Source organism: Mucilaginibacter sp. P4_A11, assembly GCF_056402535.1.
Genome location: NZ_JBFUHE010000001.1, coordinates 519,045 through 576,715, shown reverse-complemented (window position 1 = coordinate 576,715; position 57,671 = coordinate 519,045). Strand labels below are relative to the sequence as shown.

Here is a 57,671-nt window from a genome sequence, read left to right as displayed (position 1 = left end):
CCCAGTACGGTACAAACGTAAATATTAAGGTTACCGATTTTGAAGGCATTAAAGCGCTTGTTTTAAATGAGGACATCAACCTGGTATTGGTTGGCCCCGAAGAGCCACTGGTAAAAGGCGTTCATGACTTTTTCCTGTCCGATGAGCAATTGAAAAACATCCCGGTTGTTGGTCCACAGCAGGAAGGCGCACAGCTGGAAGGCAGTAAAGATTTCTCCAAGCAGTTTATGGAGAAACATAATATCCCTACTGCTGCCTATAAAACTTTTACCAAAGATACCTTACAGGATGGCCTGACATATTTAGCTACTGCCGGTTTACCCGTGGTATTGAAAGCCGACGGACTTGCAGCCGGTAAAGGCGTACTGATCTGCCTTACTTTAGAAGAAGCTCAAACCGAGCTTACCGCAATGCTGGCCGATGCCAAATTTGGCGAAGCAAGCTCACGCGTGGTTGTTGAACAATTTTTAACAGGTATTGAGCTTTCGGTGTTTGTAATGACCGATGGTAACAGCTATAAAATATTGCCCGAAGCAAAAGACTATAAACGCATAGGTGAAGGTGATACAGGTTTAAATACCGGTGGTATGGGTTCTATTTCACCTGTTCCGTTTGCAGATGCCGCTTATATGAAAAAGGTAGAGGAGCGCGTGATCATCCCTACTGTTGAGGGTTTGAAAAAAGATGGGATCCCTTATAAAGGTTTTATTTTTATCGGTCTGATGAACAGCGACGGCGAACCATGGGTTATTGAATACAACTGCCGCATGGGCGATCCGGAAACAGAAAGCGTAATGCGTCGCATTGATTCAGATTTTGTTGATCTGCTGTTGGGCGTTGCCGAAGGAAACCTGAACGAAAAAGAGATCATCATCAGCCCTAAAACAGCTGCCACCGTAGTAATGGTTGCAGGCGGTTATCCCGGCGAATACCTCAAAAATAAAGTGATCACCGGTACCGAAAACGTGCGTGACTCGATCGTGTTTCACGCCGGTACTTCAATGGATGGCGACGATGTAATAACTACAGGCGGTCGTGTACTGGCTATTACCACTGTACAGGATGATATGTTCAGCGCCTTGCAACAGGCTACAGCCGATGCAAGCCGGATCTATTATGACGGTATGTACTTTAGGAAAGATATAGGCTTTGACTTACTTTAGTCATTGGGGCATTGGTCATTAAGTTATTTTCTGAACCAGGATTTTTTGGATTTATGGATTCTCCGGATGAATGGTCAAGCTTAATGTTCCCTGAAAGCTCTATGCTATAAACTCTCAGGGAACATTAAAATCCTTAAATCCGGTTAATCAGTTTAATCCTGGTTCAGACAATTACTCCTGCACCACATCGATCCAATTACCATCACCTTTAATGATATTGATCAATTCATCAAGCGCATTGGCCGAACTGATGTTTTTCTTAACGGCTTCTTTACCGCGATAGAGGGTAATTTTATCGGTACCAGAGCCTACGTAACCATAATCGGCATCGGCCATTTCACCGGGACCATTTACGATACAGCCCATGATACCGATCTTCAGTCCTTTAAGGTGACTTGTACGACTGCGGATCATCTGCGTAGTAACCATCAGATCAAACAAGGTACGTCCGCAGCTTGGGCAGGAAATATATTCAGTTTTAGAGATGCGTGAGCGGGTAGCCTGCAAAATCCCAAACGCGGTAGAGGTAATTACATTTGTAGGTAGTTCAGGCGCATCAATCCAGATGCCGTCACCAAAACCATCAACCAATAAAGCACCGAGGTCGGTAGAGGCGTAGAGTTGTAATTTAGATGTGAGATCTGAGATTTGAGATTTGAGATCAGCTTCACTTTTGGACTTTCCGACTTCCGGACTTCCGGACTCAAAAGTGTAGCTTCTCTTCACTATCACCGGTACATCCAAGCCCAGCTCTTCCATTTTAAAGAAGAAAGAACGCTGCTCAGCCATGCCATGTAAAGCATCTGTTTCAAGTACCAGTACCAGCGAGTTATCCAGTTGGATTAATCCGAATGCATCCGAATCAATATCTGCAGGTTTTAAACGCACCAGGTTCAATTTTGACGAACGGTCAACATCGCAAATGTATTCCTGCAAAGTAAATACCGGGTGGCAATTGGTTTTATCAGCCAGTTTTTGCCAGGTGTTATAATTGTACAGCTGTTTTAAGTTGCCCGGCAGGGTAAACGAAGGCAATTCATCCGCCAGGTAAACAAAATCAACCGATTGCTCGGCCATGTTATATTTATCAAGCAATGGCGAGTACAGGTAACCCGCCTCGTTCAATACAGCAGGATCTTTAAGGTTCTTTATAGACAGATCGACAACAACCCGCGGCACTAAATGCCCGCCGATAAAAGCGTTGGCCTCGTAGGTTTCGCGTTTTTTATATTCGTAGGGACTGTGCGAAGCCGAAGGCTGAAGGCTGAAAGCTGAAAGCTCCTGTTCTCCGGCCTTCTGCTTTTCGCTTTTTGCTTTCCGCTCCGTGTAACGGCGAACCAACTCAATAGCAACCGGTGCTTCGGCTTCAGGTTCTTCGGTGAGGGATACGCGTACAGTATCACCGAGGCCATCTTCCAATAATGTACCTATGCCTACGGCTGACTTGATGCGGCCGTCTTCGCCGTCGCCGGCTTCGGTTACGCCAAGGTGCAATGGGTAGTTCATCCCTTCGGCAACCATGGTTTCCACCAGCAAACGGTAGGCCTGTACCATCACCTGCGGATTGCTGGATTTCATGGAGATCACGAGGTTATAAAAATTTAACTGCTCGCACATCCGCATAAATTCCATAGCCGACTCTACCATGCCCTGTGGGGTATCGCCGTAACGGCTCATGATCCTGTCGCTCAGCGAACCATGGTTGGTGCCTATGCGCATGGCAGTACCATATTCCTTACAAACTTTTACAAGCGGTGTAAATTTCTGAAAGATGCGTTCCAGTTCGCCCTGGTATTCCAGGTCGGTATAATCAATCTGGTCGAATTTTTTTTTATCGGCGTAGTTGCCGGGGTTTACGCGCACTTTTTCAACTATGCGGGCAGCCACCTCGGCAGCGTTTGGGGTAAAATGAATATCAGCAACCAGCGGCACGGTATAACCACGGGCGCGAAGCTGCTTTTTAATTTCGGCCAGGTTTTGGGCCTCCTTGATACTGGGAGCCGTGATCCGCACGTACTCGCAGCCGGCTTCAACCATGCGGATAGATTGCTCAACCGTACCAATGGTATCCATGGTATCGGTAGTGGTCATGCTTTGTATGCGGATTGGATTATTCCCGCCCATAGGCACGTCGCCAATATTAACCTCGCGGGTAATAAAGCGTGAATATTCGGTTAACGAATTACAATAACGGCCGGGCAGCACTTTAACAGCATCAGTATTCATCAATGATGGAAATTAGAATGCAAAAATACGAAAGTTGTTTGATGGGAGGAAGTTGTAATGTTTAAAGGCTGTAATGATTAGGTTAACGACCTTTCGATGTTGTCATCATCTTTTACTTTATCAACTTTTTGTTTTTTTACTGTCTTTTTAATATCGAATGAAATGTTAAATGCTTTGAACAGCTTTTTTAAAGCATCTAATTGCTCTTTATTTTCCGGATGCACAATTAATGATTTCATATTCAACTAACGTTTCATAGCTCTATATCCAGCAATCTTGCTCCGTGTACAATTCTAAGCACATTAATATTTTTATCGTCAACTATTTGGTAGATGATCCTATACTTGTTCAATAATAATTCTCTTATCGATCTATCTGCAATTTCTGATACAAATTTTCCCGATGTAGGATACTTATAAAGCTGATCGATTTTATCAAATATTTTATTGATAAAATTCCTGGCAATTAACTCAGAATCTTGCGATATATATGTTTCTATATCTAATAAATCTTCATAAGCAGATTCGGTGATAACAATGTTTACTTGCTCCACTTATCTGCGAATTTCCTTTTTACATCCTTATAATCCATTACCTTGCCTTCTTTAACGTCTTGCAAACCCTTCTCAACTTTTTCAACAAATAAAAGGCGCTCAATCAGTTTTTCAGTATCAAACTCATCTTCAAATGAATCAAGGGTTTCAAGTACTGTGGTCTTTTTCATCTGACTTAAATTATATAGCTAATATACAGAATTCTGTAAACAAACCCATCACACCAACCTTTCCTTAATCACCAGCGTCCCGGCAATCATATCATGTAAACACTGTTGCTGTTTATTAAAAAACGCTATCAGGTAGCCGATAAAAAACGTCAATACCGAAAATATTTTGGCCAGGTTACGGCCTATGGCTTTGGCAACAGTGATCCTGTTTCCGTCCAGATCAACTACTTTTATTTTAAGCATTTGTTTGCCGTAAGTAGCTTGCTTAGCCGAACTTTCCATCACCACATGATAAATAAATTTACCAATAGGCGTAAAAGCAACTATGCCAATAGAAGCATATATGCGCTCCTGCTTATCCGTAATGAACAGGAACACGGCCATAGCGGCAAGTAAAACAAATACGCCGAACAAGATAAACCAATCCAACGCCGAAGCCAGCCAGCGCTGGTCAAAGCTACCGTAATACTGCATCAGTAGTTTAGGCCGGGCAAAGCCGAATAATTCTCTTAATTCGGCAATTTCATGGGCTTCTTTGTAATCTACCATATCGTCGGTCTTTACAAAATCACCGGGTTTAATGCCGCGGGCTTTGAGCTCGGGAATGGTAAAAGGGCCTTCGGGTTTACCATTGATAACTAATATGTATGATTGGGACATGGATGATCGATTACACAACCATGTCATTGCGAGGAGGAACGACGAAGCAATCGCATGCTATACAGGGCGATTATGCCTCCGCGCGGTTGCCACGCTTCGCTCGCAATGACATTGTTTTATTGTTTATCCCTCTAAGATAAATATTCCTTCCACCAATCAGAATTATAGACACCTTTTACTTCCGTTGGTTCACCGGGCTTGGGGACAAATAAATCGATGTGCTTTTGTTTTGCCATGGTGGTTAACCATTCTATAGGCTCGTACCAGGCATGCGGGGCAAGGTTAAAGGTACCGTAATGAATTGGCATCATCAGTTTGCCTTTCAGATCGAGATGTGCGTTTGAAGCATTATCCGGCCCCATATGGATATCCGGCCAAAATTTTCCATATGCGCCAATTTCCAGCATAGTCAGATCGAACGGGCCAAAAGCTTCGCCTATCGCCTTAAATTCGGGTGAGTAACCGGAATCGGCACCAAAATAAATATTATGCTGAGGCGCTTTGATCACGAATGACGACCACAGCGTTTCATTCCGCCCGAAAATTCCCCTGCCCGAAAAATGGCGTGAGGGTGTTGCCGTAAGTACAATTTCATTACCGATCATGGCGCTGTCGCCCCAATCCATTTCGGTGATAAAATTGGCTGCCATACCCCAACCGGTTAAATATTGAGCTACCCCAATCGAACAGAAAAAGGGGATGTTTTTATCAGCAAAAAACTTAATAGTAGCCTTATCCAAATGATCATAATGATCGTGCGACTGGATCACAGCATCCAGCGGAGGTAAATCCTCTAAAGCGATCGGTGGCTTAAAAAACCGCTTCGGCCCGAATGATTGAGAAAACGAAACCCTGTCGCTCCAAACCGGGTCGGTAAGGATACGTTTACCATCGATCTCGATCAGGATACTGGAGTGACCTATCCAGGTAATGCGCAACCCCGATGCGGGAGGAGTGTTGAAAACCGACGGATCCGTTTTAAACGGACCTAAAGTTTTTTTAGGTGTGTTCTCGGCCTTGTTGTTCATGTACTCCCTCAAAATAGGGATCATTTTGCCAAAGCCAGCCTCATCGGTAGGTATGGTATTTTGATATTTTCTTCCTTTTTTACGCGATGCGGGTAAACTCATAGTAGCAATTATAGTACTTATATCAGGTATGATATAACTAACGCAAAAAAGTTACGAATGGTTGAAGCGGCTCAATCTTTATTTACTTAAGAATGATATTGCCGTATCACAAAACTCAATCAGCGAAGCCGGCAAAGCGTCACCTGCAAAAGGGTGCTCACCGCCAAAGGTATGGTCAGCCCCTTTTTGTACGACGTATTCGGCGGTAGGATTAGCCTCATGCAATTGCTCCGAGTGACTTACCGGTACGGTAGGGTCGGCATCGCCATGAACGATGAGCCATGGTTGCGTTACCAGGCTTGCCTGCCTGATAATATCCAGCCTGAGCGGGTGCTTGTCCAAATCATCCAACAAGGTAGATTTGACAGGCATTTGCTGACCGGTACGTTTATTCTCAAAGTAAAAAACGCCATGCAAGCGCCACTGCTGTTCTATTTGCTTAGGCCACAGGTTCCGGAAACCGGATATGGAAGCCATGCTCACCAGCTTTTTGATACGCGCATCTTCAGCAGTTTTGATAATGCTTACACCACCGCCCATGCTATGTCCAATCAAATACACTCCGTTTGCAACCGGAATGCTTGCGCCGCTGCAGGCAAAATCAATGATGGTATCCAAATCCTCCAGTTCGATAGAGACAGTATTATCGGCAAAGGCAGTCAGATTGGCAAAGTCCAACGGATTGGCGGGTGTTGTGCCATTATGCGAAAAATTAAATTTCAGGAAGCGGAAACCTTTTTCGGCAAAGTACCGGGCCAAAAGATCATGTGTACCCCAATCTTTAAACCCTTTAAAACCATGGGCAAAAATAACCAGCGGTGCGTTTTTAAAAACATCATCATAGGTTACATCAATAAGCATTGGCCGCCCTTTGGCGCCGGGAAGGGTGAAACTATCTTTCCTGATCATATTAAATTACTACCTCGGCATCTGTAATGTCCGAGCGTTTTACAACGAGGGTTCCTGCAAAAAGGTCGCCTATCCGTTGATGTTTCTCTGTCTTTTTAATGCAAATTATTGCCGGTAATCCATAAATGAAAATATCAACGTAATCACATATTCTGCGTTTAGCCGTATCCCTTATAGTTAATTTACTGCCATCCGCTTTGATTACTTTCAACTTACATATATCGTGTCCGGGCGTAGCACCGTTAAGGCTTTCAACTACAACAAAATACAGAAGCCACACAATAGGTATCGGCAAAGCTATTATACCATCAATCCTGTAAATACCAGGTGTCGGGTTTTGACCAAATAACGTTACATAGATTACGAAAAAAGATAAATAAATTCCATAATCTATCAATGTAGCGATGGTACGTAATTTAATATAAGGCTTAGGTTTGATATCAACGATTTCCATTACGATGAATTACACCATCGCAATATATAAAATATGCCGCATTACACCCTTTTCCCATTAAAAGTAATATTATACAGATCTGTGCGCCTGTCTTTAATATTTTGCACGCTGCCGTACTCATGCAGCTCATCCAGTAACGAAAGGTCAACATCGGCTATAACGATCATCTCGGTATTTGGTGTAGCTTCAGATTGAATGCCGTTGGTTGGGAAACCAAAATCAGAAGGTGTAAACACGGCTGATTGTGCATAGCTGATGCCCATATTATTAACATTGGGCAAATTGCCTACGCAACCGGCAATAGCTACATAACATTCATTTTCCACCGCGCGGGCCTGGGCACAAAACTTAACCCGGTTGTACCCGTTTTGGGTATCGGTAAGGAAAGGCACAAACAGGATCTGCATATCCTGGCCGGCCAGGATGCGTGATAGTTCAGGAAACTCCACATCATAACAGATCAGGATGCCTACTTTGCCGCAATCAGTATCAAATACTTTTACCTCATCGCCGCCGCGCATGCCCCATGAGCTGATCTCGGCCGGGGTTGGATGGATTTTGTAAACCTCCTCCATGCTGCCATTACGCCTGAACAGGTAAGAAACGTTATACAATGACTCCTCAAAAATATAAGGCATACTGCCCGCAATGATATTCACATTATAAGATACTGCCAGCTTTGAAAATTCTTCATTAATAGGCTGGGTATATTTGGCCAGCTCGCGCATGGCCTTGGCCGAATCCATGTGGTTATAATCAGCCATAAGCGGTGTATTGAACAGCTCGGGGAACAGGATAAAATCGGCCTGGTAGTCGCTCACAGCATCAACAAAATATTCGGCGTGCTTCATTAGCTCGCTGATGTTGCTGTATGATCGCATCTGCCATTGTACCAGGCCAATACGCACCACCGTTTTGTGGTTAATGGCATCACTTACCTCTTCGTAGTACACGTTATTCCACTCAATAAGGGTGGCAAAACCCTTGGAGCGACTATCCTCCGGCAGGTAGTTCCTCAACACCTTGCGTACGTGAAAATCGTTGGATAACTGGAATGAAAGCGTAGGATCGTAAATCTCTTTATATTTTACCTTATCAATATACTGACGGGGCGTAAGTTCATTTTGAAATTTTTGATAGTTAGGGATACGACCGCCGGCAATGATGCTTTTCAGGTTCAGCTTTTCGCAAAGGGCCTTACGGGCATCGTAAAGCCTGCGGGCCAGCCGTAACCCACGGTATTTTGGGTGGATGAACACATCTATACCGTAAAGTACGTCGCCCTTGTCATTATGGGTTTTAAAGGTGCTATCGCCGGTAATTTGCTTGTAGGTGTGGTTATCACCAAATTTCTGGTAGTCAACAATGATAGCCAGCGCACAGCCAACAACCATATCGTTAACGGTGATACAGATCTGTCCTTCGGGGAATATTTTAATGAGCTTGCGGATAGAATTGGCATCCCAATAGTCCTCATCCATATCCATATAGGCCGATTTCATTGATTTTTTAAGCTCCTGGTAGTCTTGTACATCCAGGTTACGCATTTCAATACTTTGCAGATCCATATATAATTTGTTGTGTCAGTTTTTTAGGCTGAGCAGCGTTTACTCACCCCGACATCGCTGCGCTCATCACCCCTCTCTGCTTCGCAAAGGGGGGATTTACTTTTTTATTTTCTCTCCCCTCTTACGCCAACGGCGTAGAGAGGGGAGCCCAGCGAAGCGTCGGCCGGGTGAGTCAGCTCATCGCCCTGCCCCATCTCCCCAACAGCCAAAGCCCATTTTGGTTTAGGCTATTTTTTTTCGATCGGTAGTATGCCACCAGGCCCAGTATATTAGCACAAACTGTAAGGCTAAACGCAACCATGCTAAAAAGGGCGTAACTGTCATGGAATTTAGTTTCATTGGCGCTTTAAATGCCATACTTACATGGATCTGTAAAAAAGCTACCAGCATTAAAACAATTCCCCAGGCTGCCCAATACCTCGTTTTACGCCAAATGAGGAGCAACCCTAAGGAGATTTCGGCAACCCCGGCCAGTAAGTTAACTGCCTCAGGGTAAAGCAAATTATTGGGCATTACGGCATAATAAAAGTCCGGATCCCTGAAGTGGTTCAAGCCCGCAAGCACATAAAATACAACAAGTATTACAAGGCTTATTTTTTTATACTTATCCATGCTTTAATTTACAAATATTTTGTCATATGCATCATAAAACAGTTTAAATGCTGCAAAACAAGCCGATTTTACAATTTATAACCATTCCAAATAAGTCTGTTTGACAAAGTGTTGACATTGCATGTGCCGAATAGTGATACTTTTGTTCGGTCAAATTTTAAAACTGCTTTGAAGTATCTAAAGGTAATAGCTTTTACGCACAAACAGATTGAACTGAAGGAATTGGGTAGATTGGTGGTTTGCCAGGAAAATCTGACAGATAAACTTGCGCAGGTTAAAGAGCAGTTTAACATTCCCGAAATCTTCTACCTGGCTACCTGTAACCGGGTGGAATTTGTGATGACAACTCCGCAATCGGTTGATAAGGATTTTGCCAAAAAATTCATAGAAGCCTTTAATACAGAACTTTGCCATGATTCACTGAGCACTTTTATGGATAGCGCGTCTATTTATGAAGACCAGGAAGCCATGGTACACCTGCTGCGTACTTCATGTTCGCTGGAGAGTTTGATTGTGGGTGAAAAGGAGATCCTGGCCCAGCTACGCAAAGCATATGAACATTGCAAAGATGCCGGCCTAACCGGCGATGCCATGCGCATGATCATGAACTGCGTAGTAAAAACAGCCAAGGAAGTTTATACGCATACCAACATCTCTAAAAATCCAATCTCGGTAGTATCGCTGGCTTACCGCAAGCTTAAAGACCTTAATCTTTGCTCAAATGCCCGGATCCTGATCATCGGCGCAGGCGAAACCAACCGTAACATCACTAAATATCTTCAAAAACATAAATTTTCAAACTTCGCGGTTTTTAACCGTACCGTGGCCAATGCCGAAAAATTAGCTGCCGATTTGGGCGGTGAAGCATTTGACCTTGAAGCTTTGAAAACCTATAACAAAGGATTTGATGCTATTATCACCTGCACATCAGCAGTTGAACCTATCATCACTACTGAAATATATCAATCGCTGTTAAATGGCGAAACCGGTAGGAAAACCATTGTCGACCTTGCCATCCCCAACGATACCGCTCCCGAAGTACTGGAGCAATTCCCTGTTAACTTTATCGAAGTACACTCCCTTAACGAGGTTGCCAAAAAGAACCTTCAGGAACGCTACCACGAGCTGGTACATGCTGAGGTTATTATTGAGCAAAACATTGCTGAGTTTGTTATGCAGCTGAAACAGCGCCGTATTGAGGTAGCCATGCGTCAGGTTCCTGAAAAGATCAAAGAGATCCGCAACACTGCCATCAACTCTGTTTTTGCCGATGAGGTACAAGGGCTGGATGAACAATCGCGCGAGATCCTGGAAAAGGTGATCAACTACATGGAGAAGAAATATATCAGTGTACCCATGATCATGGCTAAGGATATATTGATCAACGAAAATTGATCAGTTAATTCCCCTTTCTCTATTAAAAATCCACTGTGTATATCATTTTCGTGACAGATCGGGTAATTTCTTCGATAAACAAACGTTGATGGGTTTACATGCCCCGTTATGCTGATCAGTTTTCCAGAACAAAACTTTAACAATTTTATCGTCCCCGCCTTTCAAATAAATGAGGGCGAAATTGTTGTCATCGAACTTCCGGGCGGTGCATTGTTTCAGCCTCTTTTATCCAAACTAAAAAGTATGCTTACCGGTACCGTTGCCGATAGTCCTATTGAAATAAATTCGAAATTCAGATTTGTTGAACATTTTAAGGAGAGTTTCCTTAAGCACCATTTTGCCCCTGTAACAGTCGGCATGTATCATCAAAAACATGCCAATAAGCACAACCCTGTATATGAAAAGATTTACAATACACTGTCGATAACAAAACGGACAAAAGTAAAATCACTTACCGGGGAACTGAAAAAAAAGCTTGAGCTTTATACCACGCTTTCCTGGACAAACCGATTAATTTTTGATTTAACAGGCGCAGATCCAAAAGGAGGGGCAGATATCATCGGCGCTATTAAACAAGCCATAATGCCTAACGGAGCCGCCATATTAATTGACCTTTGCGATGAATTTAAAGACCAATGTACTACGTTTATTAAGGTCAATTACATTGGGGGCGATATCAGATCAGACAGCGTTAAACTGATAGCAAAATCTAAAAAAACCCAAATTGCCGGGTGAGGAAATACATCCCTACCGCAAGGCCATTTACTGGTCGAAGTTTAGCGAAGCGTAACTTCGTCCCAAAATGAATTAAGCTTTCAGCTTAACTGTTTAGCACTGGCAATATCTTTTAATTATTGCAACGTCGGTCCAAAAGATACCCTATATTGAAGAGCTAAAACATCCATCTCCCTTTTTAAAAACAATGGAGCTTCGCAGCACGCAAGCAGAATGCTTGCCTCATTTTAGGTCGAAGTTACGCTTCGCTAAACTTCAACCAGTTCAAGAAGTAACATCAACCAGCTGATTTTTTACCTCACCGCACAGTTAACGCCCGCTCCAGATCATCTTTAAAACTCCTCCCTATCGGGATCTCATAACCGTTCAAAATAATGCGGTTACTTTCCAAACGGGTGATTTTGGCGATAGCTACAATAAAAGATTTATGTACCCGGACAAAACGTTTCTGCGGAAAAATGTCCAGCATCGCTTTTATGGACCCTTTTAATAGGATCTTTTCTTTATAGGTATAAATGATAGCGTAATCTTTTAATCCCTGGATGTGCGTAACCTCATTAAAGTAAAGCTTGATCCGCTGAACACCGCTTTTTACAAAAATAAAATCGTTGTTTTTGTCCGCTGAAGGTTCTTCCACATGGCCATACTGTGCTTTCAGGGCCAGGAATTCCCTGATCTTGTCAATAGCCAGCCCGAAACGCATAAATGATATAGGTTTCAGTAAAAAATCAATTACACCCAGTTCATAACCTTCAAAGGCATAGTTGCGGTAGGCTGTAGTAAAAACGGTCAATGGCGGGTCTGGCAATGTTTTCAGAAACTGGATCCCTGTCATTTCGGGCATTTCTATGTCTAATAACAACACGTCAGCATGGTGATCTTTCAAATGATTTAAAGCATCACCCGCATTGCTGAACAGGAAAACCGAATACACATGATCAATTCTTTTCAGGTAGCCATCTAATATTTCAAGTGCAAGCGGCTCATCATCTACTACTACAAATTTCAGCATCGCTTTCATATTATCCGTCCTTATAATTCAATCATTAATTTAGCCCAATAGGCATTCGTTTTATCATCCAGTTGCAGCGTATGCCTGCCCGGATAGAGCAGATCAAGCCGCTTTCTCAAATTGTTGAGGCCTATTCCCCCCTTACCTTTATCAATTACCGAAGGCGGTTTAGCATTTTCTATAATAACCTCAAGTCGGGATAGCACCAGGTCGATATCCACTTTTAGCCAGCCGCCTTTGGTTTGTCTGCCCAGTCCGTGTTTAAAAGCATTTTCTACCAGGGGCAGCAACAGTAAGGGGGCAATTTCATATCCGTTCAAATCCGCGTTAATATTCAGATTAATGGTTGCTTCGCCGCTAAATCTCAGTCGCTCCAGTTCCATATAGTTATTGAGATAGCTGATCTCTTTTTCCAAAGGCACCTTTTCGCCGGTACTGTCATATAGCATATATTCCATCATTTCTGATAGCTTGAGTACCACATCCGGGGCGAGCTCTGATTTTTTGAGGGTGAGGGCGTACAGGTTATTCAGGATATTAAACAGGAAATGCGGGTTTACCTGCGCGCGCAGAAAATTAACTTCAGCGTTCAGCTTTTCTACGGTAATTTTCTGAATGATCAATTGCTGCCCGTACCAGTCCAAACTTAATTTAAGGGCCAGCATTAATCCCAGGTACCATAGCGTACTAAAAAAGTTATAGGATAATGATTCTACCAGGTTACTGTTACGCATCGGACCAACCACATAACCATACAGGTAAAAATCAAACAGGCTTTGAACCGTTAAATAACCTATCACCGACAGGATAATTGCCGTAAAATAAGCACGGTACCGTTTCCTTAACAAGTACCGGGGCAAAAAGTATTGCAGGTTAAGATAAGCTATGATGATAAGCAATACAATACGACCGGCAACGCAAGCCACAAAATAAGGCATACCGGCTTTATAAATAAGATACCTTTTCTCGTAAATGAAAAAGCCGGTGATCAGCACCCAATAAGCGCCATGCATCAGGGCATACCTTAATGTGGTGCTGCGTTTTGAAAACGGCAGCTGAAATGGTTTATCCAGCGCATCCATTTTAATGTTTCATTATCAATTCAGTATAAAAGAAACCAAAAGCGTTTGGCCCTCAAAATTATATCGACAAACGGCACAAATAGTAGAGGAATATAAAGATAAAAAAGCTCATATCTATTATTCCGGTTGTTGGTCTACTAATTTTCTACCTGATTTCCAGTTCGTTTAATATTGTGCTACAGAGAATCAAGGATTTCATTTTAAAACTTATGATCATGAAACACATCAAATTTTATCAGGCGTTTATAGGTCTATTTACCCTGATCGCGTTAAGCTTCACTGCATTCGGTTTTACCTCCAAATTCGGTCTGGACGGTTACGAGATCTACTTAAACAATAAGCTCATCTTAAAGCAGTATGTGAACCAGCCCGTAAGCTTAAGGGTATTACAGTTGGATAAGGCCCATGAAGGCGACGAGCTGCGCATTAAGTACAATCATTGCCAAACCAAAGGCCCCGGTACCGGCCGCAGCATTACACTTAAAGATGAGAAAGGAAACACATTAAAAAAATGGGACTTTGCCGACACTTCCGATTTTGCCATGACAGTGCCTGTAAAAGAGCTACTGCAATTGGAAAAGAAAAATAATAACCATGAGCTCAGCCTGCATTATACCTCGAAAGAGCGGCCTAATGGCGAGATGCTGGCCATGCTTCGGTAAGGGTATATGGGGTAATGATCATATATTCGCCCTTTTAGTATGCCGGCCGTACACTGCGGCGTCAAAGCAGGCGCCGCAGTGTACGGCCGGCTTTTGTAATTTATTGATAGTTCCGGTCAACAATCTTTGCCGTAAAAGCGATGGCAAAACATTCGGCTTTATTCACAATCGCAGCATACAGTTTTACATTTCAAACAATTTCTTCCCTTAAAATAATATCTTCGCAGGTGATTTTGCCCCGCTAATTAATGCATTTGACCTGACCTGAACATATGCGCAAGTTTTTATTTTTATCATGCATAACTATTATTTTCTCTGCTTTAGCAAAATTAGTATATGGGCAAAATGTACAAACGGTTAACAGTGGTCAAAATACCACATCTATAATTTTCCCTGCCGGGTGTAAATTTAACTGGACCATCGATAATCCTTCTATCGGGCTTGCAGCAAGCGGCACAGGAGACATCCCATCATTTAAAGCAATAAATACCGGATCCAGCCCGGTAACGGCAACTATAACGGCAACTCCTGAAATACAATCCTTTGCCTACATTGCTGACAGTCATGGACAACTGTCAGTTATTGATCTTAACAACAATATAATTGCGGCTACCGTACAGGTAGGCAGTGAACCTCAGGGTACAGCTGTAAACCCTTACAATAACCGTGTATATGTAGCCAATCAGTCATCGCATACTGTCTCGGTGATAAACAGTATAACAAACACGCTTGTGACGAGTATAAGTACTTTTCCGGGTGAATATCCATCGGGTATGGCATTAAGCCCGGATGGCACCAGGTTGTACGTTACCGAACATAACAATAATTATTTAACGGTCATCAATACGGCCGGTAATAATATAATAGCTTCAATACCGGTTAACGAAAATCCCTGGGGCACGGTTGTGAGCCCTGATGGCAAGTTGGTATATGTAGCAACAGGCACTGGTAACACAGTCGACATCATCAGTACAGCAACTAATCAAGTTATTGGCTCGATACCCGGCTTGCAAGGGGCAAATGATATTTGCATAAGCCCCGACGGCAATTATGTATATGTGTCCAATTACAACTCGGGTACAGTTGCTGTTATCAACACAAAAACCAATACAATCAGCGCCACTATTGAAACGGGGTCTAATTTGATAGGTATAGCTATAAGCCCGGATGGGAAAAAATTGTATGCCACTAACCTTAACAATAATGCAGTTACAGCAATAAACACCTCGGATAATACTATAGCCGCAACAATTCAGGTTGGGCACCTTCCGATAGGGCTTTGTTTTTCGGCCGACGGTACTAAGGTCTATGTAATTAACAACCAGTCTGGTACCATATCAGTTATAAACACATCAAATAATACTGTATCTACTTTAACTGGTTTTCCAATATTGGGTTCCCATACTTTTGGTAAATTCATTTTAACAAATTCCAGTTGCTCCGCTACGCCCATTAAATATACTATTACCGTTAATCCACCGTTGCCTCCAGCCTTTGCAACTGCAGGTAACCTATCATCGCTTACTACGGTATATGGAACGCCATCGGCATCAGGCAGCTTCACAGTATCAGGTATCAACCTGGTATCGGGTATAGTGGTTACCCCGCCGCCCGGTTTTGAGCTTAGCAACGATGGAATTAATTTTGGCAGCAGCATTACAGTAGGGGGTACCGGTACACTCGCTAATGCCCAAGTTTTTGTAAGGCTGGCTAAAACAACTCATACAGGAAACTATGCGGGCAATATTACATTAAAAGCCGGCGTTACCTCGGCAAGTGTAATTGTGCCAACCGGTACAGTCACCCCGGCGCCATTAATTATTACTACCGATAATAAAAGTAAACCTTTTGGTACAGACAACCCTCCCTTTACCGTTACTTACAATGGCTTTGTAAATAATGACCAGGCATCCGGTTTAACAAACCTACCGTTGATAACAACAACTGCGTTACTTGCATCACCCATTGGTAATTACCCAATTGTAGCGAGCGACGCGGTATCGCCAAATTATACTTTTACTTATATACCGGGGACACTTACCATAACACCGGGGGGTATTGTGATCCCCAATACCTTTACCCCTAATGGTGACGGCGCAAATGACACATGGGTTATAAAATATATCGAATACTATCCTGATTGCACAGTAAACATATTTAACCGGTTGGGCAGCATAGTGTTTTCGTCGGTTGGGTATAGTACGCCATGGAATGGGCGGTTAAAAAGTAATGATCTGCCCTCGGGCACCTATTACTACATTATCGATATCAAAGATCATTTACAGGTTAAAGCGGGTTGGGTAACGATAATCAGGTAAATTATCAGCGTTTAAACCCTGCGCCTAATCTTTACAATATCGGGTGCAGGTGCTTTGCAAGCTGTTATTCCATACTCATAAAATGCAGATGAGCGTAACTTAAGCTGACAACTTAGCTCTAACCTTTATATATACTATCTTTACATGCCCCTCAAACACATTATCACTCCGCTTTTATTCTTCTGTTTTTTTACACCCTTTGTATCAGGCGCACAACAGCTTACTTCCGACAGTATCGACACTTTTGTTGAAAAAACAATGCAACAAAAAAGTATCCCCGCTTTACAGCTGGCAGTTATCCGTCAAAATAAAATTGTTAAATTAAAAGCCTACGGTACCGCCAATCTTGAAAATAATATCCCGGCAACCGGTAAAAGTATTTTCTCAATCAATTCCATAACCAAGGCTTTTACCGGCGTGGCGGTTATGCAACTGGCCGAAGAAGGTAAACTAAAAATAACCGATCCCTTATCCATGTACCTGGATAGCCTGCCCGCAACCTGGCAAAAAATCACCTTACAACAGGTGTTAACACATACCTCCGGACTGCCCGATATACTGGATGAAAATGAGCAGGTAATGGGCAACGGAATCGAAAAGCTCGCCTTACAAAAAGCAGGCGCCTTACCTATGGAATTTAACACCGGTGATAAGTTCAGTTATAACCAAACCGGTTATGTATTGATAGGTGAGATCATTACCAAACTAAGCGGGATGCATTTTACTAAGTTTATTGAGGAGAGACAATTTAAAGTAGCCGGCATGCTATTAACCCGCTTTGGCGACTCATATGACGTAATCCCTAATTCGGCCGGTGCCTATACCATGACTAAATTAGTGGATGGGCAATTTGTCAGAAACAAAAAACCGGGGGTTGGCTATATCCAGTTCCCATTATTTTTCCGTACAGCGGCGGGCATCCTTTCTACAGCCGGCGATATGGCCAATTGGGTCATCGCCTTAAAAACCGGCAAGCTTCTTAAAAACGAAAGCAGTATCAAAACCATGTGGACCCCGGCCATCCTTAACAATGGCAACATAGGTGGTTTTAACAGCCTTACCAACGGCTATGCATTGGGATGGCCAACAGTAACCCGCCCGGATCATCCGGCAGTTGGCCCGGTGGGCGGCGGCAGGTCGGCCGTGTTTATGTATTTAAAAGATGACCTGTCGATAGTGGTACTCACCAACCTTATGGGCGGCAATCCCGATAGGTTTATTGATGAAATAGCTGGTTATTACATCCCAGATATGCACGAGGCAAACGGTTTTGGCTTATCGACCAACCTCAAAAAACTGCGGACCGCCTTAATAAAGCAAGGTTTTAATAACGCAAATTCAGTTGCCTCGGGATTAAAAAAGGATGCTTCCTTTACTTTATCCGAAAACGAGTTAAACGGCTGGGGCTACCAGTTAATCAGCCAAAAGAAACTAAGCGAAGCACTTGCCATTTTTGCTTTAAACACAACGCTTTATCCCAAAAGCGCCAACGCATACGATAGCTATGGAGAAGCGCTGGAGCTTGGTGGCGAAAAGGCCAAAGCCATTGCCAGCTACAAAAAGTCGCTCGAATTAAATTCTAAAAACAAAAGCGCTGCCGAGCGGATCAGGATACTTTCGGCGAATTAAAAATTGCTCCCTGATAGCGGCCCTGGCCGAAGTTACGTTTTGCTAAAACTTCGACCAGGAAAAGGCTTCAGGACGAAGCTACGCTTCGTCCGTGCCAGAGAACAGCCCAAAGCTAAACATCCCTGCTTTAACCCGTGGCGGCAGCATTTTGTCACCATCAAATTCAAACACCCGGCCCGGTTTAAAAACCTATCAAAAAAAGCATGGAAATCGAATCAAAAATCATTGCTTCTTTTTAGAGATTTGAAACACCAAACCAACACTCAAAAAAGTTTTAAACATTGATTATCAGTAATTTAATACTGTTTCATACAAAAACTTAAATTACTGATTACCAGCAAATAACATTTTAAACCCGTTTCACTGTTTCACTCTCAAAAAATGGAACACATCTGTTTTTAAAAAAAGAAGCGCCGGGCTTTTTTCAGTTTTTTTTCGGGAATCAAAAAATTGGGACACCCACTTTGTTACAATGATAACGATACATAAAGACATTGCTGCCGCAAGCCTCCCGGCTTATAGCCCGCTTACTAAGTATCAGATATGAAAGACATATTTGCACAGCGCTAAAACCCACACATTACAGTCATTTTGTTGCAATTAACAATAATTCATTAAACTGATGTACCTTATCATCGGCATAAAAAATTAAATTTGCAGCTGCAAACATTCATTCTTTTGGACAGAAAACTGATTATAGGAACCCGTGGCAGTGAATTGGCTTTATGGCAGGCCAATTTCGTTAAAGACAGCCTCGCTGCCATTAACATTATCGCCGAGTTAAAGATCATTAAAACCCAGGGCGACCGTATCCTGAACCTCAGCTTTGATAAGCTGGAGGGTAAGGGTTTCTTTACCAAAGAATTAGAAGAAGAATTAATTGCCGGCACCATTGATATTGCCGTGCACTCGCATAAGGACCTGCCAACTGAAAACCCTCCGGGACTTATCATCGCGGCAGTTTCAGAACGGGAAGACCCCGCCGAATTGTTGCTGATCCTGAAGGATTGCGTTGATGTGCACCAAAAGCTATCTGTTAAATACGGTGCTATTGTAGGCACCTCATCAAACCGCCGCAAGGCCCAGCTGCTTGCCCACCGTCCTGATCTTGAAATTGAAGATCTGCGCGGTAACGTACCAACCCGCATAGGTAAGCTGCGCGATGAAAAATATGATGCCATTATGCTGGCCAAAGCCGGTGTTACCCGTTTGGCTATTGACCTGAGCGAGTTTCATGTAGAAGAAATAACCCCGGTTGAACTGGTTCCTGCTCCTGCACAAGGCGCATTGGCTATCCAGATCCGCGAAACCGACCATGAACTTTTTGAAGCCCTGCAGGCACTGCACCATACTGATGTGGCCGAACAACTGGCTGTTGAACGTACTGTATTAAAATTATTTGGCGGTGGTTGCCACCTGCCATTAGGCTGTTACTGCCGTAAGGAAGACGGGCTTTTCCAGGTATTTACTTCTAAAGCTGAGGAAGGCGATCAATTTCCGGACAGGCTGTTTTTAGAAGCGCCAACTACCGAAGGCCTGGCCGAAAAGGTAGTTGCCAAATTTGCAAAAGGTCGTAAACACCCTGCAAGCGTATTTATTTCACGTGAGCTTGGAGAGCAAAGCTATTTCCGCAAAGCACTCGAAAAGCATGGCATCCAGATAGAAGACCGTTCACTGATCCGTACCGTTCCTGTGATCACCCGTTTTGACTCATATATATTAAAAAATATCGACTGGGTATTCTTCTCCAGCAAAAACGCCGTTGAATATTTTTTCCAGCTGAACCCGCAATTCCCTAAAAAAGTAAAATTTGGGGTAATGGGCAGCGGCAGTGAAGAAATGCTGCGCCGCAAAGGTCACTTCACCGATTATGTTGGCGAAGGCACCGATACTGCCGAAGTAGCTGAAGAATTTGCCAAACTGGCCAACGGTAAAATTGTACTGTTCCCAGGTGCCGAAAGCCCAATGAGGAGTATACAACAAGGCTTATCTGCCGATACAAAGATCATCGACCTGCCGGTTTATGAAACCGTACTTGAAGAAGATGTAGAGGCCAGCGGTGCCAATGTAATGGTATTCACCAGCCCATCAAACGTTGAGGCCTACTTTGCCGATAACCTGCTCGACCCATACCAAAAGGTAGTGGCCATAGGCAAATCAACCGGCAAAAAATTTGATGAAATGGGTGTAAAATACACGCTCCCCTACTCACCCGACGAAGTTGGGCTGGCAGAGGCAGTGTTTGGATTATAAAACGTTCATTGGTTCACTTGTTCATTGGTTCATTAGTATCGCTTTGATAAGCTTTGCAACTGAGAAAAGACCAATAAACTAATGAACCACTGAACTAATGAACTAAAAAATGTTACAACGACCAAGAAGGAACCGCAAAAGTGAAGTGATCCGCCAGATGGTGCAGGAAACGCATGTTAGTGCTGCTAACCTGATTTTTCCGCTGTTTATTATTGATGGCGTAAACCAGAAAAGCGAAGTGGCATCAATGCCGGGCATCTTCCGTTATTCTATCGATAACCTGCTGCGCGAAATTGAGAGCTGCCTTAAACTGGGCTTAAACTCTTTTGATCTGTTCCCAAATATTGCCGAAGAGCTGAAGGACAAATTTGCTACTGAAAGCTACCGCGATGAAAGTTTGTATCTGCGCGCTATCCGCGAAGTAAAGAAAAACTTTCCCGAGGCCTGCGTTATTACAGACGTAGCCATGGACCCTTACAGCAGTGACGGTCACGATGGCATTGTGGACAACGGCGTGATCCTGAACGATGAAACGCTCGATGTTTTAGGCAAAATGGCTTTAGCGCATGCGCAATCGGGTGCTGATATCATTGCCCCGTCGGATATGATGGACGGTCGAGTGGGATATATCCGCAATGTACTTGATGATAATGGTTTTACAAATGTGTCTATCATGTCGTACTCGGCTAAATATGCAAGCGCGTTTTATGGCCCGTTCAGGGATGCTTTAAACTCGGCGCCAAAGTTTGGTGATAAAAAAACTTACCAGATGAACCCCGCCAACCAGCGCGAAGCCCTGATTGAGGCCGAACTGGATGAACTGGAAGGAGCCGACTTTTTGATGGTGAAACCGGCCCTGCCCTACCTTGACGTTATTAAACTGATAAAAGATAATACCGAACTACCAGTTGCTGCCTACAACGTAAGCGGCGAATATGCCATGATCAAAGCCGCTATACAACGTGGCTGGTTAAACGAGCAACGTGCCATTGCCGAGGTGCTTACCAGCATCCGCCGTGCCGGTGCAACTGCTATTTTAACCTATCATGCCAAGGAGGTTTTGGAAAATAAGTGGCTTTGATAAAGCTAAAAGCCTCGCACTACCACCATGTCATTGCGAGGTACGAAGCAATCGCGAACTGTGCAGGGCAGACCTGCAAATTGGGAGTAGGAAGCTAAAAGCTTAAGGCAAAAAACCGAAAGCCCAATAAAACAAAAAAACACATTAAAGCTTTAAGCCTTTGGCTTTTTGCTTTACGCTAAAAAAACAGCTTTAAGCTCACAACAATGTTCGATTCAATAAAAAAGATGTTTTCAGCAGAGGATGAACCGGTAAATACTACGGGCAAGCCCGATATCAGTCGTGAAAAATCGGCCGAGTTGTATGCTAAGGCGCAAACGTTTTTCCCGGGTGGGGTTAACTCGCCGGTAAGGGCTTTCAAATCAGTTTATGGTACACCGCTATTCATTCAAAAAGGCGATGGCAGCCATATCTGGGATGCTGATGGTAACGAGTTTATCGACTACTGCTGCTCATGGGGCCCGCTTATCCTCGGCCACAACAATGCCAAGGTAAGGGAAAAAGTTATCGAGGTTATGCAAAATGGCATGAGCTTCGGCGCACCCACCGCATTGGAAAATGAGTTGGCCGAACTGATCCTGAAAAACAATAAGTTTATTGAAAAGATCCGTTTTGTAAGCTCCGGTACCGAAGCCGTAATGTCGGCTATCAGGTTGGCAAGAGGTTATACCAAACGCGATAAGATCCTGAAGTTTGAAGGCTGCTATCACGGTCATGCAGATGCCCTGCTGGTAAAAGCAGGTTCGGGCCTGGTTACCTTTGGCGAAACTTCATCGGCCGGCGTACCTAAATCGGTTGCCGACGAAACCATTGTAGTATCTCTGAACGATAAGGAAGCTTTAGCTAAAGCCTTTGAAGAGTTTAAAGATCAGATTGCCGCAGTGATCATCGAACCGGTGCCTGCCAATAACGGTCTGCTTTTACAGGAAAAAGAATACCTGCAATACCTCCGCGACATCTGTACTCAAAACGGCACCATGCTGATCTTTGATGAAGTGATCTCAGGTTTCCGTGTAGGCTTTGAAGGTGCTGCCGGTTACTACCAGATCAAACCTGACATCATTACTTACGGTAAAATTATAGGCGGCGGTATGCCGGTTGGTGCGTATGGTTCATCGGCAACCATAATGAGTAATATCTCGCCCGAGGGTTCGGTTTACCAGGCAGGTACCTTATCAGGTAACCCGGTTGCTATGGGTGCCGGTATTGCCCAGCTTAGCGAACTTTTACGCATGGGCTTTTATCGCGACCTGAACAATAAAACAGAAGAGTTCGTAGAAGCAATCCAGCGTTTCGCCACCGCCCGCAATTATAAATTTAAGGTGTTTGGCATAGGCTCCATATTTTGGTTTGCTTTTACAGATAAAGAGTATATTCGTAAAGCCGAAGATATTGATGCATCAAGCATGGAAAAATTCAAAAAATTCCACCGCGAGCTGCTGAACAGGGGCATTTATTTAGGTCCGTCGGGTTATGAGGTTGGCTTTATATCATCAGCCCATACCAAAACCGACCTGGAGAAAACAAAACGTGCTATATTTGATAGTTTAGATCTGGTGTTTAATTCTAAGTAGCCAGTTTGCAGTTGCCAGCGGGCAGTTTGCAGTTTAATATAAACACATTGCAAACTGACAAACTACTGCCAACTGAAAACTGATAACTGCCAACTGATATGAAAAAGTCATTTGTTATTTTTTATGCACTCATCACCTATGCCGTTGCCGAACTGGTATGGTGGGGCTATATGCTGGTTACGCTGCAACCGCGCCGTACCGGTATGATCCTGGGCGAAGGGGCTATGTTTGTTGCCGTATTTTTAATTGGCGCTATTAACCTGCACCGCTCGTTCAATAAAGAACGCCGCCTGCAGGAACAAAAAAAGAACTTCCTGCTTTCGGTAACGCATGAGCTGAAATCGCCGCTGGCATCTATCAAGATCCTGCTGCAAACCATTCAAAAAAGGCAGCTTACCAAAGAGCAGATCCTTGATTTTATTGATAAATCACTGAATGATGTGGAGCGTTTGGATGATATGGTGGAGAACATGCTGCTTGCATCCAAAATCGAGAACCGTTCATACAGTTTCCCTAAAGCCAGTTTTAACCTTTCGGTTTTGGTTGACAGCATAGTTAATCGCCTGCAGATCACTAAGTGCGACTGCAACCAGCAGATCATCGATGCCGAGATTGAGCCAAAGGTGGAGATAGTTGGCGATAAGTTTGCCCTTACATCGGTAGTGACCAACTTGATTGAGAACGCTGTAAAATATTCGAGCCCCTGCTCATCGGTTGGGGTAAAGCTATTCTCAAAAGACGATAAAGTTTATTTACAGGTAGCCGATCATGGCATCGGCATTGCCGACGAGGAAAAGACCCGCATTTTTGAGCGCTTTTACCGCGTAGGCAGCGAAGAAACCCGTAACACCAAAGGCACCGGATTGGGCCTTTACATTGTTAAGGAGGTGTTGGATAAACACCAGGCCAGCATCAGGGTTAAAGATAACCGCCCGGCTGGCAGTATTTTTGAAGTTACATTTGGATTAACCTAAATTAAGACATGAATATGCCAAACAAAAAAAGAATTTTATTGGCCGAAGACGAAGAGCATTTGTTAGAAGCAATTAAGCTTAACCTTGAGCTGGAAGGCTACAAGGTTTCTCCGGCTAAAAACGGCAAAAAAGCTTTACAGCTGTTTAAGGAAGAACGCTTTAACCTGGTGATATTGGACGTAATGATGCCCGAAATTGACGGCTTTGTTGTTGCCGAAACCATCAGGCTTGAAAATACCGAAGTACCTATCATGTTCCTTACGGCCAAAAACACTAATGAGGATAAAATCTCAGGCTTAAAAAAGGGTGCTGATGATTACCTTACCAAACCGTTTAATCTTGAAGAACTTATTTTAAGGGTAAACAACCTGGTAAAACGCAGTCTGAAAGGTGAAGACCTAAAGGAGTTTAACAGCTACAAAATAGGCGATAAAACTATCCACTTTAACTCGTTTGAACTGGTTAATGAAGATGGTTCCATTACCGCGCTTACCAAAAAGGAAACCATGCTGCTTAAATTGCTAATAGAGCGCCGTAACGATGCCGTATCGCGCGAGCAGATCCTGGAAACCGTTTGGAACTATGACGTTTACCCGTCAACCCGTACTATCGATAACTTCATCCTAACCTTCCGTAAGTATTTTGAACCAGATCCTAAAAACCCGGTTTATTTTCACTCTATCCGTGGTGTAGGCTATAAATTTACCGATAACCAGCATTAATGTTCAGTAACAGGACACGTATATTCATTGCGTTTATTTTTCTGCTGTCGTTAGGTGTACTGGTGTATTTCCGTATTTATGAGCTCGCAGCAGTAGCAATAATGATGATCATCCTGCTCATCTGGGATTATTTCAGGCAGGGCACGTTAGTTGTAGCATCCAAACATTTCCATGTAAAGGATTATGATAAAACCGCTGCCTCGTTAAACGAGATCATGAAACCCGAGTGGCTCAGCAAAAACCGCCGGGGATATTATGAATTTATATACGGCGGCTTATGCCTGCAAATGCAGGATTTTGAAGGGGCAGAAATGCACTATGAAATAGCGGCACAATATCCCTTACGGTCGGTTAATGATCATGTAGCCGCATTGGTTAGCGTGGCCAATATCAGTATCAGGCGCGGTAATTTTGAAAAAGCCAAAGCCTACCTGCAATTAACCGAGCAGCACAAGGAAAAAATAACTGCCAAAATGAGGGAAGTGATCAACCGCCTTCAGCAGGAGTTAAGGAAAGATACAAGACAATAAGGAGTAAGAATCAAGACAGCAAGAGTCAGGATTCAAGAAAATAAGAAAAGAGAGGCAAGACGGCAAGAGTCAAGAAACAAGATAAGGAAAGGAAAACTTTTCTTCTTGCATCTTGACTCTTGATTTCTTGCTTCTAACATAAAATATGAGAGATTCGTTATTAATAAAAGCGGCATTTTCGGAGCAAACAGAACGCCCACCGGTTTGGATGATGAGGCAGGCGGGCCGCTTTATGAAAGAGTATTGGGACATTAAAAACAAATACTCGTTCCTTGAAATGTGTAAAACACCGGAGATAGCTGCCGATGTTACCATGTTGCCTGTCGACTTGTTAGGTATCGACGGCGCTATCCTATTTTCAGATATCCTGGTAACCGGCGAAGCTATGGGCGGCGACCTGAGCTTTAATGCAGGTGTTGGTCCGCTGTTTGCCAATCCGGTACGCACGCAGGCAGATATTGATGCATTACAAACTGATGTATTGGATAAACTGCAATACGTTGGTGATGCCATCAAAGTAATTCAGCAACGTCTTGCCGGCCGCATCCCGCTGATAGGTTTTGCAGGTGCGCCGTTCACGGTAATGAGCTACCTGGTGGAAGGCGGATCATCAAAAGATTTCAAGCGTACCAAACTGATGCTGCACAATGAGCCCGAAATGGCCCATCAGCTGTTATCAAAAATAGCTACTGTTACAGCAGATTATCTGAACATGCAGATTGCAGCCGGTGTAAACGCTGTACAGATCTTCGATAGCTGGGCGCAGGCTTTGGCGTGGGATGATTATAAAGAATTTAGTCACCGTTATATTGCCGAGATCATCAGCAAACTGAACCGTAAAGATATCCCGGTGATCTCTTTCTGTAAAGGCAGCTCGGTTTTCGCGCCGCTGATGGCAGAAGCTAAGCCGGATGTGATTTCGATAGACTGGAATGTTGATTTGCTTGACATCAAGAAACGTTTACCGGCAGGTATAGCGGTACAGGGTAACCTTGATCCGCATATCCTTTATGCCGATAAAAAAGTAATTAAAGAACGCATCTACCGTTTGTTCGACCGTATGAAAGGCGAAAACGGCTTCATCTTTAACCTGGGTCATGGCATTATGCCTGATATCCCGTTTGATAATGTGAAGTACGCGGTAGAAGTCATAAAAGAATACAGGAACTAAAAAACAGTATGTCATTGCGAGGAACGAAGCAATCGCGGACTATGCAGATCGATCTGTAAAGTTTGCGACTGCTTCGTTCTTCGCAATGACATGAACTTACGGCATGTACCAATACGTTCTCGCCATACACATCATTTTTGTAGTCTGCTGGATGGCGGGGCTGTTTTATATTGTGCGCTTATTTATCTATCACACCGAAGCGCAGGATAAACCCGAACCGGAACGTACCATACTCTCCAAACAATTCGAGATTATGGAGAGCAGGTTATGGAATGTAATAGCCAAACCATCCATGCTGCTTACCATACTGGCAGGCTGCACCATGTTGTACTTAAGCCCTGTATGGTTAAAAATGCCCTGGCTGCATATCAAATTAGCTTTTGTATTTGGCCTGGTGGGCTATCATCACATTTGCGAATCCAAAATCAAGCAAATGCGCAAAGGCGTTTTCAAATGGACTTCCAGCCAATTACGCCTCTGGAATGAGCTGGCTACTATTTTTCTTTTCGCCATTGTTTTTCTTGCTGTAAAAAAGGATGCTTTGAGCTGGGTATTCGGTGTGGTTGGGATAGTTTCTTTGGGGGTGATCCTAATGATTGCCGTGAAGATCTACAAGCGGTATAGGGAGAAGAAGTAGGCAATCGTTATCTATTGAAAAGCCTCATCATCCAATTTTATTTCCCCCTCCAATTCCAACAGTTTCTTTTGATTTTCTAAAATCGCAGATATATCTAATTCACGATCTTCTCTTTGATCTCTTTGCCATTGCACTGGATCACCAAATGAAGATTCAGATGTAGCCCTGAAGTTCAAAATCCGCTCTTTGAGCGCTTCGCGGTTTATACTCGCAGTTTCCGTATCTTTTTCCTCTATAATAACATTAAGCTCTTTTGCTAACGCAATGATTTTTGCGATACTTTCTTTATTATCAGATTTCAGGATCAATTCCATGATTTTTTAGCTATTGGCGTTACTCAAAAATACAATAAATCAGAACTGTTAACAACTCAGATAAAGAAGGCACTCTCAAAACTAACCATCGACACGAGGCACCTACGGAGCCACTTTCCAATTAACTACTTGCTATAAACACGATACTCCTAACGGAGTTTTGAAATTGCAATTTAATACCCCGGCGGGGTAACGTGTTTATAGAAAAGATTAAATCAATTTTAAGGGCTCCGGAGGTGCCTCGTACTTTAAAAGCTATTCCCTATTTTACATGCTGTTCACCGGATAAACTATTTATTAAATTATTTACATCCCCATGCAACCATTTACATCACTATACCATCTTACTTATAAATGATGTTTTTGGAACCTAAATATACCATTCACCAATTGATAGACCGCTGCCGGGCAGGCGAGCGGAAGGCACAGGAACTGCTTTATAAAGAGTTCGCCTCAAAAATGCTGGGGGTGTGTATGCGCTACGCCACCGACCGCATGGAGGCCGAAGATATGTTGCAGAATGGATTTATAAGGGTTTTCAAAAAAATGGATGATTACCGGGGCGACGGATCATTCGAGGGCTGGGTTAGGCGCATTATGGTGCACAGTTCAATCGAATATTACCGCAAGCATCATAAAATGATGCAGATGGTGGAGATTGACGAAGCCGGACATGAACCATCGGTTAACCCGATAGCTGCGGCCAACCTGGATGCCAAAGTGCTGATGGGCATGATACAACAATTAGCACCGGGTTACCGGATAGTGTTTAACCTTTATGCGCTGGAAGGTTACTCGCATAAAGAGATTGCGGAGATAGTAGGCATTACCGAGGGTGCCTCTAAATCGCAGCTATCAAGGGCACGTACAATTTTGAAAGAACAAATTGCTAAAATGGAGGGCAAAAGTTATGGATATGCAGGATAAGGAACTGGACAAGCTGTTTCAACAAAAGCTTGATGACCTGGAGATACAGCCATCCGCCGGTGTATGGCAGGGAATCAGCTCCGAACTAAAAGCGGATAAGCGCAAAAGAACATTATTGCCTTTGCTGAGCGCGGCAGCGGGAATTATACTGCTGATAACAGCCGGCATCCTGTTTATTCCCAAACAACCGGTTAAGAATAATGGCCAGCATCATTCAACCGAGATAGTTAAAACGCATGAAACGGTAAAACCGCCCGTTACAGTTAAAATTGAGCCCGTGGTACCTCCGGCCCCGGCTCAAAACAAAGTGCCTGCAAATCCGGTTATAGCTCATGTTAACAATATTGCGCACGTTAATAAAACCAAACCCAATTTGACTCCATCTGTACAACAGCCTGTAGTTACTGCCCAACCACCTGCAGCTGCCCATGCAGATGAACCCTTATTGGCAAATGCCCCCGCCGTAGATTATCATGTTGTTAAAACCGATGCCCCGGATACAGCGACAAGGATCAGCCCAAAATCAACAATTATTAACAGCGAAAAAGCTCAGCCTGTATTGATAGCTCAAACACCTGCCCAATCAGCCCCGGCAACTTCCAGGCCTGTTAAAAAACACCGTATCCGCAGCCTTGGTGATGTATTTAATGTAGTGATAGCCGCAGTTGACAAACGTAAAGACAAAGTGATTGAATTTAGCAATACCGACGAAGACGACGCCACCATTACAGGCTTGAACCTGGGCTTTATTAAAGTTAAAAAAGAGAAAGACAAATAATATTTTAGCAAACGATAGATATACCACAACAATATGAAACGCCTTATTTTTACCATCATCATATGCTTTGCCGCGGGCTTTGTTTTTGCTCAAAGCACACCTGCCGATTCTGCACAAAATACGTCAGACACTACAACTCATAAAAAGCACGTTAAGGTAAAACTTGGCTTTGGCGATGATGTAACACAGGTCAATATCAACAATGATGAGCCTGATACTGCATATCACGCGCATAAAGCTCCGGGCTTTTCGTTTGGAGTTACTTTTTCAAGGATCGATCTCGGCTTTGCTACTTTGATTGATAACGGCAGCTTTACCTTGTCGAACAAGAACAAGTTCCTGAGCTACCGCCAGTGGAAAACAAGCAATTTTGGTTTTGATGTGCTGCAATTTGGCTACCGCTTTAACAGCGCCTTTAAAATTTATGTATCCGGCGGTTTCGATTGGACACATATCCGGCTGCGTAATGATATCACGATACAACGCAACGCACCGGTGTTAACTTATACACAAGACAGCATTCACTATAGTAAAAACCGCTTCTCATCAACCTACCTCCGCATCCCTCTATCGTTTTATTACCGAAGCCATGAAGACGACCGCGGAAATTATTTCAGGCTGGTTGCCGGTCCGGAGATTGGGATCTTGCTTAACGGCCGTGTAAAACAGATCAGCGAAGAAAACGGCAAACAGAAATTCAACGACGATTACCACTTTGCCAAACTTCGTAAAGGCGTATTTGTGCGCATGGGCTATGGCATCATGGGCCTTTACGCCAAATACTACTTCAACGATATGTTTGAGAACAGCCCCGATCAAAAAGGTCTGAGAAACTTCTCGTTTGGATTGACTTTTGGCTTTTAAGTAGCTGAACCATGATTCTGAACCATGATTTGCCTGATTTAAGGATTACAGGATAGAGCAGGTTATCCATCTATCATGGCAATCCCGGAATCCTAAAAATCATGGTTCAGAATCATGGTTCAAACGTTTATCTTTGCCCCTGATGTCAGAGATTCCTTTTTTGCAGGCGGTTGCAGTAAGTAAAATATACCCGGGGAAACAACAAGCCGGTGTAAAAAAAACCGGACTGATCATTGAGCCGGGCAAGATCACAGCTATAATTGGTGAAAGCGGGAGCGGTAAAAGCACTTTACTCCGGTTGTTATATGGTCTGCTTTCTCCCGATGAAGGTACGGTTTACTTTAAAGGCGAACGCATTTGGGGACCTGAAGAAAAACTGATCCCAGGCCATGATGCCATGAAAATGGTGACACAGCATACCGACGATCTTAACCTGTTTGCCAAGGTTTGGGATAACGTAGCAGCCATGCTTCCCGCAACCAACCTCAAAGCCAAACAAGAAAAAACCGAAAGGGTACTTAAGCAGTTGAACATGCTTGCCATGGCCGATAAGCGTGTGGCCGACCTGAGCGGAGGCGAAAAGCAACGCGTAGCCATTGCCCGTGCTATCATTACCCATCCGCAGGTATTACTGCTCGACGAACCGTTTAACCAGGTAGATACTTCGTTCAGGGAAGGTTTACAGCATGATATCAGGCAGATAGTTAAAGAAACCGGTTTAACAGTGATCATGGTATCCCATGACCCTGCCGAAGTACTTTCCATGGCCGATGAACTCATCGTACTTAACAAAGGCGAAATAGTGGAACACGGATCACCTAAATCATTATACAAACACCCTAAATATCTTTATACAGCCCAGCTTTTGAGCAATTGCAATGTACTCACCGCTCATGAAGCCCACCTTTGCGGTATTGAGATCTCAAAGGAATATGCAGTTATTTATCCCGAGCAGGTCAAAATCAAACTGATTGCCGCGGTAAAACACTGGGTTGTTAAGCAGGTACTGTTTAAAGGTTTTTATGAGGATCTAATCCTCGAGCACGGTGGTATTATTCTCCGGGTATTGAGTGAAGAGACGGGGAAGTATGTTGAGGGAGATTTTGTGGCCGTGAGGGTGGAGAAGTATCTGGAGTATTAATAGAAATTCGTTACCAAACTTCCGATCAAGGGTAGCAATAGGATTTAGTTGTACATAATATCATCGGCCCGCTCAATCGCCGCAGGTTGGCTGTTACTTTTGTCTTGACACAAAAGTAACCAAAAAGTCAAGTCAGCAGATAGGCTTCTTTGCGCTCAAGGCCTTTGCCCTGCAAACCGGGCAGAACCACGGGCTGCAATTATTTTGCCCCGCTGCGCTCGCACATTCCCGATGCTTCTGCAAAAACTTGCTATGCCCTTTCCTGCGCGCAAGGCCACCATTGTTCTGCCCGCTTTCGCCCGAAGCTTACCTGCTGACGGGGACAGAAAAAGAATTTCCTCCAAAAAACAAACCGGCGCCATACCTCGCGTTGGCAACCGGTTTCTTAAACGTATATTTAAAAAAGGTCTTAATTCCTTAAATTGAGGCTTAGCATTACCAGGTTTTTATTTTCGATATAGGCGGTGCGTTCGTTCAGCCTGTCCAGGATCTGATCAAGGGCCAGGCGGGTCTTTTTCTTTTTGATATTGAGTTTGCTGTAAACCGTTTCCTCGTATATCAACTTATTGTTATCGTTATAAAACTTAACAGTTTGCACACGTGGCAGATTAACGTTGTGTTCAACCACCCAAAAACCGCGTGCGTTTGCTATTTTATTCTGAGCCTGCACTGCAGCTGCTGCAAATGCCAGGATACAAATTGTGATAATTAACTTTTTCATGGCGTTATTTTTAATTTATAAACTAAAACTAACAGCATATTAAACAGGATGAAAACAACATAGGCACACTACCTCCCAGTTACGACGAACAGCATTATAATGCGATGAACAAACTTTTAATTGCAAAAAGCCATCGGAACAGCCTCCTGCTTGCAGTTCGTCATCAAATGATTGCAGTTTGTCGCAATTCATCTTAAAGGCAATTCAATTAAACTGTTTTGCAGTAAATTAGCTATATGAATAATGGTTTCGATCTGATGCTCAATAATGTTAAGCTGCCACGTTTCTGGCAGCACGTGATATTTTGGGTGATCGTATCGTTTTTCATCACAACACTCTATTCGTTCCAAACCAATTTTTGGGTTTCGTTTCGCAATAACCTTTTGTACATGCCCATTCAAATTGCTTACTACTATGCCATTGCCTATTGGCTGGTGCCCAGGTATGTTTTTGAAAAACGGTACATAATGTTCTTCCTGATGCTGATACCGCTTGTTTTTGCTTGTATGTTCATAAGCCGTACAATCGGGATCTTTTTTGTTGCCCCTTACCTGATCCGGGTGATGCATGTAACCGATGTGGATTATATAGCCTCTACCCATCGCCCGTTTCCTGAGCAGTTAATGGACGGACAAAGCCTGGTAAACTCGTTCAAGGGGACCAACCTGTTCACGGGTTTTGTTTTGGCTATCAAACTGTTTAAAATGTGGTACGAGCGTAAACAAGCGGCCCTTGAAGCCGAACTTAATGCACTGAAAGCCCAGGTACATCCGCATTTTTTATTTAATACGCTTAACAACCTTTACTCTTTGAGTCTTAACAATTCGCCAAAATCGCCGCAGGCTATTATCGGCTTGTCGGACCTGTTACGGTATATGCTTTATGAATGCTCGGATAATGAAGTGTCTTTAGAAAAAGAAGTGTTTATGATGCAGCAGTATGTAAAGCTCGAAAAACTCCGTTATGAAGAGCGCATTGATATCAATTTTACCATCACCGGTAATTTAAAAGATAAAACCATAGCGCCCCTGCTGATACTTCCTTTTATCGAAAACGCTTTTAAACACGGCACCAGCGAACAGGTTAGCGCTACCTGGATCAACATTGATATCAGCGTTACGCTGAACCATTTTAAACTAAAAGTGGCCAACAGCAAACCCGAACATCCGGTTGAGGCAGGTAATACGCCGGGGCACATCGGACTAAAAAATGTAACTAAAAGACTGAACCTGCTTTACCCTCATTCTTCACGCCTGAAGATCGTAAATGAAGAGGATACCTTTTTCGTTGCGCTTGATCTCGACCTGAAAACTGTAAAACAACCTGTAACTTCCAAAATGGTAACCGCATGAAAATCCGCACCCTCATAGTTGACGATGAACCGCATGCCATTGAGGTACTGAAAAATTACCTCGAGCGTTTCAGTGAAATGGAGGTTACCGCTACCTGTACCGACGGCATCCAGGCTTTCAGGCTATTGCAGCAAAAACCTATCGACCTGATGTTTCTTGATATCCAGATGCCGGGAATAAAAGGCACCGATCTGCTAAAAAGTCTCAAGAATCCACCTAAAGTAATTTTCACTACAGCTCACAGCGAATATGCGCTTGATGGCTTTGAGCTGAACGCGGTTGATTATCTGTTGAAACCAATCTCTTTCGAGCGTTTTTTGCGGGCTGTTGATAAGATCTATCAATTGAACGAGCATAAAGGCAAACCTGTTATTACCCATGAAGAGCCTGTAAGTGATACGCATACGTTCATTTATTTAAAGGTTGATCGCAAAACCATCAAGGTGAATATTAATGACATTTTATGGATAGAAAGCCTGCGCGATTATGTGAAAGTAGTGGCCGTAAATAACCAGGTCCACATCACCCGTCAAAAGATCAGCCTGTTGGAAGAAATGCTTCCCGAGAGCAAGTTCGTACGCATTCACCGGTCGTTTATAGTTTCGTTAAACAAAATAGATTCTTTCTATGCCTACAGCATGGACGTTGCCGGGCATGAACTGCCTATTGGTCGTAATTATAAACAGGATGTGCAGAAAAAGTTAAAGAATGAGCGGTTGCAGATGGGGTGATGGTTTAAAGTTTAGTTTAATCTGTGGCCGATGTTTTTACTACAGGCTTAAGGAAAAATAAAATCTCCACCCCCGTCATTGCGAGGAACGAAGCAATCCCTAACTATACAGAGAAACCTGCATAGCCGCTCTACTAATCGGGGATTGCTTCGTGCCTCGCAATGACGCTTTTTAACTGCTAATCTCAGCTTATCCACCAATCATTCACCAAATTCAATTCATCTTTTGCGCGGGTAACGGCGGTGTACCACCATTTGCAAAGTTCATAGTAGGATGCGCCGTACATGCTTTTATCTAAAAACAGGTAAACATTGTCCCACTCCCCTCCCTGTGCTTTATGACAGGTAACTGCATAACCGTACGAAACTTTAAGGCAATTGAGATAAGGATCTTCGCGCATGGCTTCTTTATATGGTTCACTCTTTTGATCAAATCCTTTTGCCTTCATCTGGTTATTAAAATCAATTATCAGCGCTTTGGCCTGTTCGTTGGTGAGGTTACCCTTTAAACTTTCAAGCGCATCTAACGAAAGCAGCATCTTAAATTCCTTCCCGGAGGCAAGCGCGGTAACCAACACTTTTTGAAATTTCATATCAAGCTTTTGTTCTACCTCTTCAAGCTCATTCACAATCACAAAATCACCATTAGTTAACGGCACCGAATAATTATTTTGTGTCACCAGCAGCACATCGCCAACCTGTAAAGGCACATATCCCGAACCAAAAAGCTCGCGGCGCATATCGCGGTTTATCATTTGTACTTTTTTGTTGCTCCGTGCTATAGCGAGGCAGCTATTGGGGCCTGCTGCTTTATAGTTAGCGGCATACAGGCTAAACATAGCATCATCAGTAATGTGCAGCTTTACATTGTTAAGGTTTGATGCCGGGATCTTAGGAAACTTGATGCGTTCCCGGCTCTCGGTCATGGCGCGGATAGCTCCTGCTAAAACCAATATATCGTTATCATCTTTATTGCGCTCTATCTTTGAAAGCTTAACCGATACCGGAAAACGCTGTTGCTTGGCCAGCCAATCGGTGTCTAACGCCGGACTAAACGTTTGCCCTACAGGCGGCAGCTGGCAAGGATCGCCAACAAAAATGATCTTGCTTTTATTGGCTACCTGAAAAAAATCCTCCAACAGGACCCCCGAACCAAAAACGGCAATATTATTCCCCTCGGTAGCTGCCCCGGAAAGCATCGACGCCTCATCAACAATATAAATGGTAGTTTCACTATCTGCCGGACGGGTTAAAAATTGCATGGTCATTTGTCCGGCGATACCCGGCCCAGAGCTTTCGGCCAGTGTTTCTTCGTCAAGACCATCTATCTTATCAAAGTGATATAGTTCACCATGAACTGTTGAGGCGGAGAAACCTGTTTTTCCTCTCAGAACCGTAGCAGCTCTGCCCGTTGCCGCCAGCATGCAAAACTTCTTTTCCTTTTCCTTCAGCCATTGCGCAATGTGCTGCATCAAAAAGGTTTTACCTGTACCGGCATAACCCTTCAGCACAAAAACATCGGCAGCGGGATGATCAAGAAATTTTTGGATTGCCTTGAATGCAGCTTTTTGATGTGTATTTAAAGTAACAGGCACAGAGATTCCTTTTAATTAACAGGCGTAAAACCGGCAAACATATCCCCGGCCTCCTTCAAAGTATTCAGCGGAACGTAATCACATACCTCAGCATATTCAACCCACATTTGTTGCACGGCTTTGTTACTATGCGCATTCGCAATGGCTTCTGTACTTAGCCATTCAAAAACCTCTATAATAGTGCCGTCAATAGCTTCCATGATGATGGATTCGCGGTCGGTTACCAGTCCTTCTTGTTTCAGGCGCGGCAAATGCGTTTTCATCAATTGTTTTAGTGCTTCCTCCTTGCCTGGTTTGGGTTTATAGGCAACAATTACAATCTGTCCCATAGGTTTCAGTTTATTGTGGATGCAATTTACGAAAAAACTATAAAGCCCGTTTTGAAAAACAATTCTACAAGCGTGCTGAGAACAAAATTGTCATTTCGAACGAGGTACGAGGAGAAATCTTTTACGATATGCAATGTGGACAGTGTATATAGCGATGTTGGGCGCATAAGATTTCTCTTTCGCCCTCTTGCACAAACCGTCCTCAGCTCAGTCGAAATGACAATTTTAGAAAATGAAACCTTTACTCCCCTTCCGGAAAATCAGCACCTATGGTAGTTGCTTCCCAGGTATCATAATCTTTTTGCAACTCCTGTAGTTTATTACGTGCGCCTTTTAAAGCGGCTTTACCTAATAACAAACGTAACGGTGGGTTTTCGGCTTCAACTGCATCAACTATGGCTTTAGCCGCGCGTTCCGGGTCGCCGGGTTGTTTGCCGCTGTAACCGCGGATGTTATTTTTGTTGGTGCCTGCGGTTTCTTTGTAATCGTCAATAATGGTCTTGCTGTTATTAGCCGAACGACCAGCCCAATCGGTACGGAAACCACTTGGGGCAATCACCGTAACCTTAATGCCCAAATGTTTGGTTTCTTTAGATAGCGCTTCAGAATAACCGTCGACAGCAAATTTAGTTGCATTATAAAAACCTACTGCGGGGAAAGCTACCAGTCCGCCGATAGAGGCAACGTTAACCACATGCCCGCTTTTTTGTGCACGCATAATTGGCAAAACGGCTTTAGTCACATTTGCAAGACCAAAAAAGTTGATCTCGAACATACGCCTTACTTCATCTTCTTCGCTCTCTTCAATGGCGCCAAAATAACCGATCCCGGCATTGTTCACCAGCACATCAATGGTACCGAATTTCTTGGTTACCGTTTCAACTGCTGATTTGATCTCATCAGCTTTTGTTACATCAAGCTTTAGCGCCACCGCTGTTTCCGGATAAGCTTCAACAATGTCTTTTACATCATCCGTATTACGGGAAGCAACACCAGCCTGATAGCCTGATTGTAAAACAAGCTTTGCCAGCTCCCTGCCGAAACCGGTTGAGCAGCCGGTTATTAACCATACTTTGTTTTTCATGATAGTTTGTGTTTGATCATGTAAATTAACGGTGTAGTACGTAATTGTTTGTCAGTTGAACTTCATTGTTACATAAAGCCATTCTAATCCTCTTCCAAAGGGAGAATAGTAAACCATCTCATTGCGAGGAGCGAAATGGAAATGAGCCCGGATACGACGCGGCAATCGCATGCTTTACAGAGCGGCCCTGCCTCCGTGCGATTGCTTCGTGCCTCGCAATGACATGTTTTTTTGCAACCAGTTTTCATTTTCCATCAACAATAAAAAACAAAAACGGCGATGATCTAACACTCACCGCCGTTTCTTTGAAGTCTCTCCTTTAAGCGAGATTACTTTTTCCAAACGTTATTATCCTGATTATAATCAGGCAATACTTTGTCCGGATCATAAGTAACTGATTCAATTTCTTCTGTCGATGGATATTTGAATGTCCATGAAGCATAGCGCTCCCAAATTTCAACAGGTAGTTTTATACGATCAACTTTACCGCCTTTGGTTTTGATCTCCAGGATAACCGGCATCGCCATTTTACCCAGGTTATCTAAAGTGATCAATGAACCTTTGGTTGGATCGTTATCAACATATTTTACGTCGCTTACAGCAACGTCCAAACGCCAGTCGTTCAGGAACCAGCCTCTCCAAAACCATTGCAGGTTTTCGCCGGCTGCGTTTTCAATGGTTCGGAAAAAATCGTCGGGAGTTGGGTGTTTAAATGCCCAGCGGTTAATATAGGTTTTAAATGCAAAATCAAAACGCTCAGGGCCTAAGATCTGCTCGCGCAACAATACTAAACCTGCGCTTGGTTTTGAGTAAAGCAGGGTACCCGTGTTTCTTTCTTTCAGGTTGGCAGGCTGACTCATGATCGGCTCAAGATCGGGCCTGGTAAAGTTACTGCCGATGGCATGCATATCAGGCACACGGGTGCTTTTGTATTCGCCGTTGTTGAAATTAGCAGTAGACAGCGTGTTGATGAAAGTATTGAAACCTTCATCCATCCAGCCGTACATACGCTCGTTTGAGCCTACGATCATCGGGAACCAGGTATGACCAAACTCGTGGTCGTTTACACCCCAAAGGCTTGCTTTTTTTGCTTTAGCTCCGCAGAAAACGATACCCGGGTATTCCATACCACCAACAATACCGGCAACGGCTGTAGCGGCAGGGTAAGGGAACTCAAACCATTTTGACGAGTTATACTCGATAGATTTTTTAACGTACTCGGTTGAACGGCCCCATGCATCGTTGCCATCGCTTTCAACCGGGTAGGCCGAAATTGCAGTTGATTTTTTACCGCTTGGCAAGTCCATTTTAGCAGCATCAACGATGAATGCGGCTGAAGAAGCCCATGAAGCATCGCGGGCGTTCTTGATTTTAAAGTGCCATGTTAGTTCGGCTTTACCGGCAGGGCGCGATTTTGGATCGGTAACTTCGCTTGCGCTACGGATGATCACTGTGCTTTCGCTCTTTTCAGCAGTTGCCCAGCGTTTCAATTGCTCAGGGGTATATACCTCTTGTGGGTTCAATAATTCGCCCGATGCAACTACGATATGGCTTGCAGGAGCAGTAATATTCAGGTCGAAATCACCATACTCAAGGTAAAACTCGCCCGGGCCGCTATATGGTAGGGTATTCCAGCCCATCACATCGTCATACACACATACGCGTGGATACCACTGTGCAATGGTATAAACTTTACCATTTTTGGTTTGCAGGTAGCCCATACGGTCAGATCCGTAGTTTGGAGAAACAAATGAGTACTCGATTTTAAGTTTAGCCTGGCCGCCGTTGGCTGTAATTTCCTTTGGAAGGAAAACCTGCATCCTTGTATCAGTGATCAGGAATTTAACATCAACATATTCGCCTTTCAGGCCAGCAACCTTTACCGATTTAATTTTGTAACCTGCTTCAAATGCTTCACCACGGCCCCAGTTACGGCTGCCTGCCGGCGGAACGATAGCTGTACCCCTTGAATCAAGTTTAAACAAGTTTTGATCAAGCTGCATCCACACAAAACCTAAGGTTTGCGGACTGTTGTTGGTATAAGTTAAAACTTCCGACCCGGTAATTTCATTGGTTTGATCATTCAGTTTGGCAGCCAATTGATAGTCGGCACGGTTTTGCCAATATTTATACCCTGGCTCGCCGCTTGCTGCGCGAAATTCGGTACCATTTTTAGTGTAAAACCCAGGACCAAAAGTTTCGTGATAATCGTAAACAGAACCGGCGGGTGTGGTAGTGGTGGTAGGTGCTGGCTGCTGGGCGTAACTCACGCTTGCGGCCAACGTAAAGGCAAGGCTGCAACCTGCCATCAGTTTTAGTTTCATGTTCAGTCAAATAAATTGCTTAAAGGAACAAGTATACTACAAATTAGGGAGATGCCAAGGGTTGGTAAAACGATTGTTACGGATTTATTAAATAATTAAATCCATGCTTAAAGCCTATATATCAGGTAGATTTGAATGAGGATTGAGAGGAAGCTTTTAAAAAAATCATGTCATTGAGGTACGAAGCAATCGCACGGAGGTATGGCCGCTCTGTATAGCATGGGATTGCTTCGTACCTTATAATGACGTAATTGTTAGTTATTGATTATTAAGGGTGTTTTTTTCGATCATTTGATAAATGTGGGCGTTGCCTGCGGCCCGTGCTATCCGCTCATACTGCACAGGCATTAGCCACAAGGCCGGTATCCGCTCCTATCACTAACGCGGCCTCCGCACGACATCGCTAAAATATATTTTACACGTCATCACTATTTTTTCCAGGGATGCCCTGGTGGATACTCAATGACATATTGTATTTCTAAATCCTTACTTCCCCAAAAAATGATCAACATAAACCTTTTCATCAAAGCCGAAGAAAAGGAAACCATTATCCTCAATTACCGGACGCTTGATCATGCTGGTTTTTTGCTGTAATAATTGCAGCGCATCGGTATTGGTTTTGATGCTTTCTTTAACTGCCGGGTCAAGCTGTTTCCAGGTGAGGCCTTGTTTGTTCATGAATTTTTCGTAGCCGGCTTTGGTATCCCATTCCTGGAGCTTTTCGGTGCTTACACCCAGCTTTTTAAAATCCTGGAAATCATAAGCTACTTTATTTTCTTTAAGCCAGTCGAGGGCTTTTTTTACTGTGTTGCAATTGGTTATTCCGTAAACTTTCATAGGGTAAATTTACTGATTAAACCAATATGCCTGTAGTTGCAAACTACAGGCATAGGCATCCAAAGTCAGGAGACTTCGGATAACATATCGAAAAAATATCATTTAACAATTAACCATTGCCGCCGCTATTGCTTTTGCCGCCGCCTTTGGTATCATCATTATTAATACCGCGCTGGTTCTTTTTTATATCGCCATTCAGTTTACCAAACTTATAGTTTAGCCTGATAGCGAAATGGCGGTACCGGTTATTGTATACCGACTCCTGGTCAAAATCAACGGTGTGGGTAGTCGACCGGAACGCACGGTATTTACTATAGGGGTTGTTGGCTACTAACGATATGGTCATTTTCTTATTCAGGAGTTCTTTTGAAACCACGTAAGAATTATAAATAAAATTGCTCGATTTACCCTGTAAAGTAACATCACCGCTAAAGAAACCTGCATCAAGGCCAACACGGTAGCCACCATCAAACTTGTAACCAATATTGGCGAAAGCATTACCAGTGTAACCGTCGTTTTTATAAAACTGGCCGTTATACGTTCCTTTTAACCATACGTGTGAAATTTGTCCGTTGATGTTAACCGTAAACTTTTTAGTAATAGAGTAGTTGGTATTAAGGTTTAAACCAAGTGTACGGTTGCTGCCCAGGTTTTGATAGGTGGTATAAGTAACCGTGTCAATATGATCGCCCATATTATTTTGAACCAGGCTGGTTACATTCTGTATAGCATTATTGGAGAATGCATAGCTCAAACCAACATTGATTGATCCTTTTGAAAAGTTACTGTAGTTTAACTCAAATGTATTATTCAATTCAGGTTTCAGATCGGGGTTACCGGTGTTGATGAATTTAGGGTTCGATTTATCAATAAAAGGGTTTAACTGGTAAATGCCCGGTCTTTGGATGCGCTGGGTAAAGCCCAGGCTAATGCTGCTGCTTTTCATCGACCGCTGGATAGATACCGACGGGATAAAATTATTATAGCTTTTATCAAGCGGCGTACCTGTAAACACGGCATCCACCTGGGTATGCTCTAAGCGCAGCCCTGCTTTGCCCGTCCATTTTTCAAACTTTAATTGGTACGAGTTATAAGCACTGTACACATCCTGATGATAATCAAACTCACCGGTTTGACCTGCATTTATATTATATACCGAACTGGTTGAATCTTTATCCTCGCGTCTATAATCGCTGAAATTGTTACGGAGGATCACTTTACCACCGGCTTCAATACTGATCTTTTTTAATGGATAGGCGTAATCTAACTGAAAAGTATGCTCGCGGTTACCAGCGTTATTATACTGCCTGAAATCGGGCTGAATGGCGTTGTAATAATTAACTCTGTCCGAAAACTGGTTGTCAGTAACATTCTTGCTCGGCCCATAGCTGTATTTGTAGGACAAAGTAAGCAATTCATCTTTGTGCCCTTTAAAACCTAACTGGTAATTGATAGATGCATCAAGCCCCTGGTCATGATTATAGCCATTGCTTTGCAGGTTATAACCCTGGGTAAGGTCACCAGCGGCGTTTGTCTGGGCAGATCGTTGCGTGCCGTCCTGGTCAAATTCGCCATGGAAAAACTCGAATGAGCCGGTAAGCAGGTTCAGGGTATCTATCTCATAGCTCATCTCGGCGTTAGCATAACGGTATTTACCACCAAAAGTATTGGTACCATCCTGTAATATGGTCGACCGTACCATTCTCGAATCTGGCTCGAACTGGGTTTGTGTAGTTGTAAAAGTATTAGTATTGTGCCTTTGGTTACCAAAACCAGCATAGCCTGAAACTCCGAATTTACCCTGCTTGGCAGTCATGTTCAGGTTATATCCCGGGCCCCATACACTATTATAGCGCATATTAACGCTGCCATTATAGCCTTGGTCGGCGTTCTTTTTAGTGATAATGTTAATTATACCTGCCAAACCCTCGGCATCGTATTTTGCAGGTGGCGTGGTGATCACCTCAATTTTTTCGATGTTAGTGGCCGGCATAGCTTTCAATACATCTGACGGATTTTTAGCCATCAGCGCCGATTCTTTCCCATTGATCAGGATCTTGTATTTGCCACTACCTTTTAACTTGATATTATCATCACCATCTACAGCCAAAAGCGGAACTTTACGCATCATATCTAACGCAGAAATGGCCTTACTTTCGGGATCGGCGGTAACATCATAGCTGAGGCGGTCAACCTCCTGCTTCATTACCGGTTTTACGGCCGTAATGGTTACTTCGTTCAATTGTTTGCTTGATGCTGCTACCAGGATGCGCCCGGCATCAAACGTTTTATCGGTTATTTTTACCGGAAGCACTTTGGTTGCATACCCGACAGAAGCTACCACCAATTGATAGGTTTTGCCTTCGGGAGCTTTCAGCTCAAAGCTGCCATCGTCTTTGGCGAGGGTACTTTTAACCGGGGTTTTGGTTGCGGCATCCTGCAATGCAACAGTACCATACCCCAATGGTTTGTTGGTTGCAGAATCGATCACCGTGCCCTTAACAGTTATATTTTGAACAGGGACTGGTGCTGCAGCCTGGGCCATAGCCATACCCGTGACAAAACAGCAGATAACTGTTAATAAAAATTGTTTCATAATTGCGATTTTGGTCATAAGACGTTTAAGATACCCGAGCGTGACACCAAAAAATATGCGTTTAACACTTTTTAACGTTTGCCAGTGCCGGGTAACGGATTAGTTACTCAGGTTATTAATTGCGGCTTCCGCTGCTGGCATCATCGTTATTAATACCACGTTGATTTTTCTTTATACTACTGTTAAGCCTGCCAAATTTGTAGCTCAGGCTTACATTAATTGTGCGATAAAAGTTGTTGTTGGCAGTGTAAGTTTCAAAGCCATCGCCTTTGGTATAATAATCGAGCTTGTTGAATTTTTTGAACGGATTGTTAACGTTTAGGGATAAGTTCACCTTTTCTTTAAACATGGTTTTGCTGCCGCTGACAGAGCTGAAGAAGAAATAATTATCCTTTCCCTGCAACAACACGTAACGACTATCGTAACCTATATTTAAGCCGGCGCGGTAGCCGCCATCAAATTTGTAGCTGGTGTATGTAAAAATGTGCCCCTGATTACCGCTGTTACTAAAAAGCGAACCATTATAATAACCTTTCAACCAAACAAATAGCAACTCGGCATTTATATTTATGTTCAGCTTTTGGGTGATGGGATAGTTCACATTCAAATCAAAGCCCCAGTTTTTATTAGAACCCACGTTGGCGTAGGTTGTTGTAGTAACACCCGAATCAACACTGGCCAGGTTTTGTACCGTATTATTGGCAAATGAGTAATTGGTGCTCAGATTGATAGAGCCTTTGGCAAAATTGCTGTATCCCAGCTCAAAATTATTGGTAACAGCCGCTTTCAGGTTAGGGTTACCTACGTTACGGTATTGAGGGTTGGAATTATCGGTATAAGGGTTAAGCTGGTAAATACCCGGGCGCTGGATACGTTGGGTAAAGCCAAGCGTAAGGCTGCTGCTTTTCAGGCTCCGTTGTAACGATACCGAGGGCACAAAATTATCATAGTCCTGGTTAACAACCGGTTTCCCTACCGCGAAATTGGCATCAACCGTAGTATGTTCCAGGCGCATACCGCCTTTAAAAGCCCATTTGGTTAGCTTAACCGAATAGGAATTGTACACGCCATAAATGTTTTGCTTGTAAGTAAAATTGTTCACCTGTGCAGTATCGGCATGGTATTCGTTGTCCACATCGCTCTTTACATCGGTATTAAACTGGCTGTAATTATTACGCAGGGTTACCTTACCACCAGCCTCAACAGTCAGGATTTTGGACGGCTGGATATAATCTAACTGAAAAGCATGCTGCTTTGAACCCGAGTTATTGTATTGCCTGTAATCTTTAGGGACGCCTTCGCCGCTAAAGTCATTGCCTTTCGTGGCTTCGCTGGTTTGAAGGTTGTTATTATAATTGTATTTATAGGATACAGTAAGCAACTGCTCCTTATTTTTTTTAAAGCCTAACTGGTAGTTCAGCCCCACATCCGATCCTTTAAATTCGCCTGTACCATTGTTAAACAGCCGGTAAAATTGAGTAACCGCGTCGGCACCATCACGTTGGGTGGTAACCTGGTAATTTTGCGAATTACTTTTTCCATTATAAAAATCAAACATACCGGTAATCAGGTTAAGGGTATCAACCTCATAACTTAACTCGCCGCTACCGTACAGATTTTTACCACTGTTGCCTCTTGTACCGGTTTGACTAAGTGTTGACTGTGGATCGGTTGACTGCGGTTTAAAAAAAGTGGTCATGTTTTCGAACGAAGACTCCCTGAACGGCCTGTAATTATAGCCCGTATATCCGCTAAAACCGAATTTACCTTGTTTTACCGTTAAGTTTACATTGGCACGTTCGCCGTAAACGCTATTATAACCAGTATTAATACTTACGTTATAGCCCTGGTCGGCATTTTTTTTCGTGATGATGTTGATGATCCCCGCCAGGCCCTCGGCATCATATTTTGCGGGCGGTGTGGTGATCACCTCTATCTTTTCGATATTGGCAGCCGGCATCGATTTCAACACATCCGATGGATTTTTGGCCATCATAGCCGATTCCTTGCCGTTGATCAGGATTTTATAATTATCATTTCCACGCAGCTTGATTGCATCGTTGCCATCCACAGAAAGTAAAGGTACTTTACGGATCATATCAAGTGCGGTGATCGATTTACTTTCCGGATCGGCCTGTACATCATAACTCAGGCGGTCAACCTCCTGTTTCATCACCGGCCTTACGGCTGTTACGGTAACTTCCTTTAACTGTTTGCTCGATGCCGAAAGCAGGATCCTGCCCGCATTAAATGTATTACCTGTAAGTTTAACGGGAATAGTTTTGGTAGCATAACCTATAAAAACAGCCACCAGTTGATAAGTTTTACCTTCTGGCGCTTTCAGTTCAAAACTGCCATCATCTTTAGCTAAAGTGCTTTTTACCGGGGTTTTGGTAGCGGCATCCTGCAGGGCAACGGTAACATAACCCATAGGTTTGTTTACAGCTGAATCAATGATAGTACCTTTTACGGTGATATTGGGAACTGCCGGGGCAGCTGTAGTGGGTGCTTTTGTTTGAGCAAATAAGAGCGTAGAAAAGTAACAGCAAAGTACCGTTAACAGGATTTGTTTCATAAGGTTATTTAGGTTTACAAGACGTAAGAACACCTCCGTGTGTTACAACACGAATTACGATTTGAACGCTTTTTTAACTAATTTATTAGTTTGTAACAGGCATGTTACTTATTATAACGGGTCATGGTAAGTTCGGTACCGATGGTTGCAAAACTCTTGATCATCTCTATTGATCGGTCTATTAATGCCGGGAGTTCTGGTTGTTCATCCTTATCAAAACCGCTCAGCACATAATCAACCTGGCGGCCTTTGGGGTAGTTATCACTTACGCCAAAGCGCAAACGGGCATAATTACTATGGCCAAGGGTAGCTTCAATATTTTTAAGGCCGTTATGGCCCGCAGCACTACCTTTTGGTTTAAGGCGAAGGGTACCAAGCGGCAGAGCAATATCATCTACAATAACCAATACATTCTCAATAGGGATCTTCAAATCCTTCATCCAATGGTTAAGGGCTTTACCGCTCAGGTTCATGTAGGTGGTAGGTTTAACAAGGCACAGGGTACGGCCTTTGTGCGATACTTCGGTATAATAAGCCAGGCGCGAGTTTTGGAACCTTGCCCCCTCCTGCTTAGCCAACTCATCCAACACCATAAAACCGATATTATGCCTTGTATCAGCATACTCCGGACCAATATTTCCTAAACCTACTATTAAATATTTCATGCCCCCTGGCCTCCGCTAATCAGCGGAGAAATTTATGAAGCTATCCAAAACCAATAATACAATCGTCATTGCGAGGTACCAAGCAATCGCGAACTATACAGGTCGGACCTGCTGATCGGGGATTGTTTCGTACCTCGCAATGACGTATTGGTTACGTTTTCAGAAACCTCTGAGTAATTAATTAAAATTTTATGCGAAGATATTATTTATTGCTTAAACAAAAACAGCGATAGATTGCTCTACCGCTGTTTTTTGTTCGCCTCTTATTCCCCCTTTAGGGGGTTAGGGGGCGGCAATTATTTTTTACCTGAAGCTGCTTCTTGTTCAGCCTGACGTAATGCACGTGAGGTAGTTACAGAAACAATGGTATCTTCTTTAGCGTTGGTGATAGTTAAGTTATCCAATTTAATATCAGATACTTTTACTGATTTACCTACTTCAAGAGATTCGATGCTTACTTCAATGGCATCAAGATGATCTTTAGGAAGCGCTTTGATACGCAGTTTCCTTAATTTCTGAACCAGTTTACCACCTACTTTAACACCTGGAGAAGTTCCGGTTAATTTTACCGGGATTTCGATGGCGATAGGTTTTTTCTCATCTAACAATAAAAAGTCAACGTGAGTGATTTTTTCAGTTAGTGGGTGGAACTGAATGTCCTGGATGATGGCTTGTGAAGTAACACCAGCAACTTCCAGGTTGATGAAATGAACAACCGGAGTATAAACTACGGCTCTCAAATCAGCTGCGGACACTGCAAAGTGGGTTTGTGTAGCACCACCATAAAGAACTGCAGGCACCAGGCCATTGTAACGCAGCTCTTTCGCGTCTCTTTTCCCTACGTTCTCTCTTAGAGAACCGCTAATAGCAATTGATTTCATTTTTATTTATTTGTTTATTATTTATAGTCCACGGTCTATCGACCATGGATTTGCTTTTATTCTTTTTTATCAACCCAAGCCATGGACTATCGACCATCGGCTGTGGACTTAATACTTTAACCTACTCCACCTTAAACAACTGGCTTATCGAACCGTGCTCATTTACATTGCTTATCGCTTTTGCAAACAGTTCGGCGGTTGAAAGCACCCTTATTTTAGGGCTGCTGTGTTTAAGTGGTATAGTATCGGTAACTATCAGTTCGGTTAATGCCGAGTTTTCGATAGTTTCATAAGCCTTACCTGATAATACAGGGTGGGTACAAACGGCGCGTACGCTTCGTGCCCCACGCTCCATGATCAGTCCGGCTGCTTTTGCAAGGGTACCGGCAGTATCACAAATGTCATCAATAAGCACAATATCCTGGTCGGTAACATCACCTATCAGCGTCATGGCTTCAATTTCATTGGCGCGTTTACGGCGTTTATCGCAAATTACCACTTCGGCATTAAAGAACTTGGCAAAGCTCCGGGCCCTGTATGAACCGCCCATATCAGGCGATGCAATAGTAAGGTGACCTAAACCAAGGCTTTTGATATAAGGTACAAAAATGATGGAAGCATCAAGGTGATCAACCGGAATATCAAAAAATCCCTGGATCTGCGCAGCGTGCAAATCCATGGTCATGATCCTGTTGATGCCTGCTGCAACCAGCAGATTAGCTACCAGCTTTGCACCAATGGCAACACGTGGCTTATCTTTCCTGTCCTGACGCGCCAAACCAAAATAAGGTATAACAGCGTTTACATAATGGGCAGATGCACGGCGAGCGGCATCAATCATCATCAGTAACTCCATTAAATTATCAGTAGGCTGGTGAGTTGACTGGATCAGGAAAACATCGCATCCCCTTACAGATTCATTAAAATGCGGCTGGTATTCACCATCGCTAAAACGCGATATCACAACTTCACCTAACTCACGACCGTAAGCATCAGCTATAAGATGCGCAAGCTCCTGCGAGCCTGATCCTGCAAATAATTTAACCGGGTTAAATTGTAAGGGCATTTTTTATGATTTTGGATTTTGGATGTTCGATTCCGGATTGGATCTTCTACCCTGTTAAAGATAGAAAACTCCTTTGCACAAACCTCTTAAAACACAATTCGGATTTCAAGTTTTCAAAACGGAATAAATCCGAAATCAAAAATTCGAAATCCGAAATCTTAATGTTGCCCGACCAGGATTCGAACCTAGACAAACGGTACCAAAAACCGTCGTACTACCATTATACTATCAGGCAATCTCCTTTGGTTTGTTTTACTCCCCGAAAAGGAATGCAAATATAGCGCGAATATTTGATTCTCAAAACAGAATTTTAAAAAATTTCATTAACTCCTCAAATACAGGAAAATAAATTTCAATTATGCCCTAAATGGCCATTTTTGATGCCAACATCCCAATAGTTTTGTTATTTTCGGCTGCATTAATCCTGTTTTTTACATAGCATTCAAACATGAATTACAAAAAACTCAACAATATATTTGGCTGGATAGCCTTTATTATTGCCACAGTAACTTACATTTTAACCCTTGAGCCATCATCAAGCTTTTGGGATTGCGGCGAATTTATCGCTTGTATTTACCGCTTGCAAGTAGCCCACCAGCCCGGTGCACCTTTATTTACCATTATAGGTAAGGTATTCACCTTGCTATCTATGGGCGATAATACCAAAGTGGCTTACTGGGCCAACATGGCATCGGCCCTGGCCAGCGGCGCTACCATCATGTTTTTGTTTTGGACCATCACGGCACTGGCCAAAAAACTACTGGTTAAAACACAGGAACAGCTTACTGTTACTAATCTCATCCTTATTATAGGGTCGGGCCTTGTAGGTGCTTTGGCCTATGCATGGTCGGATACATTCTGGTTCTCGGCAGTTGAATCGGAAGTTTACGCACAATCATCACTTTGTACAGCCGTAGTATTTTGGGCCATATTAAAATGGGATGCCCATGCAGATGAGCCTCATGCCGACAGATGGATAGTTTTTATTGCCTATGTAATGGGCCTTTCTATAGGGATCCACCTACTAAACCTGTTGGTGATCCCGGCTATCGGCCTGGTAATCTATTTCCGCAGGGTAAAAAATGTGACTACCCAAGGAACGCTGCTTACCTTTTTTGCAAGCGTTGTGGCATTGGCATTTGTACTTTGGGGGGTTATACAATATACTGTGAAAGGCGCTGCCTTTTCCGATCTGCTTTTTGTGAACACCCTGGGTATGGGCTTTGGCAGCGGCGCAGTTGTATTTTTTGTACTGCTTATCATTACCATTGTTGCCGGCATTTACTACACCATAAACCCAATCAAACCAGCTATTATTTTAGCCGCGGTATGCTTTGTTTTGATATTAGGTATCAGCGGCGGCATTATTGGTCTTGTAATAAGCGTAGGTGTTTTAGCCCTATTAGAATATGTGGTAAAGATCCGCGAAAAACGCTTCGCGCTCAACAGCTTTTTGATCTGCCTGCTGTTTATCCTGTTTGGCTACAGCTCGTTCGTGATGATCGTTGTAAGGGCAAAGGCTAATCCCAACCTGAACAACAGCGACCCTGAAAATGCCTTCGCCTTAAACAGCTACCTTAACCGCGACCAATACGGCGATACTCCTTTATTATATGGTCAGTTTTTTGATTCGGAAGCCACAGCCCAAACCGAAGGCTCTAATATTTACCGTCGCGGCCAAACCAAATACGAAGTTGCCGGTAAAAAACTGAATACAGTTTATGATCGTAATACTATATTCCCACGTATGTTTAGCGATAAGCCCGGTCACCCGGACTTTTACCGCGAGTGGACAGGTCTTGGCGAAAGCGAACACCCTACCTTTGGCTCAAACATCAGCTTTTTCGGCAAATGGCAAATTAACCAGATGTATACCCGCTACTTCCTGTGGAACTTTGCAGGCCGGGCTAATGACCTCGATGGTCAGAGCTTAAATTCGGGGGCCGATGGTGAATGGATCAGCGGCTGGAATTTTAACAAGCCCCTGCCCTATTCGGTTACGCAAAGTAAAAGCTATAACCGCCTGTTCTTTTTACCGCTTATTATCGGCTTGTTTGGCGCAGTGTTTCATTTTGCACGTAACCAGCGCGAAGCCGGTGTTGTTGCCATCCTGTTTGTTTGTACCGGTTTAGCCATTGTGCTTTACCTAAACCAGGATCCGCTGCAGCCACGCGAACGTGATTATGCTTACGCCGGTTCCTTTTATGCCTTTGCTATATGGATTGGCTTGGGAGTAATAGGCATCGCCGATGTATTAAGCAAAAAGCTTAATGCAAAGGTTAGCGCTATCATCTCTACCGTGGTTTGTTTACTGGCTGCACCTTTATTGATGGCCAACCAGGAATGGGATGATCACGACCGCTCAACCAAGCTTACCCCGCATGATATGGCTTATAACTACCTTAACTCATGCGCGCCAAATGCCATTTTGTTTACCTATGGCGATAATGATACTTACCCGCTTTGGTACATCCAGGAGGTTGAAAACGTACGTCCCGATGTGCGCATTGTAAACCTAAGCCTGCTGGGTACCGACTGGTATATCCACGGTATGAAAAATAAGATGAACGAGTCGGAGCCATTGCCAATCAGCATGCCTAACGATAAATTTAAACCGGGCGTACGGGATGTGATCTATTTTAACGATCAGAAAATCCCTGGCGCAACTGAATTGAAAGATATTTTTGATTTTATTACTTCTGATAAAAAAGAAGCCATGGTTGAGTATAACAACGGCGATGTTGCCAATTACCTGCCCACCAATAAATTCAAACTAACTGTTAACCCCGATGAAGTAGTTAAAACCGGCACCGTAGCATCGGCCGATAAAGCTAAAATAGCCCCTGAAATGGACTGGACATTCAGCGGTCGTTATGTTACCAAAGATGTGCTGGCGATGATGGATATCTTATCGCATAACGACTGGAAGCGCCCTATCTACTTTTCGGTTACCGTACCTAACAGCAATATGATAGGTTTGGATAAATACATGTACAACGAAGGTTTTGCTTACCGTTTGTTGCCTTTAAAACCGGATACCGCTGTTGGTGCGCTTGAAGCCAGCAACACTGCTAAGATGTACGAAAACATGATGACCAAATACAAATGGGGCAACATGAAAAACGCCACTTATCTTGACCACGAATCAATGACCATGTTTTACCCGCTCATCACCAGGCTTTATTCAACCCTGGCCGACGATCTGGCAAAAGCCGGCAAACCTGATTCGGCCCGTAAAGTGTTGAAGAAATATGACGAGGTAATGCCAACAACCATTAACTCGTTAGAGATAGCGGTGCGTAAATATTATATGATCGAAAACGCTTACCGCTTAAATGATATTCAGCTGGGTAACAAACTGGCTAATTTGGTTGATGATTATGTGAACAATCAGCTCGATTACAGCTATGCCATGCTGCAAAAAGGTGAAACCAACCTCGAAAACCGCGACCTGCAATATTCCATGCAGATATTGGGTGGATTAGTTGAGTTTGCCAAACAGAACAAGCAGCCCCAATTGTTCAACAAGTTCAGCGCGCAGCTGAGCGGCTTTGAAAAGAAATTTGGAGTAACGGGAAAAAGGTAAATTGACCTTAATGTTTTCTTGAAATGCCTGCCTTAAAAAGCGGGCATTTTTTTTTCGTTTCGAAAACTGGTCGAAGTTTAACGATAGCGTAAGTTCGACCAGAGACCGATGCCCCTTGTTATATCATCAATTAAAACATCACCGTTATTTATTGTTTATACTATGTGTAATTTATATTTGCCACAATGAAGATCCTCCTCATAGAAGATGAACCCAAACTGGTATCCATTATCCAGCGCGACCTAACCGCCGAAGGACACGAGTTAAGTGTGGCACTCGATGGCATAACAGGTTTGGAGATGGCTACCAAAATGGATTTTCAATTGATCATTCTGGATATCATGCTGCCTGGCATTAATGGCATTGAAATTTGCCGCAGGTTAAGGCAGGCTAATCAGCAGGCAGCCATATTAATGCTCACAGCCCTCGGCACCACCGAAAATATAGTAGTAGGGCTGGATAGCGGTGCCGACGATTACATGGTTAAACCCTTCAGCCTGGCCGAGCTTAACGCCCGGATCCGCACCCTGGCCCGGCGTAATACCGCCCTTGCGCAGCCATCAAATGTGATACAGGTTGCCGACCTGATAATTAATACCGACGAAAAATCAGTTAAAAGGGGCAACAAAACCATTGAGCTTACCGCCACCGAATACCGGCTGCTGGAGTTTTTGGTGCGAAATAAAAACCACATGCTTAGCCGCATAGAAATACTGGAGCACGTTTGGAACATTGATTTTAACATGGGCACCAACGTGGTAGACGTATATATTAACTACCTGCGTAAAAAAGTAGATAAAGATTTTGAGCCCAAGCTCATCCACACCGTTATTGGCATGGGTTACATTTTTAAAAATAACGCTGCATGACCATCCAAAAAAAAGTTGCACTGCTGTTCCTTGCCTTAACGGTATCGGTGATTTTAGTGTTCAGCGCGGCCATTTTTTATTTTGTACACCAGTTTACCTTCGACGATTTTTACAAGCGACTGGAAACCCGTGTAAACATCTCCTCACAGATCCACCACCTTAACGATCGCGACAGCCTGGGTATGTACAAGGAAATACGCCAGCGATACCTTGAACGCCTCATTGATGAAAAGCAATACATTATTAAACCCGAGGTTTATACCAAAGGCAAAACGGTAAAAGGGGTTCCGCGCCAGCTGATAGATAATATCATTACCAACGGAAAATCGAGGTTTAAAGCCGCCAATGTATTTTACGCCGGCAATATCTTCCACTTTCCGGAGGGCGACGCCATTATTGTAGTTTCTGCAACCAACCCATCGGGGCTTAGTGAGCTTAATGATCTTGAGCAGGTATTGATTGTCAGTTTCCTGATCTCGATATTAATAGTTTACCTCATTGGTCGCCGGTTTTCATACCATACCTTTAAGCCGGTACGTAAAATCATCAAAAAAGTAAACAGCATTACAGCCAGCAACCTGCATTTACGTTTGGAGAATTATAGCGGCAAAGACGAAATAGCCGAACTTACCCAAACCTTCAATAATATGCTCGACAGGCTGGAAACCGCTTTTGAAACCCAGAATAACTTCATCAGCAATGCATCGCACGAGTTGCGCACACCACTGGCCATTATTAAAGGCGAGGCCGAGATCTCGCTTAAAAATATAGATAAGCCCGGGGCCGATCTTCATAAAAACCTGAATGAGATTTTGACCGGCACCCAAAGTTTGCAGGATATTATTACCAGTTTACTGGGGCTGGCGCAAAGCGGGTTCGACGGTAAAAAACAAAACTGGGAACAGATCCGTGCCGATGAACTGGCGTTTATGGTTAAAGATGCTGTAGATCACATCATCCCTACAAACAGGCTGAGCATTGATTTTTCGTCGCTGCCCGATGATGTGGACAGCTTGGTAACACAGGGAAATATCAATCTTCTTAAGCTGGCTATAAGCAATATTGGCCTTAATGCCTGCAAATACTCCGAAAACAAACCTGTAGTACTTAAAGTATACGCCGAAAATAACAGCATCATCTTTAGCGTGAAAGACGAAGGTATCGGTATCCCCGAGCGCGAGCTGCAGCATATTTTTGAGCCTTTCTTCAGGGCTTCCAATACCGGCAAATACGAAGGGCACGGCGTAGGCCTCCCCCTGGCGCTGAACATTGTACGCCTGCATAAGGGCAACATCGGCATTATCTCCAAACAAGATGAAGGCACCGAGATCAGGGTGATGCTGCCGATTTATCGTGAGGAGAAATAGCTTTAGTAAAGAGTGGGGCAGTCTGAGCCTGTCGAAGACTCGCGCGCAGAGGCCCTGCCCACATGCTTCGACAAGCTCAGCATGCCCCTTATTTAATTATGTCATGTTGAGGATGTAAAATCCAGGGACTTTGAAGGAGAAATGACATTTACCCCTTGTCATGCCGAGTGTTTAAATCCGTTGGACTCTGAAGGTGAAATGACATGCCCCCATCGTCATGCCGAATTTATTTCGGCACCCCACAGGACAGGTAGCCGCTTTGCTTAGCATTGCTGCTTAGCGAGTGAGGTGCTGAAACAAGTTCAGCATGACCTTATTTTTATTATGTCATGCTGAGGCACGAAGCATCTTCTTCGCTCTGTATAGCGGTCATGCTTGTTGAAGAAGATCCTTCGTACCTCAGGATGACAGTTTTTTTTAATTATGTCATGTTGAACTTGTTTCAACACCTCACTCGCTAAGCAACATGCTAAGCAAATCGCTTACCCTTCCTGTGGGGTGCCGAAACAAGTTCGGCATGACGGTGTAGTGATTATCTTTTAATGATAATTATTAAACTCTAATCAAATTCTAATCTCGTTCTTAAACCGCTTTAATGCCCGGTACCTACTATTGTATCAACAAACAGTAGTAAACACAAAAAAAGGTATCATTATGAAAACACTGAACATCATCATCCCGTCTGATTTCACTTTATCATCACTAAACATTATACCTGTTTTAGCAGAGCGCTATCCCAAAGAAAAACTGAATATATCGCTCGTTCATTTCCTGCAACTGTCCGATTCTATATCCGATCTGTTATTGCTATCCCGCCGCAGCAGGGAATATCAGCTCATCAGCGATGAATTTTATGCCGGCTGTAACATGCTTAAAGCCGATTACCCGGATCAGATCATCAGCTTAACGCCCGACTTTTTTTACGGTAACACAGTAGCTGTATTTAAAAACTACCTCGAAGCAAAAGAAACCGACCTCATAGCTATGCCTGAAAATCATACCTACCAAAGGTTAACACCAAACAGCTTTGATCCGGCTATACTAATGGAGCGGAGCAGGTACAAAACAATCACCCTTAAAGCCGCTGTTAAACAGCCTTTAACTGTACTTAAAACCCAAACCGAACACGAATTGCTGGAAGTTTAACATTTATCAAATTCATTAAAAAAGATAATCTATGCTATTGAAAGAAAACATCCCGGTAAAATATGTGGTAGGGAAAATTAAGAATGAGCTTTTACTGGTTGCTGCTTATGCAGTATCTATAGCCTTATTCCATCGTTTTTTCCCCGAGTACCGCATTTCAATCCCAATCGCCGTTCCGGCAATATTGGCTACCATTATATCACTATTGCTGGCCTTCCGCTCAAACCAGGCTTATGACCGCTGGTGGGAAGCCCGGAGTATTTGGGGAGCCATCGTGAACGATTCAAGATCGCTTACCCGCGAGCTGATCACCTTTTTAGATGGTGATAGCGATGCCTGCGAAGAAATAGAGGGCTTCAAAAAACGATTTGTTTACCGGCAGATAGCTTGGTGCTTCGGTTTAAGCCAATCGTTACGCAAGCAGGACCCTTATGCAAAAAACGGCCATCTGTTAGTTGACGAAGAGGTAAAATTCACCCATCGTTTTACAAATGTGCCTAACAGCTTGTTAAAGCTACACGGGCTCGACCTGAAGCTGGCTTACAAAAACGGATGGCTGAATGATTACCAACAGGTACAGATAGATGGTACGCTTAACCGCCTTTGTGATGCTATGGGTAAATGCGAGCGGATCAAGAACACGGTATTCCCGGTTACCTACAGCTTATATATCCACTTTTGCCTGTACCTGTTCATTATACTGCTGCCATTTGGCCTCATCGAGTTCTTCGGTATGTTTGAAGTACCGCTGATCATTGCTATAGCAGCAGCATTTTTACTGGTAGAGAAAATGGCTATCCACCTGCAGGACCCATTTGAAAGCAAACCAACAGATACCCCAACAACTGCCATATCGCAAACCATTGAACGCGATTTAAAGCAGATGCTTAACGATAAACATGAGAGTGAAAAGGTAGCAGTACAACCTGCCGCCGCTAAAGCCGACGTATATTATATACTGTAAGCTTTACACCCCTGTGCGGGAAGGCACAGGGGTTCACTTAATTATTCTTTGAAACCTAAACCTTCTTCTTTCATTTTCTCCTTTACCACCGGTACCGAACTTTTGCCTACGCCATGCAAATGCAAAAACTCCTTTTCGGTAAGTTTTGATAATTCAAGCAATGATGTAATACCGGCATTAGCCAAAGCACGCCGGGCAGGGTTACCCAGTTTGCCAAAAGGGTTTCCTGATTCTTCAGTATTCATAATGAGTAGTTTTAATTGGTCATCAAATTTAGCATCAAAAGCCCGGTTGCAGGCAACACCCCAATAACATTAATGTTCAGGTTTAAAAGCATGAACCATCTGCTCCTTTTTTTAAAGGTACTCCCCTGCTGTGAAAGGGACTTTTAATTGTGTTGTGCGTGTCATGCTGAGTGTTTAAATCCGTTGGACTCTGAAGGTAAGATGACAAAAGAAGGTCTGTCAGTCTGAACCTGTCGAAGACTCGTGCGGAGAGGCCTGCCCGCCATGCTTCGACAGGCTCAGTATGACACCCTTTTTTAAGTTGTCATGGGTAGGTACGAAGCATCTTCTTCGCTCTGTATAGCGGTCATGCTTGTCGAAGAAGATCCTTCGTACCTCAGGATGACAAGCGTTTTTTAAATTATGTCATGGGCAGCCTGTAGAAGCATGGCGGGCAGGCCTCTCCTCGCGAGTCTTCGACAGGTTCGGGTTGACAGGGCCTCATTGCCTGATGTCAAAAAAACACGCCTTAACACACATACTTTTTATTGTGGTAATAATAACTTACAATCATTTTTTTATGTTTGCGCTTCCAAAAAACGCCCTATGGAATTTGAAAAATTAGCAGCCCAAATTAAATTAGAAATAGCCAAACTGGATACCACCCCCGAGCTCGATAAGATCAACAAGGCTTTCGACGAAAAGATCCGTAAAGTGGAGGAAGCCCGCCGCGAAAAGCTGGCTACCGTACCCGACAACGCCGTTGAAAGAAAGAAACTGATTGCCGCCCTCGAAGCTCTCGGCGAAAAATATGTTGAACCTGCTAAAAAGAAGAGCAAGGAATAACGGAATTAGGTTAGGTAGAAGAATTTGAAGAAGGTCGGCCGGGTTTGGCGGGCCTTTTTTTGTTTGATGACGATGGGTGTCCGTCCGCAGCGGGGGCGGGATTTTGTTGCTGATGCCTACTGTTCAGTTTTTGAAAGTGTAAACACCTTGTTTTTTTTTGTGAAATTGAACTCCTGATAATCAGTGTTTTATAAATTTATAAATCTGTTCAAAATCCTGATTTGAACAGATTGTATTTGATAATCAATGGTTTATGTAAATTGATTTTTAAACGCTGAACACCCCGTTTTAAAAAACTGAACACTGACAAAATGATGTCACCATCGGGGGGCTTTTTAGTGGGTAAATTTGAGTGCCTTTCATGATTGCCGGTGGGTTAGCGGCAAATAACGATGGATATTTCCTGCTTTTATTGCGGGACGGGGCAATAATTTTTATGGACCATACTACAGAAAAACCGTTGGTTATCCGGATGATTGAAAAAGATGTGCGGGAAACAGCGGCTAAGTTTGCGCGTAAGGGGCAGGTGGCTTTTTCCGACCCGGATGCTGTGGTTGAGCTTTTTGATATTTACCCGGCCAATGAGTGGATGGCTATGGAAACCGAACACGAAACGCCGCAAATGCTGTTTGGCAACTTTTGGCTGGAGGGCGAACTGTGCATCCTGTTT

General features: G+C 43.5%; 52 protein-coding genes and 1 tRNA gene (2 of these 53 cut by a window edge). 27 read left to right on the top strand and 26 right to left on the bottom strand.

Annotated elements, in window-relative coordinates:
• Nucleotides 1-1,163: the 3' portion of a phosphoribosylamine--glycine ligase gene (purD, locus tag AC1DUD_RS02595; protein ID WP_477371231.1), read on the top strand. It extends 112 nt beyond the left edge of the window; only the last 1,163 of its 1,275 coding nucleotides appear in the window; its start codon lies beyond the left edge, outside the window; its stop codon occupies nucleotides 1,161-1,163.
• Nucleotides 1,164-1,334: 171 nt separating this feature from the next.
• On the opposite strand, the gene ispG is transcribed toward purD, so the two are convergent.
• The 10 genes from ispG to AC1DUD_RS02545 all read right to left on the bottom strand — a co-directional run bounded on the left by ispG (nucleotide 1,335) and on the right by AC1DUD_RS02545 (nucleotide 9,445).
• Nucleotides 1,335-3,389: a (E)-4-hydroxy-3-methylbut-2-enyl-diphosphate synthase gene (gene ispG / locus AC1DUD_RS02590; RefSeq protein ID WP_477371228.1), complete on the bottom strand. Its 2,055-nt coding sequence runs from the start codon at nucleotides 3,387-3,389 to the stop codon at nucleotides 1,335-1,337.
• A gap of 77 nt (nucleotides 3,390-3,466) precedes the next feature.
• Nucleotides 3,467-3,628, bottom strand: a complete 162-nt coding sequence (locus AC1DUD_RS02585; protein WP_477371225.1) for a DUF2683 family protein — start codon at nucleotides 3,626-3,628, stop codon at nucleotides 3,467-3,469.
• A gap of 14 nt (nucleotides 3,629-3,642) precedes the next feature.
• Nucleotides 3,643-3,942: a type II toxin-antitoxin system RelE/ParE family toxin gene (locus AC1DUD_RS02580; RefSeq protein ID WP_243482485.1), complete on the bottom strand. Its 300-nt coding sequence runs from the start codon at nucleotides 3,940-3,942 to the stop codon at nucleotides 3,643-3,645.
• Nucleotides 3,930-4,112, bottom strand: a complete 183-nt coding sequence (locus AC1DUD_RS02575) for a hypothetical protein (RefSeq protein WP_091165582.1) — start codon at nucleotides 4,110-4,112, stop codon at nucleotides 3,930-3,932. The genes AC1DUD_RS02580 and AC1DUD_RS02575 overlap by 13 nt, the downstream gene beginning before the upstream one ends.
• Before the next feature lie 48 nt (nucleotides 4,113-4,160).
• Nucleotides 4,161-4,772, bottom strand: a complete 612-nt coding sequence (locus AC1DUD_RS02570) for an RDD family protein (RefSeq protein WP_243482487.1) — start codon at nucleotides 4,770-4,772, stop codon at nucleotides 4,161-4,163.
• A gap of 131 nt (nucleotides 4,773-4,903) precedes the next feature.
• Nucleotides 4,904-5,902 carry an MBL fold metallo-hydrolase gene (locus AC1DUD_RS02565; RefSeq protein ID WP_477371220.1) on the bottom strand — a complete coding sequence of 333 codons (999 nt, stop codon included), beginning with the start codon at nucleotides 5,900-5,902 and terminating at the stop codon, nucleotides 4,904-4,906.
• A gap of 78 nt (nucleotides 5,903-5,980) precedes the next feature.
• Nucleotides 5,981-6,811, bottom strand: coding sequence for an alpha/beta hydrolase family protein (locus tag AC1DUD_RS02560; RefSeq protein WP_477371216.1), 831 nt, complete (start codon nucleotides 6,809-6,811; stop codon nucleotides 5,981-5,983).
• 1 nt (nucleotide 6,812) lies between these two features.
• Entirely contained in the window at nucleotides 6,813-7,265 is a 453-nt protein-coding gene (locus AC1DUD_RS02555) for an RDD family protein (protein WP_477371213.1), read from the bottom strand.
• A 41-nt stretch (nucleotides 7,266-7,306) separates the two neighbouring features.
• Complete coding sequence (locus AC1DUD_RS02550; protein ID WP_477371209.1) at nucleotides 7,307-8,833, bottom strand: GNAT family N-acetyltransferase; 1,527 nt, start codon at nucleotides 8,831-8,833, stop codon at nucleotides 7,307-7,309.
• Nucleotides 8,834-9,055: 222 nt separating this feature from the next.
• Complete coding sequence (locus AC1DUD_RS02545) at nucleotides 9,056-9,445, bottom strand: DoxX family protein (RefSeq protein WP_477371206.1); 390 nt, start codon at nucleotides 9,443-9,445, stop codon at nucleotides 9,056-9,058.
• Between the two features lie 168 nt (nucleotides 9,446-9,613).
• Between AC1DUD_RS02545 and hemA the strand changes: the two genes are divergently transcribed.
• Entirely contained in the window at nucleotides 9,614-10,840 is a 1,227-nt protein-coding gene (gene hemA / locus AC1DUD_RS02540; protein ID WP_477371203.1) for a glutamyl-tRNA reductase, read from the top strand.
• Nucleotides 10,841-10,948: 108 nt separating this feature from the next.
• Nucleotides 10,949-11,575 (top strand): hypothetical protein, encoded by a 627-nt coding sequence (locus tag AC1DUD_RS02535; RefSeq protein ID WP_477371200.1) that lies wholly within the window; start codon nucleotides 10,949-10,951, stop codon nucleotides 11,573-11,575.
• Between the two features lie 298 nt (nucleotides 11,576-11,873).
• On the opposite strand, the gene AC1DUD_RS02530 is transcribed toward AC1DUD_RS02535, so the two are convergent.
• Complete coding sequence (locus AC1DUD_RS02530; RefSeq protein WP_477371197.1) at nucleotides 11,874-12,596, bottom strand: LytR/AlgR family response regulator transcription factor; 723 nt, start codon at nucleotides 12,594-12,596, stop codon at nucleotides 11,874-11,876.
• A gap of 11 nt (nucleotides 12,597-12,607) precedes the next feature.
• A complete protein-coding gene (locus tag AC1DUD_RS02525; RefSeq protein ID WP_477371194.1) occupies nucleotides 12,608-13,669 on the bottom strand; it encodes a sensor histidine kinase in 1,062 nt (353 codons plus the stop codon).
• A gap of 215 nt (nucleotides 13,670-13,884) precedes the next feature.
• On the opposite strand from AC1DUD_RS02525, the gene AC1DUD_RS02520 reads away from it, so the two are divergent.
• From AC1DUD_RS02520 to AC1DUD_RS02470, 11 genes are all read left to right on the top strand, one after another.
• Nucleotides 13,885-14,331: a hypothetical protein gene (locus AC1DUD_RS02520; protein ID WP_477371191.1), complete on the top strand. Its 447-nt coding sequence runs from the start codon at nucleotides 13,885-13,887 to the stop codon at nucleotides 14,329-14,331.
• A 272-nt stretch (nucleotides 14,332-14,603) separates the two neighbouring features.
• Nucleotides 14,604-16,649 carry a T9SS type B sorting domain-containing protein gene (locus AC1DUD_RS02515; protein ID WP_477371188.1) on the top strand — a complete coding sequence of 682 codons (2,046 nt, stop codon included), beginning with the start codon at nucleotides 14,604-14,606 and terminating at the stop codon, nucleotides 16,647-16,649.
• A gap of 144 nt (nucleotides 16,650-16,793) precedes the next feature.
• A complete protein-coding gene (locus tag AC1DUD_RS02510; protein ID WP_477371186.1) occupies nucleotides 16,794-18,278 on the top strand; it encodes a serine hydrolase in 1,485 nt (494 codons plus the stop codon).
• A gap of 678 nt (nucleotides 18,279-18,956) precedes the next feature.
• The gene (hemC, locus tag AC1DUD_RS02505) at nucleotides 18,957-20,531 is read left to right on the top strand and encodes a hydroxymethylbilane synthase (RefSeq protein ID WP_477371183.1); all 1,575 of its coding nucleotides are present in this window, start codon (nucleotides 18,957-18,959) and stop codon (nucleotides 20,529-20,531) included.
• Nucleotides 20,532-20,640: 109 nt separating this feature from the next.
• Nucleotides 20,641-21,612, top strand: a complete 972-nt coding sequence (gene hemB / locus AC1DUD_RS02500) for a porphobilinogen synthase (protein ID WP_477371180.1) — start codon at nucleotides 20,641-20,643, stop codon at nucleotides 21,610-21,612.
• 206 nt (nucleotides 21,613-21,818) lie between these two features.
• The gene (gene hemL, locus AC1DUD_RS02495) at nucleotides 21,819-23,186 is read left to right on the top strand and encodes a glutamate-1-semialdehyde 2,1-aminomutase (protein WP_477371177.1); all 1,368 of its coding nucleotides are present in this window, start codon (nucleotides 21,819-21,821) and stop codon (nucleotides 23,184-23,186) included.
• Between the two features lie 98 nt (nucleotides 23,187-23,284).
• Nucleotides 23,285-24,160: a sensor histidine kinase gene (locus AC1DUD_RS02490; protein ID WP_477371174.1), complete on the top strand. Its 876-nt coding sequence runs from the start codon at nucleotides 23,285-23,287 to the stop codon at nucleotides 24,158-24,160.
• Nucleotides 24,161-24,174: 14 nt separating this feature from the next.
• Nucleotides 24,175-24,882, top strand: coding sequence for a response regulator transcription factor (locus AC1DUD_RS02485; protein WP_091166941.1), 708 nt, complete (start codon nucleotides 24,175-24,177; stop codon nucleotides 24,880-24,882).
• On the top strand, nucleotides 24,882-25,412 hold the full coding sequence (locus tag AC1DUD_RS02480; protein WP_477371169.1) for a hypothetical protein: 531 nt from the start codon (nucleotides 24,882-24,884) through the stop codon (nucleotides 25,410-25,412). Before AC1DUD_RS02485 ends, AC1DUD_RS02480 begins: the two co-directional genes overlap by 1 nt.
• Nucleotides 25,413-25,557: 145 nt before the next feature.
• Complete coding sequence (gene hemE / locus AC1DUD_RS02475; RefSeq protein ID WP_243482517.1) at nucleotides 25,558-26,583, top strand: uroporphyrinogen decarboxylase; 1,026 nt, start codon at nucleotides 25,558-25,560, stop codon at nucleotides 26,581-26,583.
• A gap of 103 nt (nucleotides 26,584-26,686) precedes the next feature.
• Complete coding sequence (locus AC1DUD_RS02470) at nucleotides 26,687-27,220, top strand: CopD family protein (RefSeq protein ID WP_477371165.1); 534 nt, start codon at nucleotides 26,687-26,689, stop codon at nucleotides 27,218-27,220.
• A gap of 11 nt (nucleotides 27,221-27,231) precedes the next feature.
• Here AC1DUD_RS02470 and AC1DUD_RS02465 read toward each other — a convergent pair whose 3' ends face one another.
• The gene (locus tag AC1DUD_RS02465) at nucleotides 27,232-27,534 is read right to left on the bottom strand and encodes a hypothetical protein (protein ID WP_477371162.1); all 303 of its coding nucleotides are present in this window, start codon (nucleotides 27,532-27,534) and stop codon (nucleotides 27,232-27,234) included.
• Nucleotides 27,535-27,891: 357 nt separating this feature from the next.
• Here AC1DUD_RS02465 and AC1DUD_RS02460 point away from each other — a divergent pair, with 357 nt between their 5' ends.
• From AC1DUD_RS02460 to AC1DUD_RS02445, 4 genes are all read left to right on the top strand, one after another.
• Nucleotides 27,892-28,461 carry an RNA polymerase sigma factor gene (locus AC1DUD_RS02460; protein WP_477371799.1) on the top strand — a complete coding sequence of 190 codons (570 nt, stop codon included), beginning with the start codon at nucleotides 27,892-27,894 and terminating at the stop codon, nucleotides 28,459-28,461.
• Complete coding sequence (locus AC1DUD_RS02455) at nucleotides 28,445-29,239, top strand: hypothetical protein (RefSeq protein WP_477371159.1); 795 nt, start codon at nucleotides 28,445-28,447, stop codon at nucleotides 29,237-29,239. The genes AC1DUD_RS02460 and AC1DUD_RS02455 overlap by 17 nt, the downstream gene beginning before the upstream one ends.
• 33 nt (nucleotides 29,240-29,272) lie before the next feature.
• Entirely contained in the window at nucleotides 29,273-30,103 is an 831-nt protein-coding gene (locus AC1DUD_RS02450; RefSeq protein WP_477371156.1) for an outer membrane beta-barrel protein, read from the top strand.
• 142 nt (nucleotides 30,104-30,245) lie between these two features.
• Nucleotides 30,246-31,244 carry an ABC transporter ATP-binding protein gene (locus tag AC1DUD_RS02445; RefSeq protein WP_477371153.1) on the top strand — a complete coding sequence of 333 codons (999 nt, stop codon included), beginning with the start codon at nucleotides 30,246-30,248 and terminating at the stop codon, nucleotides 31,242-31,244.
• A gap of 409 nt (nucleotides 31,245-31,653) precedes the next feature.
• Here AC1DUD_RS02445 and AC1DUD_RS02440 read toward each other — a convergent pair whose 3' ends face one another.
• Nucleotides 31,654-31,965 carry a hypothetical protein gene (locus tag AC1DUD_RS02440; RefSeq protein WP_477371150.1) on the bottom strand — a complete coding sequence of 104 codons (312 nt, stop codon included), beginning with the start codon at nucleotides 31,963-31,965 and terminating at the stop codon, nucleotides 31,654-31,656.
• A 236-nt stretch (nucleotides 31,966-32,201) separates the two neighbouring features.
• Between AC1DUD_RS02440 and AC1DUD_RS02435 the strand changes: the two genes are divergently transcribed.
• Nucleotides 32,202-33,317: a sensor histidine kinase gene (locus AC1DUD_RS02435; protein WP_477371147.1), complete on the top strand. Its 1,116-nt coding sequence runs from the start codon at nucleotides 32,202-32,204 to the stop codon at nucleotides 33,315-33,317.
• Nucleotides 33,314-34,048, top strand: a complete 735-nt coding sequence (locus tag AC1DUD_RS02430) for a LytR/AlgR family response regulator transcription factor (protein WP_477371144.1) — start codon at nucleotides 33,314-33,316, stop codon at nucleotides 34,046-34,048. The genes AC1DUD_RS02435 and AC1DUD_RS02430 overlap by 4 nt, the downstream gene beginning before the upstream one ends.
• 184 nt (nucleotides 34,049-34,232) lie before the next feature.
• Here the strand turns inward: AC1DUD_RS02430 and AC1DUD_RS02425 are convergent, their stop codons facing one another.
• The 11 genes from AC1DUD_RS02425 to AC1DUD_RS02375 form a co-directional block, all read right to left on the bottom strand.
• Nucleotides 34,233-35,642 (bottom strand): ATP-dependent DNA helicase, encoded by a 1,410-nt coding sequence (locus AC1DUD_RS02425; protein ID WP_477371141.1) that lies wholly within the window; start codon nucleotides 35,640-35,642, stop codon nucleotides 34,233-34,235.
• Nucleotides 35,643-35,653: 11 nt separating this feature from the next.
• Complete coding sequence (locus tag AC1DUD_RS02420; RefSeq protein ID WP_477371138.1) at nucleotides 35,654-35,971, bottom strand: hypothetical protein; 318 nt, start codon at nucleotides 35,969-35,971, stop codon at nucleotides 35,654-35,656.
• A gap of 241 nt (nucleotides 35,972-36,212) precedes the next feature.
• Nucleotides 36,213-37,055 carry an oxidoreductase gene (locus AC1DUD_RS02415; protein ID WP_477371135.1) on the bottom strand — a complete coding sequence of 281 codons (843 nt, stop codon included), beginning with the start codon at nucleotides 37,053-37,055 and terminating at the stop codon, nucleotides 36,213-36,215.
• Nucleotides 37,056-37,384: 329 nt separating this feature from the next.
• On the bottom strand, nucleotides 37,385-39,379 hold the full coding sequence (locus tag AC1DUD_RS02410) for a M1 family metallopeptidase (RefSeq protein WP_477371131.1): 1,995 nt from the start codon (nucleotides 39,377-39,379) through the stop codon (nucleotides 37,385-37,387).
• A gap of 486 nt (nucleotides 39,380-39,865) precedes the next feature.
• Entirely contained in the window at nucleotides 39,866-40,216 is a 351-nt protein-coding gene (locus tag AC1DUD_RS02405) for a Spx/MgsR family RNA polymerase-binding regulatory protein (RefSeq protein ID WP_477371128.1), read from the bottom strand.
• A 109-nt stretch (nucleotides 40,217-40,325) separates the two neighbouring features.
• Nucleotides 40,326-42,812: a TonB-dependent receptor gene (locus tag AC1DUD_RS02400; RefSeq protein WP_477371125.1), complete on the bottom strand. Its 2,487-nt coding sequence runs from the start codon at nucleotides 42,810-42,812 to the stop codon at nucleotides 40,326-40,328.
• A 115-nt stretch (nucleotides 42,813-42,927) separates the two neighbouring features.
• Nucleotides 42,928-45,387 (bottom strand): TonB-dependent receptor, encoded by a 2,460-nt coding sequence (locus tag AC1DUD_RS02395; RefSeq protein WP_477371122.1) that lies wholly within the window; start codon nucleotides 45,385-45,387, stop codon nucleotides 42,928-42,930.
• 104 nt (nucleotides 45,388-45,491) lie between these two features.
• Nucleotides 45,492-46,052 (bottom strand): aminoacyl-tRNA hydrolase, encoded by a 561-nt coding sequence (gene pth, locus AC1DUD_RS02390; protein ID WP_330861496.1) that lies wholly within the window; start codon nucleotides 46,050-46,052, stop codon nucleotides 45,492-45,494.
• Between the two features lie 296 nt (nucleotides 46,053-46,348).
• Entirely contained in the window at nucleotides 46,349-46,933 is a 585-nt protein-coding gene (locus AC1DUD_RS02385) for a 50S ribosomal protein L25/general stress protein Ctc (protein ID WP_477371117.1), read from the bottom strand.
• Nucleotides 46,934-47,054: 121 nt separating this feature from the next.
• Nucleotides 47,055-47,999, bottom strand: a complete 945-nt coding sequence (locus tag AC1DUD_RS02380; protein ID WP_477371113.1) for a ribose-phosphate pyrophosphokinase — start codon at nucleotides 47,997-47,999, stop codon at nucleotides 47,055-47,057.
• 164 nt (nucleotides 48,000-48,163) lie between these two features.
• A tRNA-Gln gene (locus tag AC1DUD_RS02375) sits at nucleotides 48,164-48,234 on the bottom strand.
• Nucleotides 48,235-48,447: 213 nt separating this feature from the next.
• On the opposite strand from AC1DUD_RS02375, the gene AC1DUD_RS02370 reads away from it, so the two are divergent.
• The 5 genes from AC1DUD_RS02370 (at nucleotide 48,448) to AC1DUD_RS02350 (ending at nucleotide 55,931) form a co-directional block, all read left to right on the top strand.
• The gene (locus AC1DUD_RS02370; protein ID WP_477371110.1) at nucleotides 48,448-51,585 is read left to right on the top strand and encodes a glycosyltransferase family 117 protein; all 3,138 of its coding nucleotides are present in this window, start codon (nucleotides 48,448-48,450) and stop codon (nucleotides 51,583-51,585) included.
• Between the two features lie 185 nt (nucleotides 51,586-51,770).
• The gene (locus tag AC1DUD_RS02365) at nucleotides 51,771-52,454 is read left to right on the top strand and encodes a response regulator transcription factor (protein WP_477371107.1); all 684 of its coding nucleotides are present in this window, start codon (nucleotides 51,771-51,773) and stop codon (nucleotides 52,452-52,454) included.
• Nucleotides 52,451-53,821: a HAMP domain-containing sensor histidine kinase gene (locus AC1DUD_RS02360; protein WP_477371104.1), complete on the top strand. Its 1,371-nt coding sequence runs from the start codon at nucleotides 52,451-52,453 to the stop codon at nucleotides 53,819-53,821. The genes AC1DUD_RS02365 and AC1DUD_RS02360 overlap by 4 nt, the downstream gene beginning before the upstream one ends.
• 654 nt (nucleotides 53,822-54,475) lie before the next feature.
• Complete coding sequence (locus AC1DUD_RS02355) at nucleotides 54,476-54,967, top strand: hypothetical protein (protein ID WP_477371100.1); 492 nt, start codon at nucleotides 54,476-54,478, stop codon at nucleotides 54,965-54,967.
• A 31-nt stretch (nucleotides 54,968-54,998) separates the two neighbouring features.
• Nucleotides 54,999-55,931 carry a bestrophin family protein gene (locus AC1DUD_RS02350; protein WP_477371097.1) on the top strand — a complete coding sequence of 311 codons (933 nt, stop codon included), beginning with the start codon at nucleotides 54,999-55,001 and terminating at the stop codon, nucleotides 55,929-55,931.
• Nucleotides 55,932-55,972: 41 nt separating this feature from the next.
• Here AC1DUD_RS02350 and AC1DUD_RS02345 read toward each other — a convergent pair whose 3' ends face one another.
• Nucleotides 55,973-56,176, bottom strand: coding sequence for a helix-hairpin-helix domain-containing protein (locus tag AC1DUD_RS02345; protein WP_477371093.1), 204 nt, complete (start codon nucleotides 56,174-56,176; stop codon nucleotides 55,973-55,975).
• A gap of 585 nt (nucleotides 56,177-56,761) precedes the next feature.
• Between AC1DUD_RS02345 and AC1DUD_RS02340 the strand changes: the two genes are divergently transcribed.
• A complete protein-coding gene (locus AC1DUD_RS02340; RefSeq protein ID WP_146750056.1) occupies nucleotides 56,762-57,001 on the top strand; it encodes a hypothetical protein in 240 nt (79 codons plus the stop codon).
• 436 nt (nucleotides 57,002-57,437) lie between these two features.
• A protein-coding gene (locus tag AC1DUD_RS02335; RefSeq protein WP_477371089.1) for an AAA family ATPase crosses the window boundary here: on the top strand, nucleotides 57,438-57,671 show its 5' portion. The gene runs 834 nt beyond the window's last position; only the first 234 of its 1,068 coding nucleotides appear in the window; the start codon lies at nucleotides 57,438-57,440; the stop codon falls past the right edge of the window.

Coding starts and splice junctions, on each gene's coding strand:
- AC1DUD_RS02560 (WP_477371216.1), bottom strand. CDS start 6,811: ATGATCAGGAAAGATAGTTTCACCCTTCCCGGCGCCAAAGGGCGGCCA.
- AC1DUD_RS02455 (WP_477371159.1), top strand. CDS start 28,445: ATGGATATGCAGGATAAGGAACTGGACAAGCTGTTTCAACAAAAGCTT.
- AC1DUD_RS02585 (WP_477371225.1), bottom strand. CDS start 3,628: ATGAAATCATTAATTGTGCATCCGGAAAATAAAGAGCAATTAGATGCT.
- AC1DUD_RS02405 (WP_477371128.1), bottom strand. CDS start 40,216: ATGAAAGTTTACGGAATAACCAATTGCAACACAGTAAAAAAAGCCCTC.
- AC1DUD_RS02480 (WP_477371169.1), top strand. CDS start 24,882: ATGTTCAGTAACAGGACACGTATATTCATTGCGTTTATTTTTCTGCTG.
- AC1DUD_RS02485 (WP_091166941.1), top strand. CDS start 24,175: ATGCCAAACAAAAAAAGAATTTTATTGGCCGAAGACGAAGAGCATTTG.
- AC1DUD_RS02465 (WP_477371162.1), bottom strand. CDS start 27,534: ATGGAATTGATCCTGAAATCTGATAATAAAGAAAGTATCGCAAAAATC.
- AC1DUD_RS02345 (WP_477371093.1), bottom strand. CDS start 56,176: ATGAATACTGAAGAATCAGGAAACCCTTTTGGCAAACTGGGTAACCCT.
- hemL (WP_477371177.1), top strand. CDS start 21,819: ATGTTCGATTCAATAAAAAAGATGTTTTCAGCAGAGGATGAACCGGTA.
- AC1DUD_RS02350 (WP_477371097.1), top strand. CDS start 54,999: ATGCTATTGAAAGAAAACATCCCGGTAAAATATGTGGTAGGGAAAATT.
- AC1DUD_RS02340 (WP_146750056.1), top strand. CDS start 56,762: ATGGAATTTGAAAAATTAGCAGCCCAAATTAAATTAGAAATAGCCAAA.
- AC1DUD_RS02410 (WP_477371131.1), bottom strand. CDS start 39,379: ATGAAACTAAAACTGATGGCAGGTTGCAGCCTTGCCTTTACGTTGGCC.
- ispG (WP_477371228.1), bottom strand. CDS start 3,389: ATGAATACTGATGCTGTTAAAGTGCTGCCCGGCCGTTATTGTAATTCG.
- hemE (WP_243482517.1), top strand. CDS start 25,558: ATGAGAGATTCGTTATTAATAAAAGCGGCATTTTCGGAGCAAACAGAA.
- AC1DUD_RS02445 (WP_477371153.1), top strand. CDS start 30,246: ATGTCAGAGATTCCTTTTTTGCAGGCGGTTGCAGTAAGTAAAATATAC.
- AC1DUD_RS02525 (WP_477371194.1), bottom strand. CDS start 13,669: ATGGATGCGCTGGATAAACCATTTCAGCTGCCGTTTTCAAAACGCAGC.
- AC1DUD_RS02370 (WP_477371110.1), top strand. CDS start 48,448: ATGAATTACAAAAAACTCAACAATATATTTGGCTGGATAGCCTTTATT.
- AC1DUD_RS02545 (WP_477371206.1), bottom strand. CDS start 9,445: ATGGATAAGTATAAAAAAATAAGCCTTGTAATACTTGTTGTATTTTAT.
- AC1DUD_RS02430 (WP_477371144.1), top strand. CDS start 33,314: ATGAAAATCCGCACCCTCATAGTTGACGATGAACCGCATGCCATTGAG.
- AC1DUD_RS02380 (WP_477371113.1), bottom strand. CDS start 47,999: ATGCCCTTACAATTTAACCCGGTTAAATTATTTGCAGGATCAGGCTCG.
- AC1DUD_RS02435 (WP_477371147.1), top strand. CDS start 32,202: ATGAATAATGGTTTCGATCTGATGCTCAATAATGTTAAGCTGCCACGT.
- AC1DUD_RS02535 (WP_477371200.1), top strand. CDS start 10,949: ATGCTGATCAGTTTTCCAGAACAAAACTTTAACAATTTTATCGTCCCC.
- AC1DUD_RS02510 (WP_477371186.1), top strand. CDS start 16,794: ATGCCCCTCAAACACATTATCACTCCGCTTTTATTCTTCTGTTTTTTT.
- AC1DUD_RS02450 (WP_477371156.1), top strand. CDS start 29,273: ATGAAACGCCTTATTTTTACCATCATCATATGCTTTGCCGCGGGCTTT.
- AC1DUD_RS02565 (WP_477371220.1), bottom strand. CDS start 5,902: ATGAGTTTACCCGCATCGCGTAAAAAAGGAAGAAAATATCAAAATACC.
- AC1DUD_RS02395 (WP_477371122.1), bottom strand. CDS start 45,387: ATGAAACAAATCCTGTTAACGGTACTTTGCTGTTACTTTTCTACGCTC.
- AC1DUD_RS02360 (WP_477371104.1), top strand. CDS start 52,451: ATGACCATCCAAAAAAAAGTTGCACTGCTGTTCCTTGCCTTAACGGTA.
- AC1DUD_RS02460 (WP_477371799.1), top strand. CDS start 27,892: ATGTTTTTGGAACCTAAATATACCATTCACCAATTGATAGACCGCTGC.
- AC1DUD_RS02570 (WP_243482487.1), bottom strand. CDS start 4,772: ATGTCCCAATCATACATATTAGTTATCAATGGTAAACCCGAAGGCCCT.
- AC1DUD_RS02470 (WP_477371165.1), top strand. CDS start 26,687: ATGTACCAATACGTTCTCGCCATACACATCATTTTTGTAGTCTGCTGG.
- hemB (WP_477371180.1), top strand. CDS start 20,641: ATGTTACAACGACCAAGAAGGAACCGCAAAAGTGAAGTGATCCGCCAG.
- AC1DUD_RS02385 (WP_477371117.1), bottom strand. CDS start 46,933: ATGAAATCAATTGCTATTAGCGGTTCTCTAAGAGAGAACGTAGGGAAA.
- AC1DUD_RS02420 (WP_477371138.1), bottom strand. CDS start 35,971: ATGGGACAGATTGTAATTGTTGCCTATAAACCCAAACCAGGCAAGGAG.
- AC1DUD_RS02575 (WP_091165582.1), bottom strand. CDS start 4,112: ATGAAAAAGACCACAGTACTTGAAACCCTTGATTCATTTGAAGATGAG.
- AC1DUD_RS02555 (WP_477371213.1), bottom strand. CDS start 7,265: ATGGAAATCGTTGATATCAAACCTAAGCCTTATATTAAATTACGTACC.
- AC1DUD_RS02550 (WP_477371209.1), bottom strand. CDS start 8,833: ATGGATCTGCAAAGTATTGAAATGCGTAACCTGGATGTACAAGACTAC.
- AC1DUD_RS02515 (WP_477371188.1), top strand. CDS start 14,604: ATGCGCAAGTTTTTATTTTTATCATGCATAACTATTATTTTCTCTGCT.
- AC1DUD_RS02365 (WP_477371107.1), top strand. CDS start 51,771: ATGAAGATCCTCCTCATAGAAGATGAACCCAAACTGGTATCCATTATC.
- AC1DUD_RS02400 (WP_477371125.1), bottom strand. CDS start 42,812: ATGAAACAATTTTTATTAACAGTTATCTGCTGTTTTGTCACGGGTATG.
- AC1DUD_RS02415 (WP_477371135.1), bottom strand. CDS start 37,055: ATGAAAAACAAAGTATGGTTAATAACCGGCTGCTCAACCGGTTTCGGC.
- AC1DUD_RS02440 (WP_477371150.1), bottom strand. CDS start 31,965: ATGAAAAAGTTAATTATCACAATTTGTATCCTGGCATTTGCAGCAGCT.
- AC1DUD_RS02530 (WP_477371197.1), bottom strand. CDS start 12,596: ATGAAAGCGATGCTGAAATTTGTAGTAGTAGATGATGAGCCGCTTGCA.
- AC1DUD_RS02355 (WP_477371100.1), top strand. CDS start 54,476: ATGAAAACACTGAACATCATCATCCCGTCTGATTTCACTTTATCATCA.
- AC1DUD_RS02520 (WP_477371191.1), top strand. CDS start 13,885: ATGAAACACATCAAATTTTATCAGGCGTTTATAGGTCTATTTACCCTG.
- AC1DUD_RS02490 (WP_477371174.1), top strand. CDS start 23,285: ATGAAAAAGTCATTTGTTATTTTTTATGCACTCATCACCTATGCCGTT.
- pth (WP_330861496.1), bottom strand. CDS start 46,052: ATGAAATATTTAATAGTAGGTTTAGGAAATATTGGTCCGGAGTATGCT.